This window comes from Paraburkholderia sp. NPDC080076 (assembly GCF_050281145.1).
In the GTDB taxonomy this organism is placed as follows: domain Bacteria; phylum Pseudomonadota; class Gammaproteobacteria; order Burkholderiales; family Burkholderiaceae; genus Paraburkholderia.
Genome location: NZ_JBNNWQ010000002.1, coordinates 755,623 through 813,293 on the forward strand (window position 1 = coordinate 755,623; position 57,671 = coordinate 813,293).

45 protein-coding genes (2 of these 45 only partly in view) are annotated in these 57,671 nt (G+C 61.1%); 19 read left to right on the forward strand and 26 right to left on the reverse strand.

Annotated elements, in window-relative coordinates; translation table 11 throughout:
- The 6 genes from ACQKRQ_RS10765 to cadR form a co-directional block, all read right to left on the reverse strand.
- A protein-coding gene (locus ACQKRQ_RS10765; RefSeq protein WP_427476826.1) for an AraC family transcriptional regulator crosses the window boundary here: on the reverse strand, positions 1-691 show its 5' portion. 155 nt of this gene lie to the left of the window's left edge; 691 of the gene's 846 nt are visible here — the first part of the coding sequence; its start codon is at positions 689-691; its stop codon lies off the left edge, out of view.
- A 132-nt stretch (positions 692-823) separates the two neighbouring features.
- Positions 824-1,612 carry an ABC transporter substrate-binding protein gene (locus ACQKRQ_RS10770; RefSeq protein ID WP_408248475.1) on the reverse strand — a complete coding sequence of 263 codons (789 nt, stop codon included), beginning with the start codon at positions 1,610-1,612 and terminating at the stop codon, positions 824-826.
- Positions 1,613-1,734: 122 nt separating this feature from the next.
- Complete coding sequence (locus tag ACQKRQ_RS10775; protein ID WP_427476829.1) at positions 1,735-2,889, reverse strand: pyridoxal phosphate-dependent aminotransferase; 1,155 nt, start codon at positions 2,887-2,889, stop codon at positions 1,735-1,737.
- Positions 2,890-3,189: 300 nt separating this feature from the next.
- Positions 3,190-4,593, reverse strand: a complete 1,404-nt coding sequence (gene dbpA, locus ACQKRQ_RS10780) for an ATP-dependent RNA helicase DbpA (protein ID WP_132376436.1) — start codon at positions 4,591-4,593, stop codon at positions 3,190-3,192.
- 55 nt (positions 4,594-4,648) lie between these two features.
- Entirely contained in the window at positions 4,649-4,849 is a 201-nt protein-coding gene (locus tag ACQKRQ_RS10785) for a hypothetical protein (protein ID WP_132376437.1), read from the reverse strand.
- Positions 4,850-4,951: 102 nt separating this feature from the next.
- On the reverse strand, positions 4,952-5,383 hold the full coding sequence (cadR, locus tag ACQKRQ_RS10790; RefSeq protein ID WP_132376438.1) for a Cd(II)/Pb(II)-responsive transcriptional regulator: 432 nt from the start codon (positions 5,381-5,383) through the stop codon (positions 4,952-4,954).
- A gap of 79 nt (positions 5,384-5,462) precedes the next feature.
- On the opposite strand from cadR, the gene ACQKRQ_RS10795 reads away from it, so the two are divergent.
- A complete protein-coding gene (locus tag ACQKRQ_RS10795; protein ID WP_427476832.1) occupies positions 5,463-7,826 on the forward strand; it encodes a heavy metal translocating P-type ATPase in 2,364 nt (787 codons plus the stop codon).
- Positions 7,827-7,950: 124 nt separating this feature from the next.
- Here the strand turns inward: ACQKRQ_RS10795 and ACQKRQ_RS10800 are convergent, their stop codons facing one another.
- Positions 7,951-9,006 carry a helix-turn-helix domain-containing protein gene (locus tag ACQKRQ_RS10800; protein WP_427476833.1) on the reverse strand — a complete coding sequence of 352 codons (1,056 nt, stop codon included), beginning with the start codon at positions 9,004-9,006 and terminating at the stop codon, positions 7,951-7,953.
- A gap of 334 nt (positions 9,007-9,340) precedes the next feature.
- Here ACQKRQ_RS10800 and adh point away from each other — a divergent pair, with 334 nt between their 5' ends.
- Entirely contained in the window at positions 9,341-10,861 is a 1,521-nt protein-coding gene (gene adh, locus ACQKRQ_RS10805) for an aldehyde dehydrogenase (RefSeq protein WP_132376439.1), read from the forward strand.
- A 65-nt stretch (positions 10,862-10,926) separates the two neighbouring features.
- Positions 10,927-11,322 carry a DUF779 domain-containing protein gene (locus tag ACQKRQ_RS10810; protein WP_427476835.1) on the forward strand — a complete coding sequence of 132 codons (396 nt, stop codon included), beginning with the start codon at positions 10,927-10,929 and terminating at the stop codon, positions 11,320-11,322.
- 4 nt (positions 11,323-11,326) lie between these two features.
- On the opposite strand, the gene eutC is transcribed toward ACQKRQ_RS10810, so the two are convergent.
- Genes eutC through eat form a run of 3 tightly spaced genes read right to left on the reverse strand, consistent with a single transcriptional unit; the run spans position 11,327 to position 14,962 of the window.
- A complete protein-coding gene (gene eutC / locus ACQKRQ_RS10815; RefSeq protein WP_427476837.1) occupies positions 11,327-12,124 on the reverse strand; it encodes an ethanolamine ammonia-lyase subunit EutC in 798 nt (265 codons plus the stop codon).
- Positions 12,121-13,515 carry an ethanolamine ammonia-lyase subunit EutB gene (locus ACQKRQ_RS10820; protein WP_427476839.1) on the reverse strand — a complete coding sequence of 465 codons (1,395 nt, stop codon included), beginning with the start codon at positions 13,513-13,515 and terminating at the stop codon, positions 12,121-12,123. The genes eutC and ACQKRQ_RS10820 overlap by 4 nt, the downstream gene beginning before the upstream one ends.
- 43 nt (positions 13,516-13,558) lie before the next feature.
- On the reverse strand, positions 13,559-14,962 hold the full coding sequence (eat, locus tag ACQKRQ_RS10825; RefSeq protein ID WP_132376443.1) for an ethanolamine permease: 1,404 nt from the start codon (positions 14,960-14,962) through the stop codon (positions 13,559-13,561).
- 259 nt (positions 14,963-15,221) lie between these two features.
- Here eat and ACQKRQ_RS10830 point away from each other — a divergent pair, with 259 nt between their 5' ends.
- Together ACQKRQ_RS10830 and ACQKRQ_RS10835 are read left to right on the forward strand one after the other, a co-directional pair.
- The gene (locus ACQKRQ_RS10830) at positions 15,222-16,088 is read left to right on the forward strand and encodes an AraC family transcriptional regulator (protein ID WP_427476841.1); all 867 of its coding nucleotides are present in this window, start codon (positions 15,222-15,224) and stop codon (positions 16,086-16,088) included.
- A 314-nt stretch (positions 16,089-16,402) separates the two neighbouring features.
- Positions 16,403-17,716 (forward strand): formylglycine-generating enzyme family protein, encoded by a 1,314-nt coding sequence (locus ACQKRQ_RS10835; protein ID WP_427476843.1) that lies wholly within the window; start codon positions 16,403-16,405, stop codon positions 17,714-17,716.
- A 16-nt stretch (positions 17,717-17,732) separates the two neighbouring features.
- On the opposite strand, the gene ACQKRQ_RS10840 is transcribed toward ACQKRQ_RS10835, so the two are convergent.
- From ACQKRQ_RS10840 to dnaA, 13 genes are all read right to left on the reverse strand, one after another.
- The gene (locus ACQKRQ_RS10840; protein WP_132376446.1) at positions 17,733-19,985 is read right to left on the reverse strand and encodes a hypothetical protein; all 2,253 of its coding nucleotides are present in this window, start codon (positions 19,983-19,985) and stop codon (positions 17,733-17,735) included.
- A 72-nt stretch (positions 19,986-20,057) separates the two neighbouring features.
- Positions 20,058-22,742 (reverse strand): type VI secretion system Vgr family protein, encoded by a 2,685-nt coding sequence (locus ACQKRQ_RS10845; RefSeq protein ID WP_427476845.1) that lies wholly within the window; start codon positions 22,740-22,742, stop codon positions 20,058-20,060.
- A gap of 249 nt (positions 22,743-22,991) precedes the next feature.
- The gene (locus ACQKRQ_RS10850) at positions 22,992-23,279 is read right to left on the reverse strand and encodes a PAAR domain-containing protein (RefSeq protein WP_427476847.1); all 288 of its coding nucleotides are present in this window, start codon (positions 23,277-23,279) and stop codon (positions 22,992-22,994) included.
- Positions 23,280-23,343: 64 nt separating this feature from the next.
- Positions 23,344-23,796, reverse strand: coding sequence for a hypothetical protein (locus tag ACQKRQ_RS10855; RefSeq protein WP_132376449.1), 453 nt, complete (start codon positions 23,794-23,796; stop codon positions 23,344-23,346).
- Positions 23,797-23,802: 6 nt separating this feature from the next.
- On the reverse strand, positions 23,803-28,542 hold the full coding sequence (locus ACQKRQ_RS10860) for an RHS repeat-associated core domain-containing protein (RefSeq protein WP_427476849.1): 4,740 nt from the start codon (positions 28,540-28,542) through the stop codon (positions 23,803-23,805).
- A 16-nt stretch (positions 28,543-28,558) separates the two neighbouring features.
- A complete protein-coding gene (locus tag ACQKRQ_RS10865; RefSeq protein ID WP_427476851.1) occupies positions 28,559-29,095 on the reverse strand; it encodes a hypothetical protein in 537 nt (178 codons plus the stop codon).
- A 7-nt stretch (positions 29,096-29,102) separates the two neighbouring features.
- Entirely contained in the window at positions 29,103-29,465 is a 363-nt protein-coding gene (locus ACQKRQ_RS10870; protein WP_427476853.1) for a hypothetical protein, read from the reverse strand.
- A gap of 43 nt (positions 29,466-29,508) precedes the next feature.
- A complete protein-coding gene (locus ACQKRQ_RS10875; protein ID WP_427476855.1) occupies positions 29,509-32,646 on the reverse strand; it encodes a type VI secretion system Vgr family protein in 3,138 nt (1,045 codons plus the stop codon).
- 513 nt (positions 32,647-33,159) lie between these two features.
- Complete coding sequence (locus tag ACQKRQ_RS10880) at positions 33,160-33,477, reverse strand: T6SS immunity protein Tli4 family protein (RefSeq protein WP_427476857.1); 318 nt, start codon at positions 33,475-33,477, stop codon at positions 33,160-33,162.
- Positions 33,474-33,773, reverse strand: a complete 300-nt coding sequence (locus tag ACQKRQ_RS10885) for a hypothetical protein (RefSeq protein WP_427476858.1) — start codon at positions 33,771-33,773, stop codon at positions 33,474-33,476. Before ACQKRQ_RS10885 ends, ACQKRQ_RS10880 begins: the two co-directional genes overlap by 4 nt.
- A 207-nt stretch (positions 33,774-33,980) precedes the next feature.
- Complete coding sequence (gyrB, locus tag ACQKRQ_RS10890; protein ID WP_132376457.1) at positions 33,981-36,452, reverse strand: DNA topoisomerase (ATP-hydrolyzing) subunit B; 2,472 nt, start codon at positions 36,450-36,452, stop codon at positions 33,981-33,983.
- Positions 36,453-36,566: 114 nt separating this feature from the next.
- Positions 36,567-37,670 carry a DNA polymerase III subunit beta gene (gene dnaN / locus ACQKRQ_RS10895; protein ID WP_007180118.1) on the reverse strand — a complete coding sequence of 368 codons (1,104 nt, stop codon included), beginning with the start codon at positions 37,668-37,670 and terminating at the stop codon, positions 36,567-36,569.
- Between the two features lie 220 nt (positions 37,671-37,890).
- Complete coding sequence (gene dnaA, locus ACQKRQ_RS10900) at positions 37,891-39,513, reverse strand: chromosomal replication initiator protein DnaA (RefSeq protein WP_408284545.1); 1,623 nt, start codon at positions 39,511-39,513, stop codon at positions 37,891-37,893.
- A gap of 400 nt (positions 39,514-39,913) precedes the next feature.
- Here dnaA and rpmH point away from each other — a divergent pair, with 400 nt between their 5' ends.
- The 4 genes from rpmH to yidC all read left to right on the forward strand — a co-directional run bounded on the left by rpmH (position 39,914) and on the right by yidC (position 42,598).
- Complete coding sequence (gene rpmH, locus ACQKRQ_RS10905) at positions 39,914-40,048, forward strand: 50S ribosomal protein L34 (RefSeq protein ID WP_004198824.1); 135 nt, start codon at positions 39,914-39,916, stop codon at positions 40,046-40,048.
- Between the two features lie 14 nt (positions 40,049-40,062).
- Positions 40,063-40,563 (forward strand): ribonuclease P protein component, encoded by a 501-nt coding sequence (locus ACQKRQ_RS10910; RefSeq protein WP_408176290.1) that lies wholly within the window; start codon positions 40,063-40,065, stop codon positions 40,561-40,563.
- Between the two features lie 115 nt (positions 40,564-40,678).
- Positions 40,679-40,909 (forward strand): membrane protein insertion efficiency factor YidD, encoded by a 231-nt coding sequence (gene yidD / locus ACQKRQ_RS10915; RefSeq protein WP_081936011.1) that lies wholly within the window; start codon positions 40,679-40,681, stop codon positions 40,907-40,909.
- Positions 40,910-40,939: 30 nt separating this feature from the next.
- Positions 40,940-42,598 carry a membrane protein insertase YidC gene (gene yidC, locus ACQKRQ_RS10920; protein WP_132376459.1) on the forward strand — a complete coding sequence of 553 codons (1,659 nt, stop codon included), beginning with the start codon at positions 40,940-40,942 and terminating at the stop codon, positions 42,596-42,598.
- Positions 42,599-42,752: 154 nt separating this feature from the next.
- Here the strand turns inward: yidC and ACQKRQ_RS10925 are convergent, their stop codons facing one another.
- Complete coding sequence (locus ACQKRQ_RS10925) at positions 42,753-43,160, reverse strand: transcriptional regulator (RefSeq protein ID WP_012434886.1); 408 nt, start codon at positions 43,158-43,160, stop codon at positions 42,753-42,755.
- Between the two features lie 369 nt (positions 43,161-43,529).
- Here ACQKRQ_RS10925 and mnmE point away from each other — a divergent pair, with 369 nt between their 5' ends.
- The 3 genes from mnmE (at position 43,530) to ACQKRQ_RS10940 (ending at position 46,707) form a co-directional block, all read left to right on the forward strand.
- Positions 43,530-44,924, forward strand: coding sequence for a tRNA uridine-5-carboxymethylaminomethyl(34) synthesis GTPase MnmE (gene mnmE, locus ACQKRQ_RS10930; RefSeq protein ID WP_427476865.1), 1,395 nt, complete (start codon positions 43,530-43,532; stop codon positions 44,922-44,924).
- Positions 44,925-45,097: 173 nt separating this feature from the next.
- Positions 45,098-46,312, forward strand: a complete 1,215-nt coding sequence (locus ACQKRQ_RS10935; protein ID WP_427476867.1) for a tyrosine-type recombinase/integrase — start codon at positions 45,098-45,100, stop codon at positions 46,310-46,312.
- Between the two features lie 233 nt (positions 46,313-46,545).
- The gene (locus tag ACQKRQ_RS10940; protein ID WP_012434883.1) at positions 46,546-46,707 is read left to right on the forward strand and encodes a hypothetical protein; all 162 of its coding nucleotides are present in this window, start codon (positions 46,546-46,548) and stop codon (positions 46,705-46,707) included.
- Between the two features lie 89 nt (positions 46,708-46,796).
- On the opposite strand, the gene ACQKRQ_RS10945 is transcribed toward ACQKRQ_RS10940, so the two are convergent.
- The gene (locus tag ACQKRQ_RS10945; RefSeq protein ID WP_132376462.1) at positions 46,797-47,120 is read right to left on the reverse strand and encodes an ecotin precursor; all 324 of its coding nucleotides are present in this window, start codon (positions 47,118-47,120) and stop codon (positions 46,797-46,799) included.
- Between the two features lie 321 nt (positions 47,121-47,441).
- On the opposite strand from ACQKRQ_RS10945, the gene ACQKRQ_RS10950 reads away from it, so the two are divergent.
- The 7 genes from ACQKRQ_RS10950 to ACQKRQ_RS10980 all read left to right on the forward strand — a co-directional run bounded on the left by ACQKRQ_RS10950 (position 47,442) and on the right by ACQKRQ_RS10980 (position 56,281).
- Positions 47,442-49,067 carry a methyl-accepting chemotaxis protein gene (locus ACQKRQ_RS10950; protein ID WP_427476870.1) on the forward strand — a complete coding sequence of 542 codons (1,626 nt, stop codon included), beginning with the start codon at positions 47,442-47,444 and terminating at the stop codon, positions 49,065-49,067.
- Between the two features lie 64 nt (positions 49,068-49,131).
- Positions 49,132-49,596 (forward strand): chemotaxis protein CheW, encoded by a 465-nt coding sequence (locus ACQKRQ_RS10955; protein ID WP_427476872.1) that lies wholly within the window; start codon positions 49,132-49,134, stop codon positions 49,594-49,596.
- Positions 49,593-51,002 (forward strand): CheR family methyltransferase, encoded by a 1,410-nt coding sequence (locus ACQKRQ_RS10960; RefSeq protein ID WP_427476874.1) that lies wholly within the window; start codon positions 49,593-49,595, stop codon positions 51,000-51,002. Before ACQKRQ_RS10955 ends, ACQKRQ_RS10960 begins: the two co-directional genes overlap by 4 nt.
- On the forward strand, positions 50,995-51,675 hold the full coding sequence (locus tag ACQKRQ_RS10965; RefSeq protein ID WP_427476876.1) for a chemotaxis protein CheW: 681 nt from the start codon (positions 50,995-50,997) through the stop codon (positions 51,673-51,675). Before ACQKRQ_RS10960 ends, ACQKRQ_RS10965 begins: the two co-directional genes overlap by 8 nt.
- Positions 51,672-54,098, forward strand: a complete 2,427-nt coding sequence (locus ACQKRQ_RS10970) for a hybrid sensor histidine kinase/response regulator (protein WP_427476878.1) — start codon at positions 51,672-51,674, stop codon at positions 54,096-54,098. Before ACQKRQ_RS10965 ends, ACQKRQ_RS10970 begins: the two co-directional genes overlap by 4 nt.
- Positions 54,099-54,115: 17 nt before the next feature.
- A complete protein-coding gene (locus tag ACQKRQ_RS10975) occupies positions 54,116-55,132 on the forward strand; it encodes a chemotaxis response regulator protein-glutamate methylesterase (protein WP_427476880.1) in 1,017 nt (338 codons plus the stop codon).
- Between the two features lie 60 nt (positions 55,133-55,192).
- The gene (locus tag ACQKRQ_RS10980; RefSeq protein WP_408176303.1) at positions 55,193-56,281 is read left to right on the forward strand and encodes a diguanylate cyclase; all 1,089 of its coding nucleotides are present in this window, start codon (positions 55,193-55,195) and stop codon (positions 56,279-56,281) included.
- Positions 56,282-56,400: 119 nt separating this feature from the next.
- Here ACQKRQ_RS10980 and mdeB read toward each other — a convergent pair whose 3' ends face one another.
- Positions 56,401-57,671, reverse strand: partial view of an alpha-ketoglutarate dehydrogenase gene (gene mdeB, locus ACQKRQ_RS10985; RefSeq protein ID WP_427476882.1) — the 3' portion only. It continues 1,477 nt past the right edge of the window; the window shows 1,271 of its 2,748 coding nt (coding positions 1,478-2,748); its start codon lies beyond the right edge, outside the window — the gene reads right to left on this strand; the stop codon is at positions 56,401-56,403.

Here is a 57,671-nt window from a genome sequence, read left to right on the forward strand (position 1 = left end):
GGTAAGCGTGCGGCGTCATGCCGTAGCGTTGCTTGAAAGCGCGAATCAGATGCGACGCGGACAGATCGGCCGCCTCGCAAATATCCTCCAGCTTCAGCGACCGCGTGCAGTTTTCAGCGATGAATTCGGCTGCGCGCGTGAGCTGGCGGCTCGCGTCGTGATCCGGCAAGATCGCCGGATTCAGCTTGTTTTGTACTTCGGAGAAAAAGGTGATGGCCGCGCTTTGCTTGCGCAATGTGTCGGTGTCATCGTCGACGAGAATCGCATGCAGCCGGTTTAAACCGTCGAACAATTCCGCGTCCGTGGACATGGTCTGCGAAAACGCGCGAAACGCGTGGTTCTCGCCGAAACCCAACTCGTGTTGCAGGCCCGTGAGCCATGCCACGTCGACATGCATCATGCGATATGACCAGCGCTCGTCGGCAACGGGATTGCACGCATGCACGTCGTCGGGGTTCATCATGACGACTGCGCCCGCGCCGATCCATTCACGCGCGTGGCGGTTCAGATACTCGCTGCGTCCACCCGTGACGGCGCCGATCGAAAACGTTTCGTGCGAGTGTTTGGCGTAGCAGACGTCGCGACCGTCTTCAATGGAGCGCACCTCGATAAACGGCAACGCATCATCGCGCCAGAACCGCGGCGCGGAAGCGCTTTTGGCTCGAAGTGCCGCCTCCGTGATCTCGTTCATCCGCGCGTTCTCCGATGTTTGCGTAGACCTCGCCGCAGCAAGGCCTACGTATCGTAGCCGTCAAACGCACCATCAACAAGCGGACTTACGAACACTCCGAACAACGCGACGCGTGCGGACACGCGCGACAAATTACTTCGCCGTCACGTCGATATTGCCAAGATATTTCGTGGCCAGCGTCTTCACCGTGCCATCGGCCTGCACCTTCGCGATCGCCGCATTCAGGCGGTCGCGCAGCGCCGTATCGCCCTTGCGAATCCCGTATGCAATGCCGCTGCCGAGGATCTTGTCGTCGCGCACCGGTTCACCCACGAAGGCGTAACCACTGCCGCTCGGCTTCGATAGAAAACCTGTCTGGCCGGCCGGCGCCAGCACGAGCGTCGCGTCGAGACGGCCCGCCACGAGATCCGTATAAACCTGGTTCTGGTCCTGATACGGCACGACGCTCACGCCCGCCGATTCCCAATGCGTCTTCGCGAAGGTTTCCTGAATCGACGCCTGCAATACACCCACGCGCTTGCCCTTCAGCGAGGCCGGCGTCGGCAGCAGACCGCTGTCGCGTTTGGCGATCAACTGCGTCGGCACGCGATACACGACGGTGGTGAAATCGATCGCCTGACGGCGTTGTTCGGTCGCGTTCATCGCCGAATTGATCGCGTCGAACTTGCGGCCTTGCAGCGCGGGAATCAGCCCGTCGAACGAGGTCTCGACCCATTTGCACGTCATCTTCGCGGCGACGCAAACCGCGTTGCCGACGTCGATATCCAGACCCTGCAACTCACCGTTCGGGCCTTTCGATTCGAACGGCGGATATTGCGCTTCGAGGCCGAAACGCAACGTATCGGCAGCGCTTGCACCCGACGACGCCGCGAGCGACGCGAATGCACAGGCCAGCGCCAAAAGAGGCTTGAGCAATTTCATAGCAGATCCCTGTCCCTTCGAATTTGTTGTCACGCCGTCCCGCGGCGCGCTGATGCGTGCCCGCGCGACGATCATACTGCGTTCAAAAATGCAGCCGTCGCGTGTTGCCGCTACCTATCCGATCAGATCTCGCAGAGACGCCGCGCGCCTTCGATCAAGGTCGCATCATCCTTCGAGAAGCTCAGGCGGATCAAGCCGGAGTCCGTACCATCGGTATAAAACGCCGACAGCGGAATGGTCGCAACCCGTGCATCGCGAATCAGCCGCAGCACGAAATCGCTGTCGCTTTCCTCGGAGAAACCACGAAAACGCGCGAGCATGAAGAAGCTGCCTTCGCTCGGCAACAACTCGAAGCGCGAATCGCGCAGTGCCTCGGTGAGCAGATCGCGCTTCTTCTGATAGAACGCGGACAAGCCGAGATAGCTTTCGCGATTGGCCAATGCGTCGACGAACGCGTATTGCATCGGCGTATCGGCGGAAAACACCATGAACTGATGGACTTTGCGAATCTCGTCCATCAACGCCGCGGGCGCGAGGCAATAGCCGACGCGCCAGCCGGTTACGTGATACGACTTGCCGAACGACGAGACGATCACGCTGCGTTCCGCGAGTTCGGAATGACACGCCATGCTTTGATGCTTTGCGCCGTCGAACACCACGTGCTCGTACACCTCATCGGCGAGAATCACGATATCGGTGTTGCGCGTAATGGCCTTCAGGCGCTCGACGTCGGCTTCGCTGAAAACGGTCGCAGTCGGATTGTGCGGGGTGTTGATGATGATCATGCGGGTCTTCGGCGTGATCGCGGCGGCGACCTCGTCCCAGTTCACGCGGAAGTCGCTCAAGGACAGCTTGATCGCAACCGGCGTGGCGCCTTGCAGCCGCACGATCGGACCGTAGCTGTCGAATGAGGGCTCGAAGTAGATCACCTCGTCGCCGGGATGCACCAGTGCGCTGATCGTCGAATACAGCCCTTCGCTCGCGCTGGCGATCACGGTCACTTCGCTGGCCGGGTCGTAGCGCACGCCGTACAGCGCGGCGACCTTGTCGGCGAGCGCTTCGCGCAAGGCGGCGATGCCGGCCATCGGCGCGTACTGGTTATGACCGGCGCGCATGGCTTGAGCGACGCCATCGATCAGTTTGGCGTCCGGCGCGAAATTCGGCGCGCCTTGCGACAGATTCAGCGCATCGTGCTGAGCGGCCAGCTGGCCGATCACGGTAAAAATCGTCGTGCCTACGTCAGGCAACTTCGAGCGGGCTTGCGTGGCGCTCTGCATAAGGCTTTCTCCCTTTCTCCATCCGGCAGCGGATTCATGGAACGGCCAGCTGCGCGGCGGTCCCTTCCGGTTTGGTGATTAGGCATCAGCCAAAGAACCGTCACAATCGAAACTTTGTCATGCGCGGCATGCATTTACGTCATGGCTCACGCGAAGGCGCGCCGCCACGGGCAAAGCCGGTCAGATCGGCACTTTCGGGGAAGAAACGAGGCTACGTAAAGAACGCGGAAAACTGTGAGGTATGACGTAATGTGATGCGGCCGGCCTCGAGCGGGCGCTCGCGACCGGCCTCGCCGTCTATCAGGCCTCGTCCATCAGGCGGACTTTGACCTTCTTGCCCTTCACCTTGCCGGCGCTGAGCTTGCGCAACGCTTCACGCGCGACACTGCGCTCCACCGCCACATAAGTGGACATTTCCGTCACGTTGATCTTGCCGATCTGCGAGCCGGCGAAACCCGCCTCGCCGGTCAGCGCGCCGAGCACGTCACCGGGACGGATCTTTTCCTTGCGGCCGCCGAGAATCTGCAGCGTTTCCATGGGCGGCAACAGTCGCTCATTGCTCGCCGCCGTGAGTTCGGAGAGCTTATGCCATTCGACCTCGCGCTTTTGCGCCTGTTCGAGACTGCCGACACGGCCCATCTCGTTCATGCTTGCCAGACTCAGCGCCCAGCCGTCCTGATCGGCGCGGCCCGTGCGGCCGATCCGGTGGACGTGCACTTCCGGATCCGGCGTCACATCGACGTTGATCACGGCTTCGAGTTGCGCGATGTCGAGACCGCGCGCGGCGACGTCCGTGGCCACCAGCACCGAGCAGCTGCGGTTGGCGAATTGGATCAGCACCTGATCGCGTTCACGCTGGTCGAGTTCGCCATGCAGCGCGAGCGCATGGAAACCCTGTGCGCGCAGCACGTCGAGCAGATCGCGGCATTGCTGCTTGGTGTTGCAGAACGCCAGCGTACTCACCGGACGATAGTGGTTCAGCAACAGACCGACGGCGTGCAGCCGTCCGTCTTCGGTCACTTCATAGAAGCGCTGACGAATCTTGGTGTTGTCGTGCCGCTCGGCGAGCTTCACTTCCTTCGGATTGCGCAGGAACTGCTGGCTCAGTTTGACGATGCCTTCGGGATAGGTCGCCGAAAACAGCAGCGTCTGACGTTCTTTCGGGCATTGCTTCACGACGGTGGCGATATCGTCGAAGAAACCCATGTCGAGCATGCGGTCCGCTTCGTCGAGCACCAGCGTGTTGAGCGACTGCAGCGGCAGGCTGCCGCGCTCGAGGTGATCCATGATGCGGCCCGGCGTGCCGACCACGATGTGCGCACCGTGTTCGAGACTCGCAGTTTGCGGACGCATCGGCGTGCCGCCGCACAGCGTCAGCACCTTGATGTTTTCTTCGGCGCGCGCGAGACGGCGGATTTCCTGCGTGACCTGGTCGGCGAGTTCGCGCGTGGGGCAGAGCACCATCGCCTGCACGGCGAAGTTGCGCACGTCGAGGCGCGCCAGCAGCGCGAGCGAAAACGCCGCGGTCTTGCCGCTGCCAGTTTTCGCCTGGGCGATCAGATCGTGGCCGGCGAGCGCGATCGGCAAACTCGCGGCCTGAATCGGCGTCATCTCGACGTAGCCGAGCTGCGTCAGGTTGGCGAGCGTCGCGGGCGGCAGCGCTAGCTGGCTGAACGGCGCGCCGGCGGTAGTGGGACTGTTCATAAGGGTGATGGCTCGCAATCGGATAAAGCGGCTAAGGCGGCAAAGGGCAAGAGACTTATTCGGCTATGGGGCCGGTGTCAGGACGGCCTTCCATCTGCTCGTACAGCACCGAGCCATCGTCCCCGTCGAAACGCTCGACATAATTGCGCGCGCCGCACATCGGGCAACGGAACAGGAGGCCCTGTCCTTCGTTCTTGATGACGACGTCCGATTGCTCCCACTGCGCCTGGCAGGACTGGTTTCTACAGGTAAACACGTTGATTCTCCAACTGGATTCGATTGCTTATCCGGCGAGCCGCACGAACGGCCCGGCCGTGAATGGGACGGTTGCTGCCAAATTGGCGACGGCTAGAGCACGTCAACCCAGATGCGTATGCCGCGCACGCGGCGCGCTCACATCCATGTCGGTGAGACCCTGCACGATGCCGCAGTCTTCCACGGCCTGTTCGCCGTGGCATTGCTCGCGCAAGGTGGTCAATTGCGCTTTCAGCTGCTTCAGTTCGTCGATGCGCGTGTCGACGTGCGCAATGTGCTCGTCGATCAAGGCATTGATGCCGCCGCAGCCGTCCGCCGGTGCGTCGGTTAGACGCAGCAGCGCACGGATTTCGTCGTGGGTCATGTCGAGCGCGCGGCAATTACGGATGAAACGCAGCCGTTCGACGTGCTTCGCCGTGTAACTGCGGTAATTGGCCTCGGTGCGCTCCGCTTCGGGCAACAAGCCCTCTTTCTCGTAGAAACGGATGGTTTCGGTCGTGCAATGGGCGATTTTCGCCAATTCGCCGATTTTCATGGACCCTCCGGATGGCGGCCTTGACCTTGTAGTGGCTTCAGGGTGTTTACTAGACCACAAATCGAACCAGGAAGCCACCATGCCTCAAACCGACCACGCCGATGCCGACCGCCTCGAACGGGTGAAAGTCCATGCGGACGGGCAGGAAGGGCATGCCCATGCCCACGACGCGAGCTGCGGTCATAGTCACGATGCGCATGATCACGACCATGCTCATGACGGCCGGGGCCACAGCCACGCGCACGCCCACGGTGATGCAGGCTCGGCGTGCTGCGGAACAGGCACAGCCGCAGCCGTAGCTGAGTCGATCCCGCTGGCGCCTTCCGAAGCCATTGGCAGCAACGTGCGCACCGCCATCCGCATCATGCAGATGGATTGCCCGACCGAAGAAGCGCTGATCCGCAAGAAATTCAGCCGCATGCCGCACGTGCGCAGCATGGACTTCAACCTGATGCAGCGCGTCTTGACGATCGTCCACGCGCCGGAGGCGCTCGACTCGATCCTCGCCGCGCTGCGTTCGCTCGACTTCACGCCCGAACTCGCGGACGCCGGCCCGGACGCCGCGCCCACGCCCACGCCGCACGCGCCGCCCAAGCCGTGGTGGCCGCTGGCGCTCGCCGGTGTGGCGGCGGCAGGCTCAGAGGCCGCTGGCTGGCTCGGCGCGCCTGCCTGGCTGCCGGCGGGTCTGGCGATCCTCGCCATCCTCTCCTGCGGCCTCACGACGTACAAGAAGGGCTGGCTCGCCATCCGCAACGGCAATCTGAACATCAACGCGCTGATGAGCATCGCCGTGACCGGCGCGCTAATCCTGCGCCAATGGCCGGAAGCCGCGATGGTGATGGTGCTCTTCACCATCGCCGAACTGATCGAGGCGAAATCGCTCGACCGCGCCCGCAATGCGATCCAGGGTTTGATGCAACTCACGCCCGAACAGGCGAGCGTGCAGCAACCCGACGGCAGCTGGCGGTCAATGGAACTCAAGGCGATCGCGCTCGGCGCCGTGGTTCGCGTGAAGCCGGGCGAGCGGATCGCGCTCGACGGCGAGATCGTAACAGGCCGCTCGAGTGTGGACCAAGCGCCGATCACCGGCGAAAGCCTGCCGGTCGACAAGGCGGTCGGCGACGCGGTGTTCGCCGGCACGATCAACCAGACCGGCTCGTTCGACTATCGCGTCACCGCCGCGGCCAGCAACACGACACTCGCGCGCATCATCCACGCAGTCGAGGAAGCGCAGGGCACCAAAGCGCCGACGCAGCGTTTCGTCGATCAGTTCGCGCGCGTGTATACGCCGATCGTGTTCGCCATCGCGCTCGCCGTGGCCGTCGTGCCTCCGCTGCTGTTCGACGGGTCGTGGCAGGCGTGGGTCTACAAGGCGCTGGTGATGCTGGTGATCGCGTGCCCATGCGCGCTCGTCATCTCGACGCCGGTGACCATCGTCAGCGGTCTTGCCGCGGCGGCCCGCAAAGGCATTCTGATCAAGGGCGGCGCTTATCTCGAGCAGGGCCGCAAACTGACCCGGCTCGCGCTCGACAAAACCGGCACGATCACCCACGGCAAGCCCGTGCAAACCGAGTTCGAAATACTCGCCGAGATCGACGTCGTGCGTTGCCGCACGCTGGTGGCGAGCCTCGCGGGGCGTTCCGATCATCCCGTATCGATGGCACTCGCGGCGGCGGCGAAAGCCGACGGCCTGGCCAACGTCACCGTCGACGCCTTCGAGGCGCTCACGGGACGCGGCGTGCGCGGCGAGATCGACGGCGCGCCGTACTGGCTCGGCAATCACCGGCTGGTCGAAGAACTCGGGCGCTGCTCCGCGTCGCTCGAGGTGCGGCTGGACGCGCTCGAAAGCCAGGGCAAGACCGTCGTGATGCTGGTGGACGCCGAACGCGTGCTCGCCCTATTCGCGGTCGCCGATACGGTGAAGGAGACGAGCCGCGCCGCCATCGCCGAATTGCAGCGGCTCGGCGTGAGCACGGCCATGCTCACCGGCGACAACCCGCACACCGCCGCCGCAATTGCGCAGCAGGTCGGTATCGACGAAGCGCGTGGCAATCAGCTGCCGGAAGACAAGCTGAACGCGGTCGCGCAATGGTCGAACGACGGCGCGACGGTCGGCATGGTCGGCGACGGCATCAACGACGCGCCCGCGCTGGCGCGCGCCGACATCGGCTTCGCGATGGGCGCGATGGGCACCGACACGGCAATCGAAACCGCCGACGTCGCGTTGATGGACGACGACCTGCGCAAGATTCCGTCGTTCATTCGTCTTTCGAAGGCGACGCATTCGGTGCTGGTGCAGAACATCACGCTCGCGCTCGGCATCAAGAGCGTCTTCCTCGTGCTGGCCGTGACCGGTCTGGGCACGATGTGGATGGCCGTGTTCGCCGATGTGGGCGCGAGTCTGCTGGTGGTCGCGAACGGGCTGCGATTGTTGCGCAGGTAAGGGCGTGGTAGGTGTTGTGGTTTGACGAAGGGAGACGCGAAGTTCTGCCGACAGTGCGGAACCGCAACACAGGTTTGAAGCAGGGACGATGACCCGCGCCTGTGGTTGAGAAAGTCCCGTCAGACTAGTGCGCCAACGCAACGGCGTTAACCGCGCTGCCCATGTCCACGCGAGCGCCGATTGCCGCCTTCAACGTATCCGAAGGCCGCATGCCGAACAGCTTCCGGTAATCGGTTGCGAACTGGCTCAAATGCCAGAAGCCCCACGCCGCCGCAATATCCTGCACCGATCGCGATTCACGCGACGCGTTCGACAGATCGCGCCGCGCCCCATTCAGGCGAATTGCGCGCAGATACGTGGCGGGCGCCATGCCCAGCACGTCCTGAAAGCAGTATTGCAGCGTGCGCCGGCTCACATGCAGTTGCTCGCACAACTCCGGCACGCTCACCGCACGCTCGCGATTGGCCAGCACATAGTCGCGCGCTTCCGACACGATCGACTGACGGCGCGGACGCGCCGGCATCGCAACCGGCTCAGAGGCAGGCAACGCGCCGACGTCGAAGAGCAAAGCCAGCACCGACGCCTGCAGATTGTTGCGCGCGACCGAAGACAGCGGCGTGCCGCGCGCCGCGCCATCGTCGAGCAATTGGCGCAGCGTGGCACACAACTGCTGCTTGCGAGCCATGCCGATAGGCACGACTTGCGTGTTCGGCACGTGATCGGCCAGACCGACGCGCTCCACTTCCGCCGCGTAACGGCGCAGCACTTCTCCTTTGACCACTACGCCAAAAATCTCATAACCCGCCGACGTCAGCAGTTCAAATTCGATGCCGCCCGGACGAAACGCGAGCGCATCGCCGGCAATCACCTGCGCGTCGATGCGCCCCGAACCCGCCGGGCACGTCGGAATGCCGAACCAGTACGCGTCCTTCTGCACTTCACAGGTTTGCCGCAACGTGTGGCTGGTCGTTTCGACGAACACCTGCATGTGATCGAGGCACAACTCCGTCAAGCCGCCGACAAAACTCCCCGCAGTCAGCTGGTCATAGGTCTGGCTCCAGCCGTGGAGATTGCGCGCCTGCTCGTCGGCATCGTGCGCGACGCAGGTCTGCACGCGGAAGCTCGGCTGCGGCGTGAGCGTCGGACTGGACAGGGTGTCGCTGAGAGTGTCAATCGTCATACCGGATCTGCCCAAACGGAATATCGAGGAGGATCGAAGGCAAGGAGAAGGCAATTCCCATGCCGAACGGATTTGACACCTGCTCACGCCTTTGCATCGGCAGACATCAAACCCTCTGTTCAATTGGTGAACAGCGCTGCACACACTGCTCAGAAACGAAACGCTCAGCTTACGCCGGTTGAACAGCGCGACGCCCCATGCCGTGCGCGAGTGCCTGCTAGGCGTGCAAGGGTCACCAGCGCGGTGCATTGGCACGCTTCTGGCTCTAGCCTCACGCGGCCAAGCGATATATCGAGCCGAATATAGCCCATTCAAACATGTGAGGAGCACACAGATGAATCACGCAGAGATGCAATTTCTGACCACCGAATTCCCGTACAAGAAGCAGTATGCGAATTTTATCGGCGGCGAATGGGTGAAGCCTGCGGGCGGCGAGTACTTCGATAACGTGTCGCCGATCACCGGCGAAGCGTTTACGTCGATTCCGCGTTCGCGCGAAGCCGACATCGAACTCGCACTCGACGCCGCGCATCGTGCGAAAGCAGCGTGGGGAAAAACCTCAGTCGGCGATCGCGCGAATATCCTGAACCGCATTGCCGACCGGATGGAAGCGAACCTGCAGCGTCTCGCCGTCGCCGAGACGATCGACAACGGCAAGCCTTTGCGCGAAACCATGGCTGCCGACATTCCGCTCGCTATCGATCACTTCCGCTATTTTGCCGGCGCCGTGCGCGCGCAGGAAGGCTCGATCTCCGAGATCGATCACGACACCGTTGCGTATCACTTTCATGAACCGCTCGGCGTGGTCGGCCAGATCATTCCGTGGAATTTCCCGATCCTGATGGCCGTGTGGAAGCTCGCGCCCGCACTCGCCGCCGGCAACTGTGTGGTGCTCAAGCCGGCCGAGCAAACGCCCGCTTCGATTCTCGTGCTCGCCGAACTGATTCAGGACTTGCTGCCCGCAGGCGTGCTGAACGTGGTGAACGGTTTCGGCCTCGAAGCCGGCAAGCCGCTCGCTTCCAGCAAGCGCATCGCCAAGATCGCGTTTACCGGCGAGACCACGACCGGTCGTCTGATCATGCAGTACGCGAGCCAGAACATCATTCCTGTCACGCTCGAACTCGGCGGCAAGAGCCCGAACATTTTCTTCGACGACGTGATGAATGCTGACGACAGCTATTTCGACAAGGCGCTCGAAGGCTTCACGATGTTTGCGCTCAATCAGGGCGAAGTGTGCACATGTCCGTCGCGTGTATTGATCGATGAAAAGATCTACGACCGCTTCATGGAACGTGCGCTAAAGCGCGTCGCGGCGATTACGCAAGGGCATCCGCTCGACACAAAAACGATGATCGGCGCGCAGGCCTCGCAGGAACAGCTGGAAAAAATCCTCTCGTATGTCGACCTCGGCAAGCAGGAAGGCGCCGAATGTCTGATCGGCGGCGAACGCAATGCGCTCGACGGTGAATTGAGCAAAGGCTATTACGTGAAGCCGACCGTCTTCCGCGGCCACAACAAGATGCGCATCTTCCAGGAAGAGATCTTCGGACCGGTGGTATCGGTCACGACGTTCAAGACCGAAGAAGAAGCGCTCGAAATCGCCAACGACACGCTCTACGGTCTCGGCGCCGGCGTGTGGACACGCGACGGCACGCGCGCCTATCGCTTCGGCCGGCAGATTCAGGCAGGCCGCGTGTGGACCAACTGCTATCACGCTTATCCGGCGCATGCGGCATTCGGCGGCTACAAGCAGTCGGGCATCGGACGTGAAAATCACAAGATGATGCTCGACCACTATCAGCAGACCAAGAACCTGCTGGTCAGCTATAGCGACAAGCCGCTCGGTTTCTTCTAAGCGTCGCGTTCCTGTTCGAGCGGGCCGCATTGCGCGGCTCGCTCTTTTTTCTGCGAGGGCATGTGATGGCCGATGAGAAAGAAGTCGCCCGCGTGATCGCAACGCCTGCCGCTGTCGAATTGATCGACAAGTTGCGCGCCGAGCATGGCGAGGTGCTGTTCCATCAATCCGGTGGATGCTGCGACGGCAGCGCACCAATGATGTTTCCTCAGGGTGAGTTCATGGTCGGCTCGTCCGATGTCAAACTCGGCACGATTGCGGGCGTGCCGTTCTACATGAGCGAATCGCAGTTCGAGTACTGGCAACACACGCAGTTGATCATCGACGCTGTGCCGGGAAATGGCGGAATGTTTTCTTTGGAGCGGCCCAGCGGATTGCGGTTCTTGACGCGCTCCCGTCTTTTCGAGGATGAAGAGAATGCGTGGCTGGAAACGCATCCGGTCGAGCGTGTCGATGGCTGATCGTTTACGTTCCGCTCGAGTCTGAAGCGTCGCTGACGGCGGGTGCCGATGGTGTACCTGCCAGCAGCGCATCGCTGTCATCTTTCAGGCCGACGCCGGTCAGACCCAGACGCCTTGCATGCGTCAGCAGATAGTGCAGCTTGTGCGCGGCTAACGGATAGTCGAGTCCTTCGGGACGCACATTCGAAATACAGTTGCGTTGCGCGTCGCTACAGCCCACTTTCGGAGCGTACGTCAGATAAATTCCGAGGCTATCGGGCGAACTCAAACCCGGCCGCTCACCGATCAGCATCACCACCAGTTTCGCATTCAGCAACTCGCCAATCTCGTCACCCAACGCGACGCGCGCCTGACGCGCGACCACGACCGGGCCGATCTTCCAATCCGCGAGACGGGGAACGACGGCTTGCAGCAGCGGGATCGATTGCTTCGATGCGGCGAACGCCGAAAGACCATCGCCGATCACGAAGACCACTTCGGGCGAATCGTTCGGCACCGCTGCCAGCGCCACGCGACTCTCTTCCGATAAACGACGCCCAAGATCGGGACGCCGCAAATAGTGCTCGCGATCCGGCGCGGCGCTATGCACGTCGAGCGTCTTGAAGTTTTGCGCGCGCAATTGCTCGTGCAACACGTCCGTATCCAGCGGATGATGCACAGCGTCGCGCGCCTGCGCGTGCGACAGGTTGAACGCGAGCAGCGGCGCGGTCGGCAAGCTATTGCCCGCGCGGCCCAACGCGATGCGCGCGTTGGTGAACTGACGCAACGCGTTCCACGGATTCTTTTCGAGGAAGTCGCTCATGCGATGCCCATCCAGTCGCGCGCCCCTTCCAGCAAGGGCTGTTGCGTCGATGCGCTGAGCAACGCGCCGCGGGCGTCGGTGATCTGCATCGACTCCAGCCATTCTTCGAATTCCGGCGCGCGGCGCAAACCGAGTACGTCCCGCACGTAAAGCGCGTCATGGAAGGACGTGCTTTGATAATTGAGCATGACGTCGTCGGCGCCGGGAATGCCCATGATGAAGTTGATGCCCGCCACGCCGAGCAGCGTGAGCAGGTTGTCCATGTCGTCCTGATCGGCTTCGGCATGGTTCGTGTAGCAGATGTCGCAACCCATCGGCACACCGAGCAGTTTGCCGCAGAAGTGATCTTCGAGACCGGCGCGTGTGATCTGCTTACCGTCGTACAGATACTCCGGCCCGATGAAGCCGACCACCGTGTTCACCAGGAACGGATTGAACTTGCGTGCAACTGCGTAGGCGCGCACTTCGCACGTTTGCTGGTCCACGCCGAAATGCGCATCCGCCGACAACGCGCTGCCCTGGCCGGTTTCGAAGTACATCAGGTTATTGCCGACCGTACCACGCTTTAGCGAGAGTCCCGCTTCATACGCTTCCTGCAGCAGCGCGAGCGAAATGCCGAAGCCCGCGTTCGCTTTCTCCGTGCCCGCAATCGACTGAAACACCAGATCGACCGGCGCACCTTTTTCGATTGCGGCAATCGTATTGGTGACGTGAGTCAGCACGCACGATTGCGTCGGCACCTGATAGCGTTGGCGGAAGTCGTCGATCATCAGCAACAACTTGGTGATCGCGGCGAGATTGTCGCTGGCCGGGTTGATGCCGATCATCGCGTCGCCGCAACCGTACATCAGGCCGTCGAGCATCGAGGCGGCGATGCCTTTGACGTCGTCGGTCGGATGATTCGGTTGCAATCGCACCGACATGTGCCCCGGTAAACCGACCGTGTTGCGAAAGCGCGTGATCACCGGACGTTTGCGTGCCGCCGCGATCAGATCCTGATTGCGCATCAGTTTGGACACCGCGGCGACCATCTCCGGCGTGAGGCCCGCGGTGATACGCGTGAGCGCGTCGGCGTCGGTCGTGCTGCTCAACAGCCAGTTGCGAAAGTCACCGACCGTCAGATGCGCGATCTCGGCGAACGCCTGCGGCGAATGATCGTCGATCACGAGACGCGTGACTTCGTCGCTTTCATAGGGAATCAGCGCTTCGTTGAGGAAGGTGCGCAGCGGTACTTGCGCGAGCGTCATCTTGGCCGCGACGCGTTCTTCCTCGCTCGCTGCCGCCACGCCCGCGAGCTGGTCGCCGGAGCGTTGCGGGCTGGCCTTCGCCATCAGGGTTTTCAGATCGGCAAAGCGATACGTGCGGCTGCCGATCGTCTCGGTGTAGCTCATCTTTACGACTCCATCGCCGCTGCTCGCGCAGCGGCTCGATCCGTCATTCCTCGAGCAAGGCGTCCGCCGGCGCGGCTTCGCGTTGATGGCGCGTCATCAGGAAGTAGACGTAGCCCAGCGCGAGAAAGATTGCGAACACGATCGCCACCAGAAAATTGAAGTAGACCATCGTCGCCAGACAGATGACCGCGGCCACCAGCGCGAACGCCGGAAAGACCGGAAACAGCGGCGCGCGGAACGGTCGCTCCATGTTCGGCTCGGTGCGGCGCAGCTTGAACAGCGACAACATGCTGATGATATACATCACGATAGCCCCAAATACGGACATCGTCACGATGTTCGCCGTCAGCGTCTGGCCGCCGAACTGGATCAGCTCGTCGCTGTAGATCGCCGCGATGCCGACCACGCCGCCCGCAATGATCGCGCGATGCGGCGTCTTGAAGCGCGGGTGCACCTTCGAGAGCCACTCCGGCAGATAGCCGGCGCGCGCCAGCGCGAAGATTTGCCGCGAATAGCCGAGGATGATGCCGTGAAACGACGCGACGAGTCCGAAGAGACCCAGCCACACCAGCATATGCATCCAGCCGCTATGTTCGCCGACGATGAATTTCATCGCCTGCGGCAGCGGATCGTTGATGTTCGACAGCTTGGTCCAGTCGCCTGCCGCGCCGGCAAACACCATCACGCCGATGGCGAGCACCACCAGCGTCAGAATGCCGGCGACGTAGGCAATCGGAATCGAACGCTTCGGGTTTTTGGCTTCTTCGGCAGCCATGGCCACGCCTTCGATCGCGAGGAAAAACCAGATTGCGAACGGAATTGCCGCGAACATCCCATGAAACGAGCCCATGCTGAAGGTGTCGGCGCCGGACCAGCCGCCCTTGGTGAAGTTCGACCACTGAAAACCGGGCGACACGACGCCCATGAAAACCAGCAGTTCGAAAATCGCGAGCAGCGTCACACACAACTCGAACGCCGCGGCAATCTGCACACCGACGATATTCAGCGCCATAAAGATGAGATACGCGCCCATCGCCGCGTGTTTCGGTTCGAGACCCGGAAACTGCACGTGCAGGTACGCACCGATCGCGAGCGCAATGGCCGGCGGTGCAAACACGAATTCGACAAGCGTTGCCGCGCCGGCCAGATAACCGCCGGTTGGGCCGAACGCGTGGCGGGCGTAGGCGAACGGGCCGCCCGCGTGCGGAATCGAGGTGGTGAGTTCCGTGAAACTGAAAATGAATGTCGTATACATCGCGGCAATGAAGATCGCCGTGATGACGAAGCCGAGCGTGCCGGCGCTCGCCCACCCATAGCTCCAGCCGAAATACTCGCCGGAAATGACGAGACCGACCGCGATGCCCCACAGTTGCCACGTGCCGAGCGTCTGCTTCAACTCGTGATGCGTGACTTTGCCGACGTGCTGATTCTTGGACTCTGATTTCATCGGGAGCTCCCTGATGGTGCCGCCGGCTCGACGCCGCAAGGCTTTGCGGTGCATTGGGCGGACAGGCTTCAGCCGATAGTAGTGAGCCATTATTCGAAGTGTTATCGAAATTCGGCAAAGTTCTGGCGGCGTAGTGTCAGTGGGTGCTTAATTGCACGTCGCGTCAACGGTGAAGTTCGCAGGATTTGGTAAATGGGGACGTGGTACTTTCGTTCGCATCCGTTCGACAATTTTTGTGCTCATTTTGTGTTCAGCAGCCATGACCGAATCAGGTAATCGAGCTCGCTATGAAACCCGGCTCGGCCGCGTGCTCGACCATATTTACGATCATCTCGACGAGCCGCTCGACATCGGTCGTCTGGCGGAAATTGCCTGTCTGTCGCCGTACCACTGGCACCGGATTTATCAGGCGATGTATGGCGAGACGGTGGCCACCACGGTGCGGCGTTTACGGCTGCATCGCGCGGCCGGCTATCTGGCGAACGGTTCCATGCCGATTGCGGAAATTGCCGAGCGCTCCGGCTACAGCAGTCTGCAATCTTTTTCCCGCACTTTTCGCGCGGCGTTCGGCATGCCGCCTGCGCAGTATCGCAAGCAAGGCACCCATAGCCGGTTTCGGCCGGCGCTATCAGGAGACGATCAAATGACGATGCGTGAAGTGGTGATTCGTCACGTGGAGCCGATGGCGGTTTTGTCGGTGGATCACGTTGGACCGTATATGCAGATCGGCAAGGCGTTCGACGCGCTGTTCGGCTGGCTCGCAAAACACAATTTACTCGCGGCTGAGATGCGCATGATCGGCATTTACTACGACGACCCTGGCGTTGTTGCGGAGAGTGAGTTGCGGTCGAAGGCTGGGGTGTTGTTGCCGCATCCGGTTCAGGCGTCCGTGACGGTGAGTCCGCCGGTTTCCGTGGCGCATGTGAAGGGCGGTGAGTATGCGGTGTTGCGACATCAAGGACCGTATAGCGATATGCGTGCCGCATATGAGTGGTTGTACGGGACGTGGCTCGTGCAGTCCGTGCGAGAAGCGGCCGACGCGCCGGTGTTCGAGGAGTATCTGAATAGCCCGAAGGATACGGCTCCTGCGGATCTCATCACGGAGATCTGTTTACCGCTGGTTTGAGGGTTTGCCTGCTCGGTGCTCGCTTGTGCAGCGTGCTGCGCGGATGCTTCTCTGGTTTTTATAGTCTTTGTATATGTATACGTAGTAATAGTTAACAAGCCTCGTATCTTTCTGTGGATAACTTGAAACTTCGTTAACGGATCAACGCACTGCGGAATCGATAACCCTGCGGATGGTGCGCGGACAGGAACACGGAGCCAGGGAAAACTTTCGTGCGATCTGGCGACGTCGCGTTTTTATCAAGGTTCCACCCACAACGTGTTAGACGGCTTGTACAAAAGTTGTCCAGAGGGGGCTGTGGATAACTCGAGGGCGTGGCGTCGCGCAACCGCACCGCGTTGGTCCGGCGTGAACTGCGCTGCGCCCGTCCGTTCGACGACGCGACCGTCAGATTGTCGCCATCCGTCTATGGCGAAAAGTCGCTTCGTACTGCCAATGCGTTGACAAGCTCCGGGCGGCTCGCTTATTGTCGCCACGCGGGACGGCTGGTCAAGCACGCCTCTCAGTTGAAATCCACTCGGCAAGTCACACTGTTTTCATTGCACTACTATCTGCGGACTTGCTTCGAACGGGCGCATCCGAATCCTTGGTTGATCGATGCATCTTGTATCGAAACTCGACCCGACTTGTTGCAATTGAAAATGTCGAAAGCTCCGGATCGAACTTATAATCCATTAGCCATCCGCCCGGAGATTGAACGCATGCATTTGCCATTGCCAAAGTTCGTTAAGCTTACAGTTGTCCCGCTGACGGTATTCGCATTTTCTTTCCCGGCATGCAGCCAGACTGGCCAATCTCCTGAAGTCACAGCACTCGTCAAAAAATCGCTCGCGGATATGATTTTCGTGAAGGGCGGGACCTTCACGATGGGAGATTTCGGTCCGCAAGTGACACCGGAAAAACTTCCATTTACGTCGCAGCAGGAAAACAAACCTGCTCATTCGGTGACGCTGGATAGTTTTTCGATCAGCAAGTACAAGGTCACGTACGCAGACCTCGATATCTATACCGCTGCGACGGGCAAATCATCGTGGCCGCAAGACAAAGCGGATCGGCAATACAGGGCCGCCGACCACCCGGCCGGCGTTCCGTGGCAGATGGCCAAAGATTATTGCGAGTGGCTTGGCAAGCAAAGCGGCGCGCCGGTCGATCTGCCTACTGAAGCGCAATGGGAATATGCCGCCCGTTCGGGTGGCAAGCCGGTCATTTTCGGAACGAACAACGGCAAGTACGAAGCGGATCACAACCTGCCATCCGCCGATACGGTCGAGCAGAAGTACACGCCTGATACCGCCGTTTCACAATATGTTTATCCCGTCGGCAAATATCCGCCGAACGCCTTGGGTCTTTACGACATCGGTGTCGACGGTCGAGACTGGGTCAACGACTGGTTCGCCCCGGACTACTATGAACACTCACCGGCGAAGAATCCCACGGGACCGGCGAGCGGGACCATGAAAGTGATTCGTGGCGCGGAAGGCGACAACTCCGAAACCGCCATGACGGTTTATCGCTATAAGGCGCCGCCTGCCGGTTACGTCATCAAAACCAAGGACGGGCGCACGTTAGGACCCACGGCTGTCACGCTGACCTTCCGCTGCGCGGTGCAAAAGACCAGCCCTCTGTGAATTTCGCGGCGCGCCGTCAGACCACCCGCACGTCCGGCATGTTGTCGTAAAACGGGTGTCTGCCCACGGCAGCCTGGAACTGGTAATCGGTCGAGTCGACCTGCGCGACGGCATAGCCAGGCGTGGGGTCGACTTTCAGCATCGCTTGCAGGCTGTCGTAGTAATCGTCAATTTCTTTCCCGTCTCCCGCAGGAGCGCTCGTCAGCGACATCTCGAGAAATTCCTTCAGCTGTTGTCGCCGCACAGTAACGTCGCCGGTGCGCCCCTGCGGATGGATGTGCTGGACGACGTTGTTCAGATCGTGTTTGGTGTGCGACCACTTGAGGATCTGCTTCACAGCATCCTTGCGATTCCCGTACCACCGACCGTACTTGTGATTAGCCATGTCGATGCCATCCGTCGCGTACCAATGGCGAGTCAACTGATAGATCATGATGCCCTTCGCTTCGGGCGTCGCATACTGGAGCATCCATGGATTGCTGAGCACGCGGTTCATCAATTGCACGCGGGCGGCCTCTTTCTCGTATTCCTCGATGAGGTCCGTGAAAAGCCTGTTTATTTCATCGACTTCCTGACCGACGGTCGAGGCCAGATCCTGAATGCCTTGAATGACCATCACCTGAATATGTGAGAAGGCGTTAAAGGCGGTCGTTTCGACGAACTTCAACTTTTGGAAGTTCGCGTGATAAAGCTGGTAGAAGAACCATTTGACGAATTCAGCAATGCGCAGCGCGTCGACCGACACCTCGATGTCGCCTTTCGCTCCAACGCCCAGGCATAGTCCGGCCTTCGCCTTGATTCTGAAACGGCCCGCCGCGTAGCTCACGTCGAGCATGCAGGTAAGCCCGGCGCCCGCCATTGCGGTGATGGTATCGCCGACCTTGGCGAATGGTTTGTACTTCCCACTCGGCCCTTGCTTCGCTGGCTCCATCCACTCGAGCGCGCCTTCGAGCGACAGATCCGCGCGCGCACCGGCGAATACGTCGAGGTCGGCATTCGCGCTTGGATCGACTGGCTTGCCACCTACCTTGATTTCGCGTTGCTTCGTAGTGGGGTTGTCGACCGCTGCGCCGTACAGACCCAGGTCCTTGCGCTTTTCGTCGCGATAGTCGACGACGACGCCCAACTGCGCGACCATACTTGCGCCCACCATCCCCGACAAGCCGAGTTCACACTTGAATCGAACCGCACCAAGCGGATAAGTCTTGCCGTCATCGCCGTCCAGACTCCACATCCAGCCGGCGATGTCCGGATAGTAGAACGCGCCGGAAACCTTGCCTTCGGCGATAGCGAATTCGGCCTGCGCCGACGCCTTGATGGCCACGCGGCCCTTTTGCGGTTGCCACTCCGTGTCCAATCCCGCGCCAGCCAGATATCGCATCAACTGCGCTTTGGCCTCGATGCTGACGTTGTTGCCGAATGCGGTCTGCTTGGGTTTCTCCGTCTCTTTCTTCTCGCCCTCACCACGTTCCGCCGGTTCTTCCGCGCCAGCGCTGTAACTGAGATCCTTGTTCCACTCTTCCGCCCAAGCGAAAAGCGTCCCCGTCACATGCTTCTCGACGATCTCCGAGGACACTTTGGTCTTTTCGTACAACTGCGACTTGATCTTGCTCTCGCGATTAATGAGCACGCCTTCTTTCAGCTTATCGACGTCGATCTTGTACTTGCCGTTCGCATTTTTCTTGATGAAGCTTTTCGCACCGGTTTCTTTTTCTTCCTTGCGGCCCTTCATGTCTTCGAAAGCAGCGGGCCCGAATTTATGCCAGCCCGCCTTGATCTTGTTCGAGCGTACGTAGTGGAGTTTGTACTTGGCAAACTTGACGGATTTTTTTCCATCGCCGTCGATATGAATCGGGATCAACTCGACCATCGTGAGGTCTTTGCTATCCAGCTTGCTGAGCGGCTCCAGTTCCTTTTTTAACGCCTTGTGCGCGGTCTCGCGTTCCTTGAGGGCATCGTCGACGGCGGCCTTGTGCGCCTCACCGGCGCGCGGATCGGACATATGGTTCTGTACGTCCTCGGCATAGGCCTTCAGCACCACGTCGAGCTTCTCATTCGCCTTGTGAAATTTGTCGACGCGGTCATGCAGCAGATTGCATTCGCTTTGCAGACCGCTGACGTCCTCCGCCGGCACGAGAATGAATTCTCCCGTCTCGGGCCGGAAGTAGAGCATAGGCGCCGGATCGTGCGGCACGTGCACGAGACTGTCGGGTGTCGTGTTAGTGGTGCCGTTGCCGTCTGGCGCGTGACTTGTGCTCGGAGCGTTCATGGATGTCAGTCTGCTTGAATGGGCGAAAGAATCAGCGCGTCTAAAGGAGGTGCGCGCACTCGTCGGCCGGAATCAGGTATCGAGGAAAACTTTCAGGGCACTCGGCGTGCTCGTCATGATGCGCGAGGTGAGACCCTGTTCATCGGTCATGCCCTGGAACACCTTGCCTTCCGCAGTCTCGACGCGGTAGCGCACGTAGGGAGCGGCCTCGCCTGTGTGCTTGTCGTGAATCTTGAACTGCTCGTTGTACGGGCCTTCGCCGGAGGGGAGCGCGGGCGGCTTGCTCGACAGGCTCGTGGGCCCGGCGAAGGAATGGCTGCTGCCTTTGATATCGATTTTTCCCGGCGCGTGGATTTCGATGTTTCCGTCTTTCAGGCGGATGTACGCGCCGCCACTCGTCAACAGGATGTCCTGCTTGGCAACGACCTCGATTTTTTCCGTCGCCGATAGCAGCTTCAGGCTCTTTTGCGCGGTGATTTCGATGTTGTCGGACTGGGCCTGGATTTCGACTTTGCCCTTCGCCGCGAACAGCTTCATGCCCGCGTTCTGAACGAACAGACTGATTTTTTCGCTGACGCTTGCCAGCAGTGATTTGCCGGTTGCGATGTGTGTGCTCTGACCACTGACCAGATTGACGTGCTCGTTTGCCGCTATATGAACCGACGTCTGCGTTGACATCGCGATGCCTGCAGGCGTTGCGAACAGCATGATCGGTTCCTTGAATGCGTTCGCGCTGCCGGTGCCGCCACCGGCTGTATTGCCTCCGCTGCCTGTCGCCCCCGAGACGCTGTTCTGCGTGGCGTCGGTGAAGGACTTCAGCGAGTCGTAGCCATCTTTCAGGCTCTCGGCCTGATGCGTTTCGCTCGCCTGGCTGAGCGACTCGATCACGCTTTCCGAATTGACCAGCTGGCTGCCCGCTTCGCGTGTATCGAGCGGCTGGCTCGCTGCGCCGGTTGTCGGATGCGTCGAGACGTACATGCCTTGTGCAGCTCGCACTGCACCGTATGCGTCCGACTTCAAGTCGAAACCGCTGCCCAGATAGGCGCCGCGCGCGTTGCCGGTTTGCGCGATCAGATAGCCGAGATGCAGTTGCGAGTTAGCGCTGCTGCTGTACATCTGCACGCGGTTCTGGCCGGTGGCATCGTCCATCACCATCTGGTTGTAGCCGCTGCCCTGGTATTCCTTGGACTTGTAGCCGGAGAGAATACCGTTCGAATGCCAGTCCGGCGTTTTCGCGCCGTTGTAGACGCGACCGGTGACAATCGGTCGATCGCAGTCGCCGTCGAGGAACGAAATGATCACTTCCTCGCCGATGCGCGGGACGTGCACTCCACCGTGCCCTCCGCCGGCATTCGATTGGGAAACACGTACCCAGCAGGAGGCGTTTTCGTCGCCGGGATTCAGCCGGTCCCAGTGCATCTGGACTTTGACGCGGTTCAGGGAGTCGGTGAAAACCTCTTCGTTTTGCGGTCCCACCACGGTCGCCGTCTGCATGTGCATTTTCGGCTTGTGATGTTCGAGCGGACTGCGGAACGGGATGGCCTTGCGTTGGGCTTCAACCGTTGCCATGAAGAAGCCTTCGCTGCCGTCCGTCGCTTTGACGATCAGCGCTGGATCGCTCGCATGCTGCGCACGAACCGTAGAGATCGTTTGCTTCAGGCTATGTGGGAAATCCGTCGTGCCGCTCGGGACCGGCAGGTTGTTCTCCACGATCCAGTCGACGGCGATCACTGCAAACTGCCGATCCTGCTGGCTACCCGTACTGTGCTCCGGATGGTCCTGCAGTTCGAACCAGCGGCCGGCGTCGACACGACGCACCGCACCCACGCCGTGGAAACGCTTCGCGCGCGATTCCCACTCTTCCATTCTCACTTTCGAGAGCTGATCACCACGGTCCTGCTTGCCGTACGTGTAGGCGCCTGTGTATTCGTACACTTCGGCCTGCTGCGGCAGGTCACCTTGGGTACCCAGCGTCGGGATCGTGGTGCCTTTCGGATTCGCGGCTGGGGACGGCGCCTTGTAGTCGAAGGTGCGGGTGATCAGCGACGTGCTCTGCAACGTGCGGGTGCCGCTCCATTGCACGAAGGCATCCGTTTCACTGTTGGTGCCCGAGCGGTAGAAATCCACCGTTTGTGGCGAAAGCGGTTGCAGGGTAGCGATATCGTCGGTAACGACCAGGGTGTGTGATTTACCATCGGTAGCCTGTTCGAAATAGCCGAACAGGCCTTCCGTTTCCATCAGCCTTTGACAGAAATTCCAGTCATCCTCGAATTGCACGCAGAATGAACGCTGCGGCAATGGGTTTCTCAAGCTGAAGCGGAAAGCACCCTGCGCCTGCGGATGCATATTGAATACATCGGTGAGAATTTTATCGACGGTTTTATCCTGCCAGATGCGTGCATCTTTTCTGAAGCGCAGAAAATGCATCCATGAGACAAAGCCGATCTGATAGCTGGTAATCGCGCTGTCGGAGCCTAAACGACGGGCGGTATGGACATAACCATGGTGCGGGGCGTACGACTGGTCGGTTTGCTGGATCCACAGCGTGACAGGCCGGGCGATCAGCTTCTTGAGTTCGATATTGTCGGTAGTTGAAACCGTATCCAGCGTGAATTCGTAATTACGGCCGATACGGGAATAGCCCACCAGCCTCTGTGGCAGAAGGACGTTCGCGCCCAGTGGTGTATCGAGTTTAAGCAGACGGTCACTCTGCAACAACCCGCCTTTAATTGCCGCGATAATGTCCTGCGCGCCCATACCGCCTCTTTTTATGCAATTCGCGCCCCCGCGCTATCGCGCGATAATACAAAAGATCAGACGTTTACCGCAATCGATTCAATGGAAACAAATGTTAAATCGGAATTTGTTCCGCGCCAATTCGATGCGCGCACGAATTCGGTAAAAATAGCGTGCATGCCCGTGAATGCCCCGGCAGCGATATTCTTTCGCTCCTTTTTACTGAACCTCGTTGCGGATTAGGTTGATCACGGATACACCGGTGATTCGCTAGGCATCGACGGACATCATCTGCTGCGACGACACCAGTCGCGGCGGCGGATGGCAACCGCATATACAGAGATCGTCGCTCAAGGCTGCATGCCTTCCATCCGGTGCGGTCATGATCTGGCGCGGTCCATCGCACTGTATCTTCCCCGTTGTATTGCAAGCGGGACATGCAACCGGATCTCCTTCGTGGGCGACGTCTTCGTCGCTCAATTGAATGGAGGTGGGAACGGCTTGAACAACGCCATTGGCGGTCGTCTTGTCGCCGTTCAGAATCAGATATCGTTTCATGTTATCTCTGGGAGCTGGAGTTTGTGCGAGCTCAGCCGAGTTTTCGGCCTGTCATGTAATCCGCTTACTCTCTGCCTGTGTATGCGACGCTTGTCGTCACACCCATCGAGCGTAGGTCGGCGTGCACCGTAAGCGTCCCCCAGCTAAAGACAAAGGTATCCGCGCCTGTCGTGGACGATACACAAGGCGATTGTGCTTCTGTGGCGATTATTTTCGACAGCGTCTTCTTCTCCTTGACGAGATCTTCCTCGGTCGCCGACCAGTCGAGCTTTTTGGCCACACCATCGGTCCAGACGAAGTCGAGCATTGCGAGCTTTTTGTCGCAAAAGCGAGCCGTCACGCCGAACGTCTTGCCCCAAACTTTCACGCTCTTGATGCCGTAGTTTTCCCACTCGCCGTACTTCGCCAGTTCCGTTGCTCCTGTCAAAGGCGATTCGTCAGGCGACGGCCTACCCCGAAACAGGTTCGTTGACGCATCGATAGCCAGCGTGCCAGTGGAAAAATCGAACGTAGCCATCTTTCATTAACTCCCAAACTTCAAAACATTGCCGCCGACGAGGCTGCCCTTGTCGGCGCTCGATACGAAATACTGAGTGCCTCCGCCTTTGCCCAGGTTGGGATTGGCGAGCGACTGTCCCTTCGCCACGCAAATGTCCTTGGTGACAACGAATGCCCTTAATTGGCTTCTCATCGGGCGGGCGTCGACTGTATTGCCTGCGTGCGAAATCTGCGTCATATCGTTGTACTCGCGCGCTGACCCGCCTGTGTTGAGAATCGTGCGAGCGTCGGAGAAATAATTACCAGGCAAAGCGGTCGCGATCTTGTCGGGCGGCGCATACGGGTACAACGTGTACAACACTGTACCGCGCTTCAAGACCGTGTTCGTGTAGGAGTCGACTCCGGGATAAGGGTCTTTGCCTTGCCAGCTTCGCGCCTGCGCAGCCGGGTCTTTGCCGGCACAGGGATCCTTCTGGCAGCAATCCTTGTTCGGTGTTTGCGCTTTCTTCTTGAGCCCCAACGGGTCGATCCAGCCCGTGGGATTCGGCGCGTACTGGTACACATTCCCGCCGGCCAGCAGTCCGATCGGATCTTTGGACGTAAAACGTCCGGTGCCCGGATCGTAGTATCGGTGACGGTTGTACGCGAGGCCGGTTTCGTCGTCGTAGTGTTGACCCTGGAAGCGAATTGGATTCCGCACAGCGCTGGCCGTCGCTTTCGACACGCGCGTGATTACATTGAGCGCCTCACCCCAAGCCTTGTATTTGGCTTCCCAGACGACTTCACCGAATTCATCGGTAAGCAGTTGCGGCGTGCCGAGCTGATCGCAGTGGTAGTAAAAGATGTGCGCGGGGGGCGGAAGAACGACAGGCTTCAGCAGCGGATCGTCTTCCGGCGCATAGCGATCGGTCTGCTTCCAATCGGGCGTAGCGATACCCGCGATCGCGCCGGAGACGAACTGCGCCAGCGGCACGAACGACCCCGCTTCATATACATAATGCGTGCTGCCTTCATCGGTGCTTTCGTACGCCAGCGTATCGCCGTCCCAGCCGAACGTCGTGCGTTTGCCGTCGACCTCTTTACCGATACGGCGCCCGAACGCGTCGTAGAAATAACGCGCCTCGTGATGGCGCGCCGGCTCAGCAACACTGGCCGCCGTCATCCGGTTGAATTCGTCCCACTCGTAGCGCTGCTCGGCGCCCGCCGAGCGTTTGGAAATCAGGTTGCCGCGGGCATCGTAGGTAAAGTGTGTGCCGGCGTAGTCCTTCAAAAGATTGCCCAGCACTCTCGGTGTCTGCGCCGGCAAGGTACTCGATTGCAGACCGCCGCTAGTGCGTGCCTGGGCCGGACTGCCCGGATCGACAATATTGCTCGCCGGATCGAATGCGAAACGTTCGGTCGCAAAAGGGCTCATTGCTTCGACCAGCCGTCCGACGGGATCGTACTGATAACGCGTCACGCCGTCCCGGCTGTCGTCGATCTCTTTCAGTTGCCCCACGGCATCGTACCGATACCGCCGTGCCACGATCGCAGCGGGTGCGCCGGTGCGTTTGAGCGCCTGGGACTCCATCCGTCCGACCGGGTCATAGCGCGTGTTCTGCGCAATCCGGTTCGACAGCGTGCGTTGTGTTTCACGATGCAGGTCGTCGCGCTCGAACTGAATCAATTCCTGTCCGTCGAGCTGCATGCCGTGCACGTGGCCCGTGCCATACACCAGCCAGTCGACGGCATGACCATCGGGCCGCACGGTTTTGATGCGCGTGCCGATCTCATCGTACTCATGCCGCCACACATAGCTGCGGCGCTCGCCGAATAACGCTTGCGTGTGATGTTCGCGTACCAGATTGCCGACTGGATCGAAGAAGTGCTGCACCCGGCTGACGGCGTTTTGTGCATCGATGAGACGGCCAGTTCCGTCGTACATGAAACGCTCGTCGCCCGCGCCGGCGACGCGCCGCGCGAGGCGTCCACCGCTGTCGTATTCGAGCTGAGTCTTTTGTCCCGCTTCATCGACGGTTTGTAACTGGCCAGTCGCCGCGTCGTAGCCGTACCGGGTCGTCATCCCGTCGAAGCCGATTTCCTCGAGGAGGCGCCCAACCGGATCGTAGTGAAACTGGTAAGTCGCGTGGTTCGAATCGGTGAGTGCGCTCAGCCGTCCGGCGCGGTCGTAGCGATAGCTCAGCAGTTCGCCCGTTGCATCACGACGATGCGCGATTCGCCCGGCGGCATCGTATCCATAGCGGGTGACCTGGTTCAGCGGATCCGTATGCACGAGGAGCCGGCCTTCGGCGTCGTACTCCAGCTTCTCGATTCCCGCGGCAGATTGGACTTGAGCCAGTTGGCCGTTGCCGCCGTAGCGATAGGCGACACTCCGCCCGCCCGCGTCTTTGCTCCCGAGCAGGCGGCCTTCTCCATCGTAGGTCCACTGCGTCGTCTTGCCCGAACAATCGGTATAGCTGACAAGGCGGCCCGCGGCATCATAAGCGAGTGCCTTCGCGCCGCCCTTTGCGTCGACGATCTCGGTCGGCTGTCCCTGAGCGTTGTAGCTGTATTGCGTCTTGTGACCCAGTGGATCGATCTGCGTGGTGACATTGCCTGCATCGTCATACTCGCGGGCCCAGCGATACGCGTGCGGATCGATGATGACCGTCATCTGATCCTTGGCGTCGTACTCCATGCGTACCACGCTGCCATCCGGGTGCGCCTGTTCGACCAGGTTGCCGCGCTCGTCGTACGTAAAGCGCTCGACGCTGCCGTCCGGGTAAATATGCTGCGTCAGGTTGTGCTGGGCGTCGCGGTAGAACCACTCATCGAGGCCGTCCGCGTAAATGGTCCGATACGTGTAGCCGTCGATATCGAAGTAGTAGCGGGTGACGTTGCCGAGCCCGTCCGTCACGTCGACGAGACGGATATCCGGATGCCACGCGAGACGCGTGTCGAAGCTACCGTCGTCCGCGTATTCGCGCACGCACTTCGCCTTGGGTCCCGTGCCATCCCATTCGAGATTCATGCCACGACCAGTACGATCCGTGTATCGCGTGACGAGGTGATGTGTATAGGCGTACTCGCGACGATTGCCGTGGCGGTCGGTTGCCGCAATCAGGTCGCCATGCTGGTCGTAGGCGTAACGCACCAGCGTGCCGACTCGTTCGCCTTCCTGGTCGATCTCCACCGCTTCGCTCAGACGGCCGCTCGCGTCGTGCGAAAACACGACGATGCTTTGCGAGGTGATCAGCCGCGTGAGCCGATGCGCGTCGTCGTAATCCAGCGTGATTTGACTGCCGTTGCGGTCCTTCAGGAAAGCGAGCCGGAAAGCACCACCGCGTTTCTCGTACGCTTCGAGCAGTTCATGGCCGCGCGTGAGCGTGAGCCATTGATTATCGAGCTGCGCGAGCGTGAGATCTTCGGCGAGATCATCGTGCGTCTCACCCGCCTTGAGCAGCGGGTAGTCGAGACTGCGTCCGCTCGGATCGTGATAGACAAGCTTCGCCGCGTGGATATCGAAGCGCGTGGTGTAGGGCGTGATCCAGCGCGCGCCCAGATTGCTTTCGTCGTAGGCGGAGAGAAATGAACGGTACGTGCGTCGCCAGACCACCGGCATTGCGCCGGGCAAAACGAAGTCCTGGTGATCGAAGCGTTCGTCGCCGAGTGCATAGCCGATCGAGCCGCCGCTGCGTCCCAAGCCACAGCTCTTGCAGTCGCTCGCTCCCGGATGCTTGGCCTTCGCCTGCGTCGCGATCGTCTCCAGTTCGCCTTCGGTTTTCTTCAACTCGGCTTCAACCTTGCCGGCTGCCTTGATGCCGACGGTCTGTTTGTGTTTCTGCTTTTCCTTCCACTTCGCCACGGCCTGCATCAGCGCGTCGAGCATCCAGATCAGGCCGCCGACATCCGCGCTATTCAAGCCCTTGATCTTCTCCATCACCATCGGAATCGCATGGCGCGCTTCCGCGGCCATCTGCCTGAGCCGTTGGTTCGTGGACGGCGAGATTTCATTCGCTGCACGTGACGCAAGATTCGCCGCGTCCTTCACCAGCACCTTGGTGCCGTCTTTCAGATACGACCACAGGTTCTCGGCGACCTTACTCGCGTCATGGGCCGCAAAGCCGTCGCCGACTTGTGCGAGATGTTTGTCGGCCGCGCGATAGTTGCCCGACGTGTCGAAGAGCTTGCCCGATGCCGCGCCTTCGAAGACCTGCGCAAGACCTTCGAGCAGCTTCTTTGCATGATCCGCGCAATCGTCGAGCATCTGTGCGAGCTTCGCCTGCACTTCCTGAATGAATTTCTCGATATCGCCAGCGAACTTCGCGCTGATGTGCGCCACCAGCACCGAGATGATCGTATCGGCGATCATCTGCGCGCCGCCCTCCGCCACGGCCTTGGCGCTCTTCGCGAGTTCCTCGCGAGCGAGCTTCATCAGGGGCCGCGCGCCCATACGGAATTCGCCCATCACGGGCGGCAGCGGGATCACGCCGATGAGGTCGATACCCAGATTCAGATAATCGAAGAAGTCTTTCGACTCCGCTTCGATCAGCCGTTTGATATCCATCACGACATCGATCGCCGACAGAATGTTCGAAACGACCGGAATGTAATTGGCCAGTTGCTCGACGCGCTCCAGCGTGATGTAGCCGTCACTCACGCTCTTGAGCCACGCATCGAATTGCTCGAGCGCGGAGCCGACATCCTCCTTGGCGATGGTGACGAGCGGCGCGATGGCGACTTCAGTTCGGACAACGGCGGTAGTCTGGGCAGCGGCTTCGCTCATGCTGGATCAGGTCGGTTTAGTTGCTATGGGAAAAGAGTTTGTCGTAGGCGCATCCGAGCAGAATCCAGCCCGGGCTTTCCTGCTGATCGACAAGCAATCTGATTTCCTTCTCGCCGACCGGCTTGCGATAGTCGACGCCTCGCCAATGCGCGTTTTCGCGCAGTGAAATCGTGCCGGCTCCTTCGCTCATGCCGCCGATGCGTTCGGCCCATTGCCTGGCAACGTTGATTTCGTCGCCTTGGGCTGCGGGAATCGCGAGCAGCATTTGCCGCGGCGACACGAGCGACACCAGATTCGACGATGTACCCCAGGCCTCGATCGGTTTCTGCGTTTTCCAGGCGAGATCGACGGCCTTCTCGTGCGAGGGCTGACTTGCGAAACCCGGCACGGTGGCGTTGTCGACTCTGCCGATGAAGCGGTCGATCTGACGCGCGTCGAGCTTGCACTCGACGAAGCGGGCGATCGTCCGGAGGTCGGCTGTCGACTGGGCGTGCGCGCTTGTGGCAATCGCCACGCCGCACATCATCGCCATTGTCGTGTGAGGGAATTTCATCTTCGACTTACTTGACCTTGCAATCGGTCGCGGCCGGGAACGTGGTCGAGAATGCGCCCACACAATGAAGCGTGATCTTTTGGCCGACGCGCGAGCGGATCTTGTCGATGCTTTTTTTGTCCGCAAAGGTCACGCGTACCGCGGAGTCCGAGTCGTCGCCAAGCTTGCCGATGACGTCATCGGTCAGGCCGGAATCGAGGGACAGCAGCTTGCCGGTCAGAGCGAGCGGCTTATCGGTGAATTTCGTCGCGGCGTCGACGTCGCTGTCGTATTGCGACGCCATCACGGCGGCGGAAATCCTCAGTTCGGTTGCCCCGAAAGCCAGCGAGGTGACTGCAAAAGCGAATGCGAGAAAGGCCGTTTTCTTCATGATTGGACTGACCGTTGCGTGGTGTCGAATGACCGGCATCGCGTCAGACAATGCCGTTGATTGCCGGCAATGCGCTCCGTGCCGATTGCGCGATGCTGCTGATTTCCTTGGCCGTGCTTGCGGCCTGACTGGCTTGTGAGACCGCGGCGCTGGCGCCTGAAGGTAACGCCTTGGTGAGCGCGTTTTGGGCGTATCCGGTGGCCTGGCTTTTCGCCATCGACGTTAGGCCGCCGCTGCCTTGTGAGGCGATGTTGGCGAGGCTCGCGAGTTGCGACGCACCGCCGACGGCCGAGCCCACCGCGCCCTTCGCCGTACTGGCCAACACGCTCGCTGCAACGCCAGAGCTTCCGGCCGCGGCGGCTGCGCCCGACGTGCTGCTAGCCGCGGCAGGCAGGAACGAAGCCATCTGCGATGCGGCTGCGGCGTCGCCGGACGCGTTCAACGGCTCGGCTGGCCAGTTCATGCTCTTGAAGTAATTGGCCGGCTGCGAGGGATCGCGAGGATCGGCGCCGAATTGCACTTGCGCCACGCCTGGCGGCAAACCGCTGACCGTCATGCGACCGTTTGCATCCAGCGCGCCTTGACGCAGAACTCCGCCGTTAGCGTCCAGTACCGAAAACTGCCCGCCTTTGACCGGCTCGCCATTCGCGTATTGATGGAGCAACTCGAGCTGTCCCGGTTGATCGGGACGGGCCGACGGCAGTGGATAGCCCTGACTCGTCGGGCCGTTGAAGCTATGCTGCGCACCTTTGACATCGACCATGCCCGGCGCGTGAATATCGATGTTGCCGCCCGCGATACGGATGTACGCGCCGCCGCTCGTCAACAGGATCTCCTGATCGGCGGCTGCTTCGATTTTTTCGGTTGCCGAGAGCAACCTGAAGGTTTTCTGCGCGGTGAGTTCGACGTTGTCCGACTGTGACTGGATTTCGACTTTGCCCTTCGCCGCGAACAGCTTCATGCCCGCGTTCTGCACGAACAGGCTGATCTTTTCGCCGACGCTGGCGAGAAGCGATTTTCCCGTGGCGATGTGTGTGCTCTGCCCGCTGACCAGATTGACATGCTCTGTCGCGGTGCTGTGCGCCGACTTCTGCGTCGAGATTGCGATGCCCGCCGGCGTGGCGAACAGCATGATCGGCTCCTTGAAGGCGTTGGCGCTGCCTGTGCCGCCACCGGCTGTGTTGCCTCCGCTGCCTGTAGCGCCGGACACGCTGTTCTGCGTGGCATCCGTGAAAGACTTCAGTGCGTCGTGGCCTTCGTTCAGACTTTCGGCCTGGTGTGTCTCGCTCGCCCGTGAGAGCGCTTCGATCACGCTTTCGGAATTGGTCAGCTGGCTGTTGGCGTCGCGCACATCGAGCGGCTGGCTCGACGTGCCGTTGGCCGGATGCGTCGTGACGTAAAGACCTTGCGCCGCGCGAACTGCGCCATAGGCATCAGACTTGAGATCGAAACCGCTGCCGAGATACGCACCACGCGAGTTGCCGTTCTGGGCGATCAGATAACCGAGGTGCAGTTGCGCGTTGGTGCTCGAGCTGTAGAGCTGCATGCGGTTCTGACCGGTGGCATCGTCCATCACCATCTGGTTGTAGCCGCTGCCCTGATATTCCTTCGACTTGTGGCCGGAGAGAATACCGTTCGAATGCCAGTCCGGCGTTTTCGCGCCGTTGTAGACGCGACCGGTGACAATGGGCCGGTCGCAATCGCCGTCGAGGAAAGAAACGATCACTTCCTCGCCGATGCGCGGGACGTGAACACCGCCATAACTACCGCCAGCGTCCGACTGCGCGACGCGGATCCAGCACGACGCATTCTCGTCGCCCGGATTCAGGCGATCCCAATGCATCTGAACTTTGATGCGGTTCAGTTGATCGGTGTACACCTCTTCGTTCGCCGGACCGACCACGGTCGCGGTTTGCATGTGCATCTCGGGTTTTTCATGCTCGAACGGGCTGCGGAAAGGGATGGCCTTGCGTTGGGCGTCGACGGTGGCCATGAAGAAGCCTTCGCTGCCGTCCGTGGCTTTGACCACCAGCGTCGGATTGTTCGCGTGCTGCGCGCGGGCCGCGGCGATTTTTTGCTTCAGGCTATGCGGAAAGTCCGTCGCGCCGCTCGAGACGGGCAGGTTGTTCTCGATCACCCACTCGACCGCGATGACCGCGAACTGCCGCTCCTGTGCACTGCCCGCGCCGTGGTCCGGATGATTGGTGAGTTCGAACCAGCGGCCGGCATCGACACGGCGTACCGCGCCCACACCGCTGAAGCGCTTGGCGCGCGACTCCCATTCTTCCATCCGCACCTTCGAGAGCTGGTCGCCGCGGTTCTGTTTGGCGTAAGAATACGCGCCGGTGTACTCGTACACTTCGGCCTGCTGCGGCAGATCACCTTGTGTGCTCAAGGTCGGCGTCGCCGTGCCTTTCGGATTCGCGGCTGGGGACGGCGCCTTGTAGTCGAAGGTGCGGGTGATCAGCGACGTGCTCTGCAACGTGCGGGTGCCGCTCCATTGCACGAAGGCATCCGTTTCACTGTTGGTGCCCGAGCGGTAGAAATCCACCGTTTGTGGCGAAAGCGGTTGCAGGGTAGCGATATCGTCGGTAACGACCAGGGTGTGTGATTTACCATCGGTAGCCTGTTCGAAATAGCCGAACATGCCTTCCGTTTCCATCAGCCTTTGACAGAAATTCCAGTCATCCTCGAATTGCACGCAGAATGAACGCTGCGGCAATGGGTTTCTCAAGCTGAAGCGGAAAGCACCCTGCGCCTGCGGATGCATATTGAATACATCGGTGAGAATTTCATCGACGGTTTTATCCTGCCAGATGCGTGCATCTTTTCTGAAGCGCAGAAAATGCATCCATGAGACAAAGCCGATCTGATAGCTGGTAATCGCGCTGTCGGAGCCTAAACGACGGGCGGTATGGACATAACCATGGTGCGGGGCGTACGACTGGTCGGTTTGCTGGATCCACAGCGTGACGGGCTGGGCGATCAGCTTCTTGAGTTCGATATTGTCGGTGGTTGAAACCGTATCCAGCGTGAATTCGTAATTACGGCCGATACGGGAATGCCCTACCACCCTTTGCGGCAATAGGACGTCCGAACCCAGCGGCGTGTCGAGTTTCAGCAGGCGCTCGCTTTGCAACAATCCGCCTTTTATCGCCGCAATAATCTCCTGCGCACCCATACCGCCTCTTTTTATGCAATTTGCGCCCCCGCGCTACCGCGCGATAATACAAAAGATTACGAGGATTTCGCAATCGTATTATTAAAGGCAAATGTTAAATCGGAAATTGTTTCTGAGTGGGTCTTGATTTTGTTTTTGCCGGTAAAAATAACTTGTCGGCTCGTATTCGGCATTGAGGGTAGCTAATGTCAAAACAAATACCGAACGCATTTGCAGCCTGCCGATATAGCGAGTTCCGTGGGCAGAGTCTTTGTCCAGTAGTCGTCGGTCAGCGTTACAGCCTCCGCAGCGGCGAGGCGCGCCAGAAACTGGTCGGCTGACTTCAAATCTCGTAGCTCGGCGCGATCCTGCTCCATTCGTGACTCGGTGAAGAGGTGAAGCGAATCGTCCACCATCTAAGTGGTGTACACGGCCGAAGCTGAATGTTTCATACTCTGTAAAAACGCGGTATTGAAATTAGTGAAGCGTCCTCTTTGTTTAGACGTCAGCTTGGGGTCAACTGCCAACGCTTTCTCATCGAGAAAAAATTGTGACGTCGGGATGGTTCTTCAAACGAAACGATACGCCCACCTGGCGCGCCGAGTCTTTCCCGTTATCGGCAACGAACATGTCCGGCAGACATACGCCATCGTCTTTGGGAATTTCGTAGGCATTGCGCGCGGAAAGACCCTTTAGAACCGCTTTAGTACGTTGCTTCGCCACAGAAGGATCCGACGATGACTCGCGAAAGCTGATTGCCCGCCCATTCTCATAAATGTAGAACCCAGCCGCACAATGCCCGGCCCAGGCAAATGCGTCCGGCCGTCCCGCCGGTATCACCTGCGGATTCAACCGGCCGTTCTCATCGGTCGACGCTGAGCTCGAAACCACCCGCGTTTTAATCCATCCAGGATCGAACCGAAGTCAGCATGCGACATGGATCCGGTTATCCGGAAAGTACCGTTATAAATAAAAACGGAGTGCATTGCCGGCTGACCGTCGGAAAACCGAATTGGATTTTCTTGCGGCTTGGAAAACGCGGTGGGAATGGTCAAAGCAACATCGACATCTCCAGGAATCGCCAATTCATAGCGGCCGACGCATTCCTGACGTGCTTCCGCCATGGCACGAGACGACACAGATTGCATCGCACACACCAACGACGCAAGTGCGACCAATTTCCAGCGACTTCCAAACTGTCTCGTCAGCTAGGTTCTCCACCCTTATCTGTGCACGCATCCTGGGATGCCGCGGGACGCGGACAGTCTGAACCATAAAAAAGACCCGTAAGTTTCTCAACTTACGGGTCCTGTGTTCTTGCGTCATGCATTTATCTCAGCAGAGGAGGGAGGTCCTCAAACATCAATATTCCCCGCCCTCAACGCATTCGACTCAATGAAAGCTCTCCGCGGCTCCACATCATCCCCCATGAGCGTAGTGAAAATGCCATCAGCCGCAATAGCATCCTCAATCTGCACCCGAAGAAGACGACGCACAGTCGGATCCATCGTAGTCTCCCAAAGCTGCCCAGGATTCATCTCGCCGAGGCCTTTATAGCGCTGCTTCGAGATATTGCGCTCAGCATCAGCCAGCAACCACTTCATCGCACTCTTGAAGTCAGTAACAGCCATACTCCGCTCACCACGCTTAATGACAGCACCAACCCCAATCAACCCCTTAAACGTATTAGCGGTATTGATCAACTGCTGGTAATCAGCGGTGAGTTGAAAATCCTGATCCAACACAGAAATCTTCTGATTCCCGTGATGCGTCCTCGCAACGCGCAACGAGCGCAGTTCACGCACCGGGTCATACATCGTCGTAACCTTAACCTCAGGCTTCAACGGATCATCCCTTAGCTTCGCTTCCAGAGCCTTAGCCGATGCATCAGCCGCTTCCTCGCTGGACAGATCGATCGCGATCCCATCCATCACAGCCTCAAGGGCCCCAGCGTCATACAACCGGCTCAGACGATTCACCACAGCCTGAGCCAGCAAATAAGCCCGAGCCAACTCACCCAACGCATCCCCAGTAATCGGCGTAGCCCCTTCAGAAGCCAACAACTCCGATCCCTGCAAAGCCAGCTTCAGAATGTGAGCATTAACCTCAGCCTCATCCTTCAGATACCGTTCGTCCTTACCCGCCTTGATCTTGAACAGCGGCGGCTGCGCGATATAGATATACCCACGCTCGATCATCTCCGGCATCTGCCGATAGAAGAACGTCAACAACAGCGTCCGAATGTGCGCACCGTCCACGTCAGCATCGGTCATGATGATGATGCGGTGATAACGCAGCTTATCGAGGTTGTAGTCTTCCTTACCAATCCCGCAACCAAGAGCAGTAATCAAAGTAACAATCTGCTCCGAAGAAAGCAGCTTGTCATACCGTGCTTTCTCCACATTAAGCACCTTGCCGCGCAGCGGCAGAATAGCCTGAAACTTCCGATCCCGACCCTGCTTCGCCGACCCGCCTGCCGAGTCACCCTCGACGATATAAATCTCAGACTTGGCCGGATCCTTCTCCTGACAATCCGCCAGCTTCCCAGGCAACCCAACACCGTCGAGCACACCCTTGCGACGCGTCATTTCCCGCGCCTTCCGAGCCGCATCCCGCGCGCGCGCCGCATCCACAATTTTGCCGCAAATAATCTTCGCGTCATTCGGCGTCTCAAGCAGAAACTCTTCGAGCGCCTTCGCGACCACATCCTCCACCGGCGCGCGCACTTCCGACGACACCAGCTTGTCCTTCGTCTGCGCGCTGAACTTCGGCTCCGGCACCTTCACCGACAGCACGCAAGATAACCCCTCACGCATATCGTCACCCGAAGTCTCAACCTTCGCCTTCTTAGCGACTTCGTGATCGTTGATGTACTTGTTCAACACGCGCGTCATCGCCGCACGCAACCCGGTCAAGTGCGTCCCACCATCACGCTGCGGAATGTTGTTCGTGAAGCACAGCACGTTTTCGTTGTAGCTGTCGTTCCACTGCATCGCCACTTCCACGCCCACGCCATCTTTCTCGCCGCTGATGTGGAAAATGTTCGGGTGCAGCACGGACTTGTTCTTGTTGATGTACTCGACAAAGCCCTTCACGCCGCCCACGAACGCGAAATCTTCTTCCTTGCCGGTGCGCTGGTCGGTCAGCTTGATTCGCACGCCGTTATTCAGGAACGACAGTTCGCGAATCCGCTTGGCCAGAATATCGTAGTGATATTCGATGTTGCCGAAAATCGTCTCGTCCGCGAGGAAGTGCACTTCAGTGCCGCGGTTTTCGGTGTCGCCGGTGACTTGAATCGGCGAAACAGCCACGCCGTCGATCTCTTCGATAATGCGGTTCTGCGGCACGCCACGGTGGAATTCCATGAAGTGCTTCTTGCCATCGCGGCGAATGGTCAAACGCAGCCACGCCGACAGCGCGTTCACGCACGACACGCCCACGCCGTGCAGGCCGCCGGACACCTTGTAGCTGTTCTGGTCGAACTTGCCGCCGGCGTGCAGCTCGGTCATCACAATTTCAGCGGCGCTGCGCTTCGGATCGTGCTTGTCGTCCATCTTCAGACCGGTCGGCACGCCGCGGCCGTTGTCGGTGATGGAAATGGAGTTGTCCGCGTGAATGATCACCTGGATGTCGTTGCAGTGCCCCGCCAACGCTTCGTCGATGGAGTTGTCCAGCACTTCGAATACGAGGTGATGCAGACCGGTCCCGTCCGATGTATCCCCGATGTACATCCCGGGCCGCTTACGCACCGCCTCCAGACCTTCGAGGATCTGAATCGAGGATGCGCCGTAGCTGTTGTCGGGTTGCGAATTGTTCGTTTCAGTCATGGATTTTTTCCGGTTCTGCGTTGCTGCAAGGTTGCTGCTCGGGACTTTTCAAAACACCATAAAAACGCCAAAGGGGCGCTGCGCCCCTTGGTGTGTTCTTGGTTTCTGGACGCGTTAGATGCGCATCGGCATCACGACGTATTTGAATTCGTCGTTCTCGGGAATCGTGATCAACGCGCTGGAGCTGGCGTCACCCAGGCTCACTTGCAACGTGTCGACCTTCAGGTTCGCGAGCACGTCGAGCAGATACGTAACGTTGAACCCGATATCGACGCTGTCGCCGTCGTATGCGATTTCCAGTTCTTCCTGCGCCTCTTCCTGATCGGCGTTGGTCGACATGATCTTCAACTGGCCCGGCTCGATGATGCAGCGCACGCCCTTGAATTTGTCCGAGGTCAGAATCGCGGCGCGTTGCAGCGAGCGCTGCAGTTCTTCACGGCCGATCACGAACTGATTCTTGTGCGACTTCGGAATCACGCGCTGAAAGTCGGGGAATTTGCCTTCCACCAGCTTCGACACCAGTTCGACCTGGCCGAACGTGAACTTGACCTGCGTCTGCGCGATGTCGATCTTCAGCGTGTCGTCGATGTCTTCCAGCAAACGCTGGAGTTCCAGAATCGTCTTGCGCGGAATGATCACTTCCTGACGCTGGAACGAGCCTTCGATCTTCATGGACGAGAACGCCAGACGGTGGCCGTCCGTTGCGACCGCCATCAGCTGGTCGCCGTCCACCACCAGCAGCATGCCGTTCAGGTAGTAGCGGATGTCCTGCTGGGCCATCGAAAAATGGACCATGCCGAGCAACTGGCGGAACGTCTTTTGGGGAACCACGAGGTTCGCGCCGTAGTCTTTAGCTTGCGCGACCGTCGGGAATTCGTCCGCGGCGAGCGTTTGCAGCGCAAAGCGGCTCTTGCCGGATTGCACGGTCAGACGCTTGTCGTTCAGCGTGAGCGTGACCTGCCCGTCGGGCATGGCGCGCAGAATGTCGAGGAGCTTTCTTGCTGCCACCGTGGTCGCCACCGAATCGCCGCCCACGCCGAAATCGGCACGCGTGGTGATCTGCAACTCGAGGTCGGTCGACAGGAACGACACATCAGGGCCGTTCTTGGTAATCAGCAAATTGGCGAGGATCGGCAACGTATGGCGGCGTTCGACGATGCCGCTCACGGTTTGCAGCGGCCTGAGGAGGTTATCGCGTTCGGTCTTGACCAGTTGCATAGAGTTCCTTCGTTGATATAACGGCCTGCGCGCCTTGCCAGGTAAGCTTTTCCGCGCGCAGCCACGACTCCCCGCCGGCGCCACGCAGCGCCTGTCAAGGCGTGAAATCCGCCCGCGGCCGCCGGGCGGTTAAACCTGTATTGTGCCTGAAAACGGAACCGCCTCACTAAAATGGGGGCGAGTTTGGAAATAAACAGGTCGTTTTTTCCAGACAGACCGCTCAGCCCTTCAGCGTCTGCTCCAGTACGTGCAGTTCGTGGTTCAGTTGCGCGTCCTTGCTGCGCTCGTCGGCAATTTTGCGCACTGCGTGCAGCACGGTGGTGTGGTCGCGCCCGCCGAACAGCTCGCCAATCTCCGGCAAGCTCTTCTGGGTCAGCTCCTTCGCCAGATACATGGCGATCTGCCGCGGCCGCGCGATGTTCGCGGGACGCTTCTTCGAATACATGTCCGCGACCTTGATGCTGTAGAAGTCAGCCGTGGTCTTCTGGATGTTTTCCACCGAAATCTGCCGGTTCTGCACCGTCAGCAGGTCTTTCAGCGCTTCTTTCGTCACTTCGATCGTGATTTCGCGGCCGTGGAACTTCGAGTACGCGAGGATCTTGCGCAACGCGCCTTCGAGTTCACGCACGTTCGAACGCAAGTGCTTGGCGACGAAGAACGCGACGTCCTCATTCAGGCTCACGAACTCGGATTGCGCCTTGCGCATCAGAATCGCGACGCGCATCTCCAGCTCGGGCGGCTCGATCGCCACGGTCAGGCCAGAGTCGAAGCGCGAGATCAGGCGGTCATCGATACCCGAAATTTCCTTCGGATACGTGTCGCTGGTGATGATCACCTGCGCCTTGTTCGCAACCAGCGCCTCGAACGCGTAGAAGAATTCCTCTTGTGTGCGCGACTTGCCTGAGAAAAATTGAATATCGTCGATCAGCAGCAGGTCGAGCGAGTGGTAGTAGCGCTTGAAGTCATCGAACGCCTTGCGCTGGTACGCCTTCACCACATCGGACACATACTGTTCAGCGTGGATGTAGCGGATCCGCGCGCCGGCCTTGTCCATCAGCAGCTGGTTGCCGATTGCGTGGATCAGGTGGGTCTTGCCCAGACCCACGCCGCCATACAGGAACAGCGGGTTGTATGAGATGCCGGGGTTGTCGGCGACCTGAATCGCCGCGGCGCGCGCCAACTGGTTGGCCTTACCGGTCACGAAATTATCGAACGTCAGAACCGGGTTCAACTTGGAGCGCTCGTACATCGAGTCGTTTTCGCCACTGTTCGCGTTCGAACCCGCGCTTTGGCCCGGACGCCACGTGCGGCGGGCGGCCGCGGCTTCGTTCGCGTCGAGGCTGGGCAGATCGAGGTCGGCGGCATCTTCAGCCGCCGCGCGTGCGTTTGCGTTGTGTTCGGCTGCCGCGCGTGCGTTCGCGTTGAGGTTGGCCATCGCGCTGTTTGCGCCACCCGCGCGCGCAGCGTGCGCCGCTTGCACGGCGCCGACGGCCGCGTCCACCGCAGCGCCGTTGCCAGCGCTACCGCCCATCGAACCAGGTGCGGAAGCCGGGCGCGCCGGTGCCGGCGCGGCTGCCGCGGGGGCGCGCATGCCGGCTTTCGGGTCCAGCACGAATTGGACATCGACCGGGGCTTGCCAGAAATCGCGGGCCATATCCGCGATGCGGCCGGAGAACTGGCTCTTGACCCAGTCGAGCTTGAAACGGTTCGGCGCAGCGATGCTAAGCGTGTTCGCAGCGGCGTCGAAGGCGACCGGGGCCAACGGTTTGATCCACGTCACGTACTGCTGGGGCGTAAGCTCGCGCTCCAGCAATGCGGAACAGTGTTGCCAGAAATCGTTCATCGAGTTGCTGTCGTTATGGTGTGCACGGCGGTCGCCGCTGCCCCTGTCGCGCGCGCGCAACAAGGCCCTGAGCAGCCAGGCTAACCAGGCGCAATGGCTCCAGGCGCTTGTGCCACAAGGGTTTGCGGGACAAGCGAGCCGGAGCCGCGTGCAGGATTTTTGGGAAGTAAGGCGAGATTCTAACGCCAAAACGAACCCGCAAGGGAGTTATCCACAGGGACGGATCATCGGGCGAACTCCTCGCGGGCCGCGCTCCAACCAGGCTAAACTATTGACGGTCAACGAAAAACCGGTTTAAATAGCGGGTTCCGCGAAAACCAATTCTGTAAACGCCCGGCCATTGCCGCTTCAGCGATGATCGTGCGGTTAATTTTCGATCAGTCGATCAAGTGAGAGCAACATGAAACGTACTTACCAACCTTCCGTTACCCGTCGCAAGCGCACCCACGGCTTCCGCGTTCGCATGAAGACCGCAGGTGGCCGCAAGGTCATCAACGCACGTCGCGCGAAGGGCCGCAAGCGCCTCGCCATCTAAGGCAGGCGAGCGGATTGCGCGCTCCGTTTGTGCCAGGTAGCGACGCCCGCGGTGAAGCGGGAACGGCTGGGGCGCTGCAACAGGGTTCGGTTCCGTTGCGAGCGCAAGCCGCCTTCCCCAAAGCCGCAAGGCTACTGAAAACGGATGAATTTTCATCCGTTTTTCGTTTGCGCCCGTGGCGCCGCACTGCGCACTTCGTGGTGTACGGCCGGCCCACCGGCAACGAAGCTCGCTTAGGCCTCGTGATCGGCAAGAAGTATGCGCCGCGCGCGGCCACGCGTAATCTGGTACGTCGAATTGCGCGTGAGGCCTTCCGGCTGCGTCGCGCGGAATTCGGCGGTTGGGATGTGCTGCTGCGTTTGCACACGCGCTTCGACAAGAAGGCTTTGCCGAGCGCCTCGTCGCCGCCGTTAAAGGCGCTGTGCCGCAGCGAAATCGAGGCGCTGCTCGACAAGGCAGCGCGCGAAATTACCCGTCGTGAGGCGCCGCCCGCGGAAGCGCCCAAGACGGAATGACGCTCAAGTGACCGCCCGCTTTGCAGTTCAGGCCGCCCAAGCAGCTTTGGCAGCCGTGCTGCGCGGGCGTCGCCCGGTATTCCACGTTGCGCGGCGCCGTCCGGCCGCACTAGCCATGCAAACGGTACTCTTCGCTTTACTGCGTTTTTACAAAGTTGCCGTGAGCCCAATGCTCGGCAACCGGTGCCGTTTTTACCCTTCCTGCTCTGATTACGCGCGCGAAGCAATCCAGTATCATGGCGCCGCGCGCGGGACTTATCTCGCCGCCAGGCGTATTTGCCGCTGCCACCCGTTTTCCGCGGGCGGCATCGATCTCGTCCCGCCTCCCACTTCTGAAAAGCGCTGACGCGCCGTTCCATCGACACTGAGACAACGCATGGATATCAAACGCACCGTCCTATGGGTCATCTTTTTCATGTCAGCGGTCATGCTGTTCGACAACTGGCAACGCGACCACGGACGCCCGTCGATGTTCTTCCCGAGCGCCACGCCGACCAAGACCGTCGGTAGCGCCGCACCGGGAACCACGACGCCGGGAACCCAGCCCGCCGATCTGCCGGCAACGAACGCAGCCGCACCGGGCAACGCGCCGGCGGCGACGCAAGCGCAACTGATCAAGTTCAGCACCGACGTCTATAGCGGCGAGATCGACACCCGCGGCGGCACGCTGTCGAAGCTGTCGCTCGTGAAGCAAGGCGACGGCAAGCAGCCGGATCTCGTCATCACACTGTTCGACCGCACCGCGAACCACACGTATCTGGCGCGCACGGGCCTGCTCGGCGGCGATTTTCCGAACCACAACGACATCTACACGCCGTTGCCGAACCAGCAACACGACCTGACGGGCAACGAAAAATCGTTCCAGCTCAGCTTCGAGTCGCCGGTGAAGGGTGGCGTGAAGGTCATCAAGACCTATACGTTCACGCGTGGCAGCTATGTGATCGGCGTCGACACGAAGATCCAGAACGTCGGCACCACGCCGGTGAGCCCGTCGGTCTATATGGAACTGGTACGTGACGACCAGCCGGTGGAAACGCCGCGCTTCTCGCACACGTTCATCGGGCCGGCTGTGTACACCGACCAGCATCACTTCCAGAAGATGACGTTCGGCGACATCGACAAGAACAAGCAGGACTACGCGACTTCGGCCGATAACGGCTGGATCGCGATGGTCCAGCATTACTTCGCGTCGGCCTGGATTCCGCAGCAAGGGGCGAAGCGCGACATCTACGTCGAGAAGATCGATCCGACGCTGTATCGCGTCGGCGTGAAGGAGCCGGTGGCGACCATCGCTCCGGGCCAAACCGTCGACGTGTCCGCACGCCTGTTCGCCGGTCCGGAAGAAGAGCGGATGCTCGAAGGCATCGCGCCGGGTCTGGAACTGGTGAAGGACTATGGCTGGGTGACGATCATCGCGAAGCCGCTGTTCTGGCTGCTCGAGAAGATCCACAGCTATGTCGGCAACTGGGGCTGGTCGATCGTGCTCCTCACGCTGCTGATCAAGGCGGTGTTCTTCCCGCTGTCGGCTGCGAGCTACAAGTCGATGGCGCGCATGAAGGCGATCACGCCGCGCATGCAGGCGCTGCGCGAACGCTTCAAGGGCGATCCGCAGAAGATGAACTCGGCGCTGATGGAGCTGTATAAGACCGAGAAGGTCAATCCGTTCGGCGGCTGTCTGCCGGTCGTGATCCAGATTCCGGTGTTCATCTCGCTGTACTGGGTGCTGCTGTCGTCGGTGGAAATGCGCGGCGCGCCGTGGATTCTGTGGATTCACGATCTGTCGCAACAGGATCCGTTCTTCATCCTGCCGGTGCTGATGGCCGTCTCGATGTTCCTGCAGACCAAGCTGAACCCGACGCCGCCGGACCCGGTTCAAGCCAAGATGATGATGTTCATGCCGATCGCGTTCTCGGTCATGTTCTTCTTCTTCCCGGCCGGTCTGGTCCTGTACTACGTCGTGAACAACGTGCTGTCGATCGCCCAGCAGTACTACATCACGCGGATGATGGGTCAGGCGAAGGCCAAAGCGGCCTGATGATGTTTTGCCAGAGATGGGCGGCAACGCCCGCTCTCTTCAGGCTCTGATTCCAGCCAAAGCTGGCTGGTACAGCGGCAAAAGAAAAGCCGCCCGGTTCACACCGGGCGGCTTTTTTCATGCTCGCGGGTAAACGCTTCACGCGATGCCGCCGTTACTCTTCTTCCGCGTCTTCGCCGTAAAAACGCACGATCATCTCTTCGACCAGAAAGCGGTCTTTCGGCGTGAGCGACTCGATCTTGGAAGCAAGCTCGATCGTTTCAGCCGACGGCGGATATTTCTCGCCACGCGCCAGCGGCCTCGCGTTCACGCCCGGCGACGGTCCGTAGTGCAGCCAATGCTCCTTGACGTTCAGCCATTCGGCTAACGTACGCAACTTGTCGGGCTTGGGGATCGTCGTACCGGATAGCCACTTGTGAGCGGTTTGCGGCGTCACTTCGCGCTCGCCTCGGTAGCGCAGATTGAATTGCTCGGCGAGCTTGGTCCCGCCGCGAATCTTGAGCGGCTCCAGCAGGTCCTTCAACCGTTTGGCGAAGGCGGCTTTTTCTTTGTTGGTCGGCATGAGCCGGATTGTGCAATTCAACGTCCAACCAGTTGACAACCGGGCAAGTTTAGTTTTAGCGTATTTGAGATACTTTTAGCTTGTAGTGCGCTTTGGGTAAAGCGTCGGCGGATTTGTATTTTTTGGTGTTTTTTCCTTATCCGGTGCGCCTGTTCGCGATCTCACCGTCCTGCAGCGTCCTATTTATTCTGAAGAAGCGCAGTAGTAATCCTAGCTTGTTTGAGATAAATCCCAACTGCTTGGATAATGCAGCTTCCGCCATCAATCAGAACCTCGCGACACGGTCGCCGGATGCGCCCGCGTTACAATGCCTCGCGCCGCGCTGCCCGGCGCCGCCCTGCCCTCCTCTCCGTGTTTGCCACGCTTTTTATGCTCACCACCGATTCCGATCCTATCGTCGCCATTGCCACCGCGCCCGGCCGTGGAGGGATCGGTGTCGTGCGGATTTCGTTCGGCCGCGCGGGCGAGGCGGCCGCCCAGCCGCTGATGCAGACGCTCACCGGCCAGATACTCGCGCCGCGCCATGCGAGCTACGTCCCGTTTCTCGACGCCAGCGGCAATGCGCTCGATCGCGGCATCGCGCTGTACTTTCCGGCGCCGCATTCCTACACCGGCGAACACGTACTCGAACTGCAAGGCCACGGCGGTCCGGTGGTGCTGCAACTCGTGCTGCAGCGTTGCATCGATGCCGGCCGCGCGTTCGGTTTGCGGCTAGCCGAACCGGGCGAATTCACGCGCCGCGCGTTCCTCAACGACAAGCTGGATCTGGCGCAAGCCGAAGCGGTCGCCGATCTGATCGAGGCCAGCACCGAGGCCGCCGCGCGTTCGGCGGGCCGCTCGCTCGACGGCGCGTTCTCGCGCGACATTCACGCGCTGGTCGAAGACGTGATCACGCTGCGCATGCTGGTCGAAGCGACGCTCGACTTCCCCGAAGAAGAAATCGACTTCCTCGAAGCCGCCGACGCCCGCGGCAAGCTCACGCGCATACGCGAACGTCTCACGCACGTGCTGAGCGAGGCACGGCAAGGCGCGTTGTTGCGTGAAGGACTCTCGGTGGTGCTGGCCGGGCAGCCGAACGTCGGAAAGTCGTCGCTGCTGAACGCGCTGGCCGGCGCTGAGTTGGCCATCGTCACGCCGATCGCCGGCACGACGCGCGATAAGGTTGCGCAGACGATTCAGATAGAAGGCATTCCGCTGCACGTGATCGACACAGCCGGCCTGCGCGATACCGAGGACGAAGTCGAAAAGATCGGCATTGCGCGCACGTGGAGCGAAATCGAGCGCGCGGATGTGGTGCTGCATCTGCTCGATGCGCGCACCGGCATGACGGCTGAAGACGAGGCGATTGCCGGGCGTTTTCCGGGCGGTGTGCCGGTGGTGCGCGTTTTGAACAAGACGGACCTGACCGGCCTCGCGCCGACGACGCAGGCGCTCGACGCAGACCTCGATCTGAGCGAAGTGCGGCTGTCGGCGAAACAGGGCGATGGTGTTGCGCTGTTGCGCGACGAGTTGCTGCGCATCGCCGGCTGGCAAGCGGGCGCGGAAAGCGTGTATCTGGCGCGCGAGCGGCATCTGATTGCACTGCGCGCCGCCGAGGAGCATCTGGCGACTGCGGCAGCGCACGCCGATCAGAACTCGCAGGCGCTTGATTTGTTCGCTGAGGAACTGCGGCTCGCGCAGGATCAATTGAATTCGATTACTGGCGAATTTAGTTCGGATGACCTGCTCGGAGTGATTTTTAGCAGGTTCTGTATTGGGAAGTGAGCGGGATTGGGGAATTGGCTCTAAGGTCATATCCATAAAGGTTTTTGGGTAATTCAAAGCACGGGTTTGCGAGCAAAGAATCCCGCTGCGTTGACCCAAAATTCGCTAAATCTTTGGTACACATCCAACATGGGGTTTAAAATCGCCGCTATCCGCCAATCAGCGATCCGAGCATGCCCCGCTTAGCCGTCCCCCTCACCGAAGCCCAGATCCGCGCGCTCGAACCACGCGCCACCCGTTATTGCGTCGCTGACGGCAGCGGCCTCGTCATCGAAGTCATGACGACCGGCACCAAGGTCTGGCGCTTCCGCTACACGTTGAATGGCAAGCGTCAGCCGCTCGCCACGATCGGCGACTACCGGATGATCTCGCTGCGCGTCGCGCGGGCCAAAGCACAGAAATATGCGGAGATGGTCGCGCAAGGCATCTCGCCGGTCGCCACGGCGCGGCGCGACCGCGGCGCGGAAAGCAAAGCCGATGTCCTGCGCGAAGCCGCCGAGCTTTATCTCGCAACGGAAATGGCGGGCAAGTCGGAGGAATACCGGCGCACTACGCGTCGCGCGCTCGACAAGGATGTTCTACCCGCCATCGGGCACATGCCGATCAAAGCCGTCACCGCCGACGACATCGTCGCGATATGCGACAGAATCAAAAGCCGCGGTTCGCCGAAAATGGCGCTGCATACGCGCAATGTCGTCAAGCGTCTCTACGAGTATCTGATCGCCCGGCAACTCGCGGCCAGCAACCCGGCCGAGGTCGTGCCGGCGCGCTCCATCGCCACGTTCGACAGCCGCACCCGCGTGCTCTCGGGCGACGAGATCGGCACCATGTTTCGCTCGATCGACGCATCGAGCATTCGTCGGCCTCTGAAATTGGCGCTGCACTTGCTCGTGCTGACGATGGTTCGCAAATCGGACCTGGTCGAATCGACGTGGGCCGAATTCGATCTGGAGAAAGCGCTATGGACGATTCCCGCTGTGCGTGTGAAAAAAGACCGTGATCAGCGAGTGCCGCTTTCGCAGCAGGCGGTCTCCATGCTGCGCGAGCTTTACCAAGCGCGGGCCAGCCGAAAGTTCGTATTCCCGAGCGTCAGGGGCGACGATCGGCCGATCGCCAAAAGTACGCTGAATCAGGCAGTCAAGGCGCTCGGCCTCGACGTGGAGCATTTCGTCCTGCATGACTTCCGGCGCACGGCAACGGCGCACCTGCGCGAGATCGCGCAGCCTTCGAGCGAAATAGACCGGGGTGCGGCTGAGATGCCCGAGCGTATCAAGCAAGACGCGAGCGCGGAAAATGACGCGAATGAGCGTCGGGGCATGCAGCAATGGGCGGATTTTGTGGACGCGCAGATCGAAGGCGCACGTAGAGCGGCGACCAGCACGCCCTGAACGGGCCGCGTCGGGTGCCTAGCCCTTGAAACAAGAGACTATGATGGTACACAAAACCCATCACTCCAAACTCAACTAATTGTTCAAAATAGTAAATTCAATTTCTCACTAGGTTTCAAAGGTGAGGAATAACGGACGGATGAGCATCCGCCAAAATCGCATCACATGGTCCTTTTCTCCCGCGTTTCATCGCCTAAACTGTAGGGTGGACGCAACTCGATACGGAGGCTCCCATGTCTGAATCGTTGATCGCTTATCTGCTGGGGCCTGCTGTCATGCTGCTGGTCGGCGTCGCTATCTGGGCCGCGTCCCACTACCACCAGAAGACAAAGCCGCAAAGACTCGAGCGCTGGCTCGACACGCACTATGCGGAGTGGCTGCATCACAGGCACTGAGTCGCGCATTTGAAATGAAAAGGCCGTCGCGTAACACGACGGCCTTTTTGCCTGTGGCGCGCGCAAAGATGCGCGCGCTCCACGATTGATTACCAACCGGGCTGCGGTTGCGGATACCCGTATTGCTGCTGCGGCGGCGCACCGCACGCCACATAGGCACGTTGGTATTGGTCATAGCAGTATCCCGGCGGCGCTTGCGCATAGACCGGCGCGGGCTGATACGCCGGCTGCGCGTACACAGGCTGCTGGTAAGCCACCACCGGCGCTGGATTCAGCGCCGAGGTCACCACCGCCCCGAGCACGGCGCCGCCGATCAGCGCACCGACGACATCGCCGCCATTACCGTGCGCCGACGCTTGACCCGCCACGCTCAGACTTCCCACCATCACCAACGCCACTGCGATCTTTTTCATGTTTGACTCCCCGCCGTTCAGGCATGGAACAGATTGTGGCTGGCGCGCGCAGAAATAGATGCTGCAAGTGGTAACCGGACATTACCCATGTAACGCGGCACGCGGCGTTGCAGGGCAATGCGCGCGCGAGCGCTACCACTGGCACCTCCACGCAATCCAGCCTGATACCCGCTACCCCATTCCACCGATCAATGTAAAATCCGCCGCATAACCTGTCGGATAAATCCGGCAACTCGCCAAGCTCTCCGGCCCGTCGATCGCAGGATCGGACCACGTCGACAACACGGGTCGAGACAAGCGAAAAAAGTAAGGGGCGTGCGCGTGAAACAATGGACCATCCGGCAACGGATTCTGTGCAGCTTCGGGATCGTGCTGATCGTGATGCTGGCAATGGCAATCGTCACCTTCCAGCAGCTTGGCGGCATCGATCGCGACGCGAAGAGCCAGCAGCAGGACTCGATGCCCGGACTCTACTACGCGACCGCGATGCGCGCGGCCTGGTTCGAGAATTACAGCGTCACGCAACGCCTCATCTACGTCGACGCGGACGCCGATTCCGTCAAGCGCGACACCGCACGTTTGCAGGAAACCCAGCAAACGCTTCAGAAGCTTATCAGCGACTACGGCGTGACCATCGTCCGCGACGTCGATCGTGAGGTCTTCAACGATTTCCGCCAGCAACAGGCGCAGTACCTGCCGATCCAGGCTTCGGTGCTGGACAACCTGCCGGCATCGAAAGACAACGCCGAGCGCATCTTCAACGCGCAACTTACGCCGCTCTGGGAAACCGGCCGCCTCTCCGTGCGCAAGCTGGTCGACGACAACAAGAGCTATGCCGACCAGGCCGCTGAAAGCATCCGCAACTCGGTCGAGACGACCGGCATCGTGATGCTGGTGATGCTGCTGATCGCCGTCGTCGTCGCCGTGCTAGCCGGTTACTGGCTGTTGCGCGCCGTCACCACGCCGATGGCCAAAGTGCTGCAAGTCGTCGACGTGATGCGCACGGGCGACCTGACCCAGCGCCTGCAACTGAATCGCGCCGACGAAATCGGCGCGCTCGAAGCGGGCTTCAACCGTATGACCGATGAACTCACCGCGCTGGTCGGCCAGGCGCAAAAATCGGCGGTACAGGTGACGACATCGGTGACGGAAATCGCCGCGACCTCACGCGAGCAGCAAGCCACCGCGAACGAAACCGCCGCCACCACCACCGAGATCGGCGCGACCTCGCGTGAAATCTTCGCGACCTCGCGCGACCTGCTGCGCACCATGAACGAAGTCTCGGAAGTGGCCGGCCAGTCGGCGGCGCTCGCGGGCACCGGCCACGCCGGTCTCGCGCGCATGGAAGAGACCATGCGTCTCGTGATGGAAGCGGCCGGCTCGGTCAACGCGAAGCTCGCGATCCTCAACGAGAAGGCCAGCAATATCAACCAGGTCGTCGCCACCATCACCAAGGTCGCGGACCAGACCAACCTGCTCTCGCTGAACGCGGCGATCGAAGCGGAGAAAGCCGGCGAATACGGCCGCGGCTTCGCGGTCGTGGCCACCGAGATCCGCCGCCTCGCCGATCAGACCGCCGTGGCGACTTACGACATCGAACAGATGGTCAAGGAGATCCAGTCCGCCGTGGCCGCCGGCGTGATGGGCATGGACAAGTTCTCCGAAGAAGTGCGGCGCGGCATGCTCGACGTGCAAAACGTCGGCGGTCATCTCACGCAGATCATCCAGCAGGTGCAGCAACTCGCGCCGCGCTTCTCGATGGTCAACGAAGGCATGCAGACGCAAGCCACCGGCGCCGAGCAGATCACCCAGGCGCTGACGCAACTCTCGGAGGCCGCCCAGCAGACGGCGGAATCGCTGCGTCAGTCGACCCAGGCGATCGACGATCTGACGCACGTCGCCAACAGTCTGCGCACGGGCGTGTCGCGCTTCAAGGTGACGGCCTGACGCGCCACGGCGCGCTGATCGAAGCCGACACTCGCACGCCCTTCCACCGCCCACGCACACGTCGATGCTCTTCATCCTCTTCACGCTCGATAGCGAACGGTATGTGATCGACGCGACACAGGTGGAGCGTCTGATGCCGCTCACGCCGCAGTCGCCGCCGAAGACAATCCCCGGCGCGCCGTCGTGGGTGGCGGGCGTGCTCGATCATGAAGGCGCGCCGCTGCCGTTGATCGATCTGCCGGCGCTCGCGCTCGGCCGTCCCGCCGCGCAACTGATGTCGACGCGCATCGTGCTGGTGCGCTATCCGCTTGCCGGCACGACGCGCTTGCTCGCGCTGCTGCTCGAAGGCGCGACGCGCACCATTCGTCTGGACGTGTCGGCGTTTCAGGATGCCGGTCTCGACATGCCGCACGCGCGTTATCTCGGCCCGGTCGCGAGTGAAGCGGGTGGCCTCGTGCAGTGGATCCGCGTCGAACATCTGCTGCCCGACGACGTCAAAGCGCTCCTCTTTCCCGAGGCGCACGCATGAACGCGCATCACGACAACGCGCCGCTCTATCGACGCTTTGCGGAGCTGTTGCATCGGACCATCGGGCTCGATGCGGCATCGCTCGGTCATAGTGCGATCGAGCGCGCGGTCGACCAGCGCGTAGCGGCATGGTGTGCGGACGGTCACGCCGAAGCCACGGTCGCCGACTATTGGGAAGCCGCGCAATGTTCGCCTTCGATGGTGCAGGCGCTGATCGAAACGGTCGTCGTGCCGGAAACCTGGTTCTACCGCGACGCCGACGCGTTCAAGGCACTCGCGCGGCTCGCGCATGAGCGTCTCGCCGAGCGCGGTAACGCATTGCCGCTACGCGTCCTGAGCCTGCCCTGCTCGACCGGCGAGGAACCGTACACGATCGCGATGACGCTGCTCGACTCAGGCATCGACGCCGCGCAGTTGCGCATCGACGCAATGGATATCAGCGACCGTTCGCTCGCCGTCGCGCAACGCGCTGTCTACGGACGCAATTCGTTTCGAGGCAATGCGTTTCCGTTTCGCGACGCGCACTTCACGCGCACCGAAGACGGCTGGCGTCTCGCGTCGCGCGTCGTCGACGCAGTGCGTTTTTCGCGCGCCAATCTGATGCAGCTCGATGCATCGTCGCTCGGCGTCTACGACTTCGTGTTCTGCCGCAACGTGCTGATTTACTTCGACCGCGAGGCGCAGCAAAAAGCCTTGCAGGCGCTCAATAGCGTGCTCGCCGAAAACGGCACGCTGTTCGTCGGCCCCGCGGAAACCGGGCTGCTGATGCGTTACGGCATGCAGTCCGCGAAGATCCCACTGGCGTTCGCGTTTCATCGCGGCGCGCCCGAGGAAGCGCAGTTGAATAGCCGGCACACTGCGCCGCTCGCCACTGCTGCCGCGCTCGCGATGACGCGTTCACAGGTGCCGGCGCTTGCTCCGCCACACGTGTTTTCCGCGCAGCCTTTTGCGTGGCCCGATCCGGTCGCGCGCACGCCGTTCAATGGTGTGACGCCGTTCACGCCGCATTACAGCGTCGCGCCGTACATGCGCGAGACGTCGACGCCCGCTCCGCCGCCGGCACACCACCCACTGTCGCCGCCGGCCAGCGCGGCACGCGACACATTGAAGGCCGCGCACGCGCTAGCCGACGCCGGCCGTCTCGCGGAAGCCGCCACGGCGATCAACGCCTATCTGGAACACCACGCCCCGCACGCCGATGCGTTTTATCTGCTCGGCGTCCTGGCCGATGCCAACGGTGATGCGAACCTCGCACGCAGCCAGTATCGCAAGGCGCTGTATCTCGACCCTCAGCATGCGGAAGCGCTCGCGCATCTTGCCACCTTGCTGGAACTCGAAGGCGATCGCCACGGCGCACGCCTGTTGATGCAACGCGTGTCGCGCGCGCAAGGGGCGCAACGTGGCTGACGCGCAGACGGTGACCTTCGACGATTGCTGGAACCGCATCGGCGTGCGCGGCGATTCGTCGTGCGAGCGTCTTGTCGAGTACGTGCGCTGCCTGAATTGCCCGGTGTTCGAAACGGCTGCAGCCAAACTGCTGGAACGGCCGATTCCCTCGGTGGATCTCTCGCAGCACGACCTGCGCGCGCCGGTGCAATCGCAGCAGAATGTGCAAGGCGCGAGCGAATCGTTCCTCGTTTTTCGCATCGGCGACGAATGGCTGGCGCTGCCCACGCCGATCTTCAAACGCATCGTGCAGACGCGGCCGATTCATACGTTGCCGCATCGGCAGCATCGCGCGGTGCTGGGCGTGGTGAATGTGCAAGGCGAGTTGCTGGTGTGTCTGTCGCTCGCGCACCTGCTCGGTTTCGAAGCCGACGCCGCCGCACGCGACGATCGCGTGCGTCACGATCTGCCGCGTTTGCTGGTGGTCTCGCGCGCTGAAGAACACGCGGTGTTCCCGGTGGATCAGGTCGACGGCGTGCACCGGATTGCGACGGCCAGTTTTTGCTTGCCGCCCGCCACGCTTTCGCAAGCGGCGGCCGCGCATACGCGCGCAGTCGCGCCGTGGCGCGGCATGAGCGTCGGCCTGCTCGACGCCGACGCACTCTTCGATACCTTGAACCGGAGTCTCGGATGACGGACGATCCACGCCGCCCGTCGCTGATCGATCTGTTCCGCGAGGAGGCGCGGACCCAGGCGCGCGTGCTCAATGACGGCCTGCTCGCGCTCGATCGTGCACCGCGCGATGCCGGTGCGCTCGAGGCCTGCATGCGGGCCGCGCATTCGTTGAAGGGCGCGGCGCGTATCGTCGGCGTGCAGGTCGGCGTCGAACTCGCGCATGCCATGGAGGATTGCTTCGTCGCCGCGCAGGAAGGGCGTGCGTTGCTCGACGTCGCATGGATCGACGAGTTGCTGCGTGGGGTGGATATCGTCGCGCGCATCGGCAATGATGAAGACGAGTCGGCGCGTGACGCGGTCGGCACATGTGTCGCGTCGTTGCAGGCGCGTATGGCGGGCGTGGTGCCGCATAGCGTGGCGGTGCGGCGGGATGTGGCGCCGCCGGCAGCCGCGCCGCTTGAACCCGCGCGCAGCACTGCCGCCGAACCGCCAACAGCCTCAGTCGCCACGATACCTTCGGGCTCAAGTTCGGACGCAGACGCAGACCCGGACGCCGCATTCAATCTGCTAGCCGATGCGCTGCGCGCCGAAGAGACACCGGCCTCCACCGCGCCACCGCCCGCACCGGACAGTACGCCTGCCACGCCACCCTCGTCGAGCAGCGCTAAAGGCACAAGTACCACAACCACCGAACCCGGCCGCATGCTGCGCGTACGCGCCGACAACCTCGACCGCCTGCTGTCGCTATCCGGCGAATCGTTGGTCGAATCGCGCTGGCTAAAACCCTTCGCGCAGTCGATGCTGCGCGTCAAGCGAGTCCAACGCGACAGCACTCGCGCGCTGGATCAACTGCACGAAACGCTCGCCGACCTGAAGCTCGATCCGCGCGCGCAAGCCGCGCTTGAAGAAGTTCGCCGCCTCACCGCCGAATCGCAGCATCTGCTGGCCGAACGTCTCGCCGATCTGGAAAGCTTCGACCGTCGCTCGACCCATCTGTCGCAGCAACTCTACGACGCCGCCCTGCAATGCCGCATGCGCCCATTCGGCGACGGCACCGGCGGACTCGCGCGAATGGTGCGCGACGTCGCGCGTTCGCTCGGCAAGAAGGTACGCTGGCAGTTGGTCGGCGAATCGACTCAGGTGGACCGCGACATTCTCGATCTGCTCGAAGCGCCGCTCGGCCATATGCTGCGCAACGCGCTCGACCACGGCATCGAAACACCCGCCGTGCGCCTCGCCTGCGGCAAGCCGGAAGAAGGCACGCTCACGCTCGACGCGCGTCACACAGCCGGCGCGCTGCTCATCACCGTTTCCGACGACGGCGCGGGCATCGACCTCGACGCCTTGCGCGCGTCGATCGTCCGCAAGAAGCTCGCGAGCGACGAAACGGCCGCGCGTCTGTCCGAAGCCGAGCTGCTCGAATTCCTGTTCCTGCCGGGCTTCTCGCTACGCGATCAGGTGACGGAGGTCTCGGGCCGCGGCGTCGGACTCGACGCGGTGCACGACGTCGTCAAACGCGTGCGCGGCACGGTGCGAATCACGCACGAACCCGGCCTTGGCACGCGCGTGCAATTGCAGTTGCCGCTGACGCTCTCGGTGATCCGCAGTCTGTTGGTCGAAGTCGCGGGCGAACCATACGCGGTGCCGCTCGCGCACGTGAACCGCACGCTGCACGTGAGCCGCGCGGAGATCGAGTTGCTCGAAGGTCATCAGCACATCGCGTTTTCCGGCCGGCGCATCGGCGTGGTCACTGCGCATCAGATTCTCGACACCGCGCCGCCCGCGGATGAAAGCGGCACCGTCAGCATGATCGTGATCGGCGACGGCCCGCAAACCTACGGCGTGGTGGTCGACCGTTTTCTCGGCGAGCGGATGCTGGTGGTGCAACCGCTCGATCCTCGTCTCGGCAAAATCCGCAACATCACCGCCGGCGCGCTGATGGAGAACGGCGATCCGGTGCTGATCGCCGACGTCGACGACTGGCTGCGCTCCGTCGAACGGCTCGTCGCGGGCGGCGATCTCAAGCACACGCAACACGGCGTCGCGCACGCGGCTCAGCGCGCCACGCGCCGCGTGCTGGTGGTCGACGATTCGCTCACCGTGCGCGAACTCGAACGCAAGCTGCTGGCCACGCGCGGTTATGACGTGACGATCGCCGTCGACGGCATGGACGGCTGGAACGCCGTGCGCGGCGAGCGCTTCGACCTCGTCATCACCGATATCGACATGCCGCGCATGGACGGTATCGAGCTGGTCACGCTCATCAAACGCGATCCGCAGTTGCAGTCGCTGCCGGTGATGATCGTGTCGTACAAGGACCGTGAAGAGGACCGCCGCGCCGGCCTGAACGCGGGCGCGGACTACTATCTGGCGAAAGGCAGTTTTCATGACGAAGCACTGCTCGATGCGGTGCGTGATCTGATCGGCGAAGCTTACGGTTAAACCTACGGGTAAAACGGATGAAAATCGGAATCGTCAACGACATGCCGCTCGCCGTGGAGGCGCTGCGTCGAGCGCTCGCGGCGCGCCACGACTTCGAGGTGCTGTGGATCGCGCAGGACGGCCAGCAGGCGGTCGATTTCTGCACCGCGCAACGGCCAGACATCGTGCTGATGGATCTGGTGATGCCGAACGTCGACGGGATCGAGGCCACGCGCCGCATCATGGCGCGCGCGCCCTGCGCGATCCTGATCGTTACCGTCGATGTGGGCGCGAACGCGTGGCGCGTTTATGAAGCGATGGGGGCGGGCGCGCTCGACGCCGTCGATACGCCCTCGCTGAACGGTCCCGATGCGCACAAGAGCATCGCCACGCTGATCGCGAAGATCGACCGCATCGCGGCGCTCGTCAAGGAACGCAATGCGCCCGGCACGGCGGCCGCGGCAACGCCCGCCTGCTTGACGAACCGCGACACGCCGCTAGTGGCGATCGGCGCATCGGCGGGCGGACCGGCGGCGCTCGCCACGCTGCTCGCCGGCCTGCCGAAAGATTTTGCGGCGGCCATCGTCATCGTACAGCACGTCGATGCGGCGTTCGCCGCCGGCATGGCGGACTGGCTGAACCAGCAATCGGCGTTGCCCGTGCGAATCGCCCGCGAAGGCGACCGGCCGCAAGCGGGCGTCGCGTTGCTCGCCGCCACCGACGATCATCTGCATCTGAAATTGCCCAACGTGCTCGGCTACACGCCCGTGCCGGAAGAGACGCCTTACCGGCCTTCCGTCGACGTGTTTTTTCACAGCGTGGTGGCGCGCTGGCCGGCGCGCGCGGTCGGCGTGCTGCTCACCGGCATGGGCCGCGACGGCGCGATCGGCCTCAAGGCGATGCGCACCAAGGGCTATCACACGATCGCGCAGGATGAGGCGACCAGCGCCGTGTACGGCATGCCGAAAGCGGCCGCGGCGCTCGACGCCGCCGCCGCGATCCTGCCGTTGCCGCGCATTGCCGCCGCGCTCGCAACGGCGGTCAATGCGCGCTAGCCGCTCACTCGCCGCCTATGAGCCGCTTCGATTCACTCACATTCATTCTGGCTGAACAAAATGGACACTCCTAAACCGCATCAGAACACCGCCGCGCAGGATTTCGCGTCGGACGCGGCGGACGCTCCCAATCTCGCGATCGATGACGCTTTGGCGCGCATCCTCGGCAATCCGCCCGCGGCGGAGTGCCCGATCATGGTGTTGCTGGTCGACGACCAGGCGATCATCGCCGAGGCGATTCGCCAGGCGCTGGCCGACGAAGCGAGCGTCGACTTTCACTACTGCGCGTCGCCTGAAGACGCGCTGCGCTGCGCCGCGGAAACGCGTGCGACGGTGATCCTTCAAGACCTCGTGATGCCGGGCACGGACGGTCTCACCCTCGTGCGCCAATATAGGCAGAATCCGGCGACGCGCGACATTCCGATCATCGTGCTGTCGACCAAGGAAGAGCCGCTCGTGAAAAGCGCGGCCTTCGCCGCCGGTGCCAACGATTATCTGGTGAAGCTGCCGGACCGCATCGAGTTGATCGCGCGCATCCGCTATCACTCGCGCTCGTATCTGAACCTGATTCAACGCGACGAGGCCTACAAGGCGCTGCGCCAATCGCAGCAGCAATTGCTCGCGACGAATCTGGAGTTGCAGCGGCTCACGCATTCGGACGGCCTGACGGGCCTGTCGAATCGCCGCTACCTCGATCAATATCTGGCCGCCGAATGGCGTCGCAGCACGCGCGACAAGACCGGCCTCGGCTTTCTGATGATCGATGTGGATAACTTCAAGGCGTACAACGATACCTACGGGCACGTCGCCGGCGACGAAGTGCTCAAGCGGGTCGCGCAAACCGTCGAGTCGTGCCTCGGACGCTCGGCCGATCTTGCGGCGCGCTTCGGTGGCGAAGAGTTCGCGGTGGTGGTGCCGGGCACGTCGGCGGGCGGCTTGCGTCTACTCGCGGAAAAGATCCGCATTGCAATCGAAGGGCTGGCGATTCCGCATGCGGGCTCCGCGACCGGCGGCGTGACGATCAGCATCGGCGCGGCGACGCTCGTGCCTTCGGCCGCGGAGCCGGTAACGAAGCTGATCGAAGCGGCTGACGTCGGCTTGTATCGAGCGAAGCGGGATGGGAAGAATCAGGTGGCGGTCAGCGATTGATCGTTGCGGATGTGGTTCTACCACCGTGCAATGAAAGCGCGCCCGTTTGCAGGGCGCGTTTTCATTTGCAGCGATAGCAGTAGCACTGCTGTTAGTCGGTTTCTAACGCATGCGCTTTTCTAGCATTGCCAGGACGCCGCGCCGACCGCTGCGTCGCCGAGGTACTTGCTGCGTGCTTCAACAAGCACGCTTGCGTCGATGGCGCCCTCGTCGGCCAGCGCCTTCAGCGCGGCGATCACGATCGCCTTGCGGTCCACTTCGAAGAATTCACGCAACGCCTGACGCGTGTCGCTGCGGCCGAAACCGTCGGTACCGAGCGTCACATAACGGCGTGGCACGTATGCGCGAATCAGTTCGGGCACGGCACGAACATAATCCGTGGCGGCGATGACCGGGCCTTGCGACGCTTCGAGCGTTTGCGTGACGTACGGCGCCGAAGTCGCTTCGCCAAGACGCGCGAGCCGTTCTGCCGCCATGCCGTCGCGCTGCAACTCGGTGAAGCTCGTCACGCTCCAGACCGCAGCGTCGATGCGCCAGTCGTCCTTCAACATCTGCTGAGCCGCAATGACTTCACCGAGAATCGCACCCGCGCCGAGCAATTGCACCCGAGCTTGCGTGCTCGCCTGCCCCTGAGCTTGCGCCGCCAGCGGATAAATGCCCTTGAGAATCCCTTCGCGCAACGCCGGCAAGTCGCCGCCCGGCACCGAAGGCTGCGCGTAGTTCTCGTTCATCACCGTGACGTAATAGAACACGTCGCGCTGCTGCTCGACCATCTCCCGCATACCCTCGTCGACGATCGCGGCAACCTCGTACGCGAACGCCGGGTCGTAAGCGCGGCAGTTCGGAATCGTCGATGCCGCCAGATGGCTCGAGCCGTCCTGATGCTGCAACCCCTCGCCGCCGAGCGTCGTCTTGCCCGAGGTCGCGCCGATCAGGAAACCACGCGCACGTTGATCCGCCGCAGCCCAGATCAGATCACCGATGCGCTGGAAGCCGAACATCGAGTAGTAGATGTAGAACGGCAGCATCGGCAGATCGTGCACGCTGTACGACGTCGCCGCCGCGATCCATGACGACACCGCGCCGGCTTCCGAAATGCCCTCTTCCAGAATCTGGCCTTTCGTATCCTCACGGTAGTAAAGCATCGAGCCGAGATCTTCCGGCTCGTACAACTGCCCGAGCGGCGAATAGATACCGACCTGGCGGAACATATTCGCCATGCCGAAGGTGCGCGCCTCGTCGGCGACGATCGGCACCACGCGCGGGCCCACTTCCCCTTCCTTGAGCAACGCGGTCAGCATGCGGACCAGCGCCATTGTCGTGGACATCTCGCGGTCATTCGCGTCCAGCGCGAATTGGCCCCAGGAGGACACCGGCGGGACGGTCAGCC

Coding starts and splice junctions, on each gene's coding strand:
- eat (WP_132376443.1), bottom strand. CDS start 14,962: ATGAAATCAGAGTCCAAGAATCAGCACGTCGGCAAAGTCACGCATCAC.
- ACQKRQ_RS10865 (WP_427476851.1), bottom strand. CDS start 29,095: ATGAAATTCCCTCACACGACAATGGCGATGATGTGCGGCGTGGCGATT.
- dnaA (WP_408284545.1), bottom strand. CDS start 39,513: ATGAACGATTTCTGGCAACACTGTTCCGCATTGCTGGAGCGCGAGCTT.
- ACQKRQ_RS10770 (WP_408248475.1), bottom strand. CDS start 1,612: ATGAAATTGCTCAAGCCTCTTTTGGCGCTGGCCTGTGCATTCGCGTCG.
- ACQKRQ_RS10860 (WP_427476849.1), bottom strand. CDS start 28,542: ATGAGCGAAGCCGCTGCCCAGACTACCGCCGTTGTCCGAACTGAAGTC.
- mnmE (WP_427476865.1), top strand. CDS start 43,530: ATGCTCACCACCGATTCCGATCCTATCGTCGCCATTGCCACCGCGCCC.
- ACQKRQ_RS10970 (WP_427476878.1), top strand. CDS start 51,672: ATGACGGACGATCCACGCCGCCCGTCGCTGATCGATCTGTTCCGCGAG.
- ACQKRQ_RS10845 (WP_427476845.1), bottom strand. CDS start 22,742: ATGGGCGCGCAGGACATTATCGCGGCAATTAAAGGCGGGTTGTTGCAG.
- ACQKRQ_RS10850 (WP_427476847.1), bottom strand. CDS start 23,279: ATGAAACGATATCTGATTCTGAACGGCGACAAGACGACCGCCAATGGC.
- ACQKRQ_RS10840 (WP_132376446.1), bottom strand. CDS start 19,985: ATGAACGCTCCGAGCACAAGTCACGCGCCAGACGGCAACGGCACCACT.
- ACQKRQ_RS10980 (WP_408176303.1), top strand. CDS start 55,193: ATGGACACTCCTAAACCGCATCAGAACACCGCCGCGCAGGATTTCGCG.
- yidC (WP_132376459.1), top strand. CDS start 40,940: ATGGATATCAAACGCACCGTCCTATGGGTCATCTTTTTCATGTCAGCG.
- ACQKRQ_RS10870 (WP_427476853.1), bottom strand. CDS start 29,465: ATGAAGAAAACGGCCTTTCTCGCATTCGCTTTTGCAGTCACCTCGCTG.
- ACQKRQ_RS10830 (WP_427476841.1), top strand. CDS start 15,222: ATGACCGAATCAGGTAATCGAGCTCGCTATGAAACCCGGCTCGGCCGC.
- cadR (WP_132376438.1), bottom strand. CDS start 5,383: ATGAAAATCGGCGAATTGGCGAAAATCGCCCATTGCACGACCGAAACC.
- ACQKRQ_RS10875 (WP_427476855.1), bottom strand. CDS start 32,646: ATGGGTGCGCAGGAGATTATTGCGGCGATAAAAGGCGGATTGTTGCAA.
- ACQKRQ_RS10800 (WP_427476833.1), bottom strand. CDS start 9,006: ATGACGATTGACACTCTCAGCGACACCCTGTCCAGTCCGACGCTCACG.
- yidD (WP_081936011.1), top strand. CDS start 40,679: ATGCAAACGGTACTCTTCGCTTTACTGCGTTTTTACAAAGTTGCCGTG.
- ACQKRQ_RS10820 (WP_427476839.1), bottom strand. CDS start 13,515: ATGAGCTACACCGAGACGATCGGCAGCCGCACGTATCGCTTTGCCGAT.
- ACQKRQ_RS10955 (WP_427476872.1), top strand. CDS start 49,132: ATGCTCTTCATCCTCTTCACGCTCGATAGCGAACGGTATGTGATCGAC.
- ACQKRQ_RS10775 (WP_427476829.1), bottom strand. CDS start 2,889: ATGCAGAGCGCCACGCAAGCCCGCTCGAAGTTGCCTGACGTAGGCACG.
- ACQKRQ_RS10810 (WP_427476835.1), top strand. CDS start 10,927: ATGGCCGATGAGAAAGAAGTCGCCCGCGTGATCGCAACGCCTGCCGCT.
- gyrB (WP_132376457.1), bottom strand. CDS start 36,452: ATGACTGAAACGAACAATTCGCAACCCGACAACAGCTACGGCGCATCC.
- eutC (WP_427476837.1), bottom strand. CDS start 12,124: ATGAGCGACTTCCTCGAAAAGAATCCGTGGAACGCGTTGCGTCAGTTC.
- ACQKRQ_RS10975 (WP_427476880.1), top strand. CDS start 54,116: ATGAAAATCGGAATCGTCAACGACATGCCGCTCGCCGTGGAGGCGCTG.
- ACQKRQ_RS10855 (WP_132376449.1), bottom strand. CDS start 23,796: ATGGCTACGTTCGATTTTTCCACTGGCACGCTGGCTATCGATGCGTCA.
- ACQKRQ_RS10885 (WP_427476858.1), bottom strand. CDS start 33,773: ATGCAATCTGTGTCGTCTCGTGCCATGGCGGAAGCACGTCAGGAATGC.
- rpmH (WP_004198824.1), top strand. CDS start 39,914: ATGAAACGTACTTACCAACCTTCCGTTACCCGTCGCAAGCGCACCCAC.
- ACQKRQ_RS10935 (WP_427476867.1), top strand. CDS start 45,098: ATGCCCCGCTTAGCCGTCCCCCTCACCGAAGCCCAGATCCGCGCGCTC.
- ACQKRQ_RS10940 (WP_012434883.1), top strand. CDS start 46,546: ATGTCTGAATCGTTGATCGCTTATCTGCTGGGGCCTGCTGTCATGCTG.
- ACQKRQ_RS10945 (WP_132376462.1), bottom strand. CDS start 47,120: ATGAAAAAGATCGCAGTGGCGTTGGTGATGGTGGGAAGTCTGAGCGTG.
- ACQKRQ_RS10925 (WP_012434886.1), bottom strand. CDS start 43,160: ATGCCGACCAACAAAGAAAAAGCCGCCTTCGCCAAACGGTTGAAGGAC.
- dnaN (WP_007180118.1), bottom strand. CDS start 37,670: ATGCAACTGGTCAAGACCGAACGCGATAACCTCCTCAGGCCGCTGCAA.
- adh (WP_132376439.1), top strand. CDS start 9,341: ATGAATCACGCAGAGATGCAATTTCTGACCACCGAATTCCCGTACAAG.
- dbpA (WP_132376436.1), bottom strand. CDS start 4,593: ATGAACAGTCCCACTACCGCCGGCGCGCCGTTCAGCCAGCTAGCGCTG.
- ACQKRQ_RS10795 (WP_427476832.1), top strand. CDS start 5,463: ATGCCTCAAACCGACCACGCCGATGCCGACCGCCTCGAACGGGTGAAA.
- ACQKRQ_RS10960 (WP_427476874.1), top strand. CDS start 49,593: ATGAACGCGCATCACGACAACGCGCCGCTCTATCGACGCTTTGCGGAG.